Raw genomic sequence first — 55443 nt, forward strand, 5'->3', positions numbered from 1 at the left:
TCCCACCCCCCGACACCCGCCCAACCCCCGGCACCGTCCCACCCCCCGACACCCGCCCAACCCCCGGCACCGTCCCACCCTCCCGATCGCCCGCCCAAGCCCCACCGCCAGCCCACTCCTAACTGCTATCCGGTCCCGGGCGGCTGTCGGGTCCCGGACTCCTGACCTCTCCCGGCCACCTGACCTGACTCTGGGGGCTCGCGGGTCTCGGGTATTTGGTCCGTGGCGGGGAGCCGGCGGGTCAGGGCCAGGGCGATCGCGGCGATCAGGCAGGCGCCCGCGACGGTCAGGATCAGGGGCCGGTAGCCGAACGCCTCGGCCAGCGCCGCCCCACCGAGCGGCCCGACCGCCTTGGCGATGGTGACCGGCGTCGTCAGGATGCCGGAGATGGTCCCGAACCCGTCGGCGCCGTACCGGTCGAGCAGAATCGCCGGGGTCGCGATCGACGACACCCCGAAGCCGAGCCCGAACAGCGTCAGGCACACCACCGCTCCGCCAACCTGCCGCCCGACCACCGGCAGCAGGGAGATCGCCACACCCTGGAGGCCGAGCACCACCGCGGTGATGGTGGCCATCGGCAACCACCGCGCCGCCACGCTGGTGACCAGCCGCCCGGTCACCGACAACAACCCGAGCAGCCCGGCCAGCGTCGCCGCGGTCGCCGGTGGGTGCCCGAGGCTGATGAGGTACAGCACCAGGTGAACCGAGATCACCGCGAGCGCCGCGCTGTGCACCAGGAACGCACCGGCCAGCAACCAGAACCCGGGATCCCGCAGCACCCGCCTCGGTGACCGGGCCTTCTGCTTGCCGGGTTCGGGCCGCGGCTTGGTCCGCCGTACGACGACGGCATGCAGCGGGATCGTGATGACTGCCAGGACGGCGGCAAGGATGACGAGCGTGTCTCGCCAGCCGTGCTCCTGGTTGAGGTACCCGGTCAGCGGAATGAAGATCGAACTGGCCAGCCCGCCCACCAGCGTGATCGACAGGATCGCGTTGGTGCGCGTCTCCGGCCGGGTGACCGCGACCACGACCGCGAACGCCGGCGGATACAGCACCATCGCCGACGCGATCCCGATCGCAACGAAGGCGCCGTACAACTGGACGCTGTTCTGGACCTGGGACCATCCGAGGACGGCGGCGGCCGCGAGGATCGAGCCGGTCGTCATCAGCCCGCGTCCGCCCCTGGCGTCGAGCCAGCGGCCGACCGGGACCGACATCAGGCCGGAGACGAGTACGGCGACGGTCGAGGCGCCGACCGCGGTGGTCGTAGAGATGCCGAGCTCTCGGCTCATCGGCCCGAGCAGCACGCTGAACGCGTACGTCAGCACGCCGTACCCGACGGTCGTCGTGATCGCGAGCGCCGCCACGACTCGCCCGCGTCGGCCGACGGCCGGGTTCGAATTCATCAATTGCAGTATTTCACTCGCGGCACCGGCGGCAACCGGGAACGGTCCAGCCGCTGGGACGGCGATCCGATGTGACGTACACCATGCGCCGTGGACGGACCCCCCGATATACCACAAGGCGGGTAGACATTTTGGGGGTGTCTCAGTGGGTGTCGGGGTGGAATGACCGGGGGTGGGGGTGGTGTTGGGTTTCGGAGGCGGGCGAATCCGTTCTGCCGTGAGCTACGTGTGTGAGGAGACAGTTGTGCGCGCCTTCAGCGCCTTTCGACGGGTTGTCGCGGTGGGAGCCGCCGTCACGCTGGCGGTCTCGATGGTTGCCTGCGGCAGCGATGACGAGCCGGCCGCGAGCGGTCCGGACCTGGGGCTGATCAAGCCGGGGACGTTGCGGATCGGGACGCTCACCGACGCGCCGCCGAACGTGTACGTGAAGGACGGCAAGTTCACCGGGTTCGACAACGACCTGATCACCGCGGTCGCGGCGAAGCTGAACCTGAAGCCGGAGTTCGTCGGCACCGACTTCTCCGCGCTGCTGTCGCAGGTGAACGGCGGCCAGTTCGACCTGGGCAGCTCGTCCATCACCGTCACCGAGGCCCGCAAGAAGACGGTTGCCTTCAGCAATGGGTACGACTTCGGCTACCTCGGCCTGAACACCACCAAGACGTCCGGCATCTCGTCGTTCGACCAGCTCCAGGGCAAGCGCGTGGTCGTCGTCCAGGGCACGGTCCAGGACGACTACGCCACGGGCAAGGGCCTCGACCCGGTCCGGGTGCCGAACTACAACGCCGCGCTCGGCCAACTCAAGGCCGGTACGGCGGACGCGTGGGTCTCACCGGCCGAGATCGGCGAGAAGATGGCCAAGGAGCAGGGCGGCGGCACGGTAATCCTGGCCGCCAAAGAACTGAGCGAAGCACCGATGGCGTTCGCGGTGGCGAAGAACAACGACGCGCTGCGCGAGGCGGTGAACAAGGCGCTCGACGAGGTGATCGCCGACGGCACCTGGACGAAGCTGGTCGAGCAGTACTACCCCGGCCGCGCGGTCCCGGCGAACTTCAAGCCGGGTAGCGGTTCGGTGAAGTTCACCCCGCCGTCGGCAGCCGCGAGCACCACCCCCGCCGCCGGCTGATGGACATCTGGTCCACGCTGAACGACACCTTCCTCGACTGGGAGTCGATGAAGGCGGTCCTGCCCGAGATGCTCAAGGTGGGACTGGTCAACACCCTCATCCTGGCGGCCGCCTCGGTCGTGCTGGGCACTCTGCTCGGCATGATCGTGGCGGTCCTCGCCTTGTCGAAGAAGCGCTGGCTGCGTTGGCCGGCGAAGGTCTACACCGACATCTTCCGCGGCCTGCCGGCGATCCTGACCATCCTGCTGATCGGGCAGGGCCTGTCGCCGATCACCCGGCACTGGTGGGGACCGAACCCGTACCCGCTCGGCATCCTCGCGCTGTCGCTGATCGCGGCGGCCTACATCGGCGAGATCTTCCGCTCCGGCATCCAGAGCGTGGAGAAGGGCCAGCTCGAGGCGGCCCGCGCGCTCGGGTTCACCTACACGGCCGGGATGCGGCTGGTCGTCATTCCGCAGGGGGTACGACGGGTGCTGCCGGCGCTGGTGAATCAGTTCATCGCGCTGGTGAAGGAGTCGAGTCTGGTCTACTTCCTCGGACTGCTCGCGAGTCAGCGGGAGCTGTTCCGGATCGGCCAGGACGCGGCCGCGACGAACGGGAACCTGTCGCCGTTGCTGCTGGCCGGGATCTTCTACCTGGTGATCACGGTGCCGCTGACCCACCTGGTGAACTACTTCGACAAGCGGCTGCGGGAGGGGCGTCCGACCGGCGAGTCGCCCAAGGAAGACGTCGTACTGGAGGAGCTGGCGCATGCAGACCACCGTTGAGGCCGCGAGTCTCGAGGTCGAAGGGGTCGAGCTCGCCTTCGGCAGCAACAAGGTGCTGCGGGGTGTCGATCTCGCGGTTGCGGCCGGGCGTACGGCGTGCGTCATCGGTCCGTCCGGATCGGGTAAGTCGACCTTGCTGCGGGCCATCAATCGGTTGATCGAGCCGGATGCCGGCGACGTCCGGCTGGCCGGAGAGTCGGTGCTGAAGAGCAATCCGGACGCGTTGCGGCGGCGGATCGGGATGGTGTTCCAGCACTTCAACCTGTTCCCGCACAAGACCGTGCTGGAGAACATCACGCTGCCGCTGCGCAAGATCAAGAAGCTCGGCCCGGACGAGGCGCGGGCCGCGGCCCTGCAGCAGCTCGAGCTGGTCGGATTGAGCAACAAGGCCGAAGCGCGACCGGGCACGCTGTCCGGTGGCCAGCAGCAGCGGGTCGCGATCGCGCGGGCGCTGGCGATGAAACCCGAGGTCATGCTGTTCGACGAGGCGACCTCGGCACTCGACCCGGAGCTGGTGAAGGGTGTTCTCGGCTTGATGGCGGATCTCGCGCAGGCCGGGATGACGATGGTCGTCGTGACCCACGAGATGGGGTTCGCGCGCGAGGTCGCGGACCAGGTCGCGTTCATGGACCACGGGGTCGTGGTGGAGTCCGGCGTACCGGAGCAGATCTTCACCGCGGCCGAGTCGCCGCGGCTGCAGCAGTTCCTGTCCCAGGTGCTGTAGGCGTCCGGTATGCGTTGATTGCTGACGCGGCAGCGGCGTGGCCACTGGCTTTTCGCCGGATCGTCCCGATCGTGGGGTGAGGAAGTGAGCCCACCACCGCCCTGGGGGACACATGGCTTTGACACGCTCCGGCAACCGCCTGGTCGGCTTGGCGATGATGATGGCGATCAGCGCCGTGATCGGCACGGTGGTGGTCGCGGCTGCCCGCACGCCCAGCCAGCCGCCTGCGGCCGCAACTCCGCCTCCCCCGTCGGCCGCGGCGCAGGTGGCGCTCCCCACGAAGTACGTCGTCCTGACCTTCGACGACGGGCCTGACCCCGTCTACACCCCGCAGATCCTCGACGTGCTGGCGAAGTACGACGCCAAGGCGACGTTCTTCGAGGTCGGCCGGAACGTGGTGAAACACCCGGCCCTGACCAAGCGGATCCACGCCGCCGGACACAGCGTGCAGAACCACACCTGGACCCATGCCGACCTCCGAACGCTCTCGGCGGCGGCGTTCCGCACGCAGATCCTGTCGACGGATCGTGCCATCAGCGCCCACACCGGCCAGGTTCCGCGCTGCCTCCGGCCGCCGTACGGCGGGTTCAACCCGGCCGTCACCCAGCGGGCGAAGGCCCTCGGCAAGGACCTGATCGTCTGGCACGTCGACTCGCGCGACTGGACCAAGCCCGGTACGGCGGCGATCGTGAAGCGGGTGCTCACCGGCGTACGCAACGGCTCGGTGATCCTGCTGCACGACGGCGGCGGCAACCGCAGTCAGACCGTGGCCGCGCTGCCCGCGATCCTGACCACCCTCAAGGCCCAGGGCTACGGCTTCCGGACCCTCACCTGCTAGGCGAGCGCCTCGACCAGTGGTACGACGTCGGCGATGGACTCCACGATCCGGGTCGGGCGGTACGGGAACCGGTCGACCTCGTGCTCGCTGGTCGAGCCGGACAGCACCAGCACGCTCCGCAGCCCGGCCTCCAGGCCGCTGATGATGTCGGTGTCCATCCGGTCGCCGATCATCACCGTGGTCTCGGAGTGCGCCTCGATCCGGTTCAGCGCGCTGCGCATCATCAGCGGGTTCGGTTTGCCGACGAAGTACGGCGCCACGCCGGTCGCGCGGGTGATCAGAGCGGCCACCGAACCGGTCGCGGGCAGCGGCCCCTCGGTCGACGGGCCGGTCGGGTCCGGGTTGGTGGCGAGGAACCGGGCGCCGTCGGAGATCAGCCGGATCGCCTTGGTGATCGCCTCGAACGAGTAGGTGCGGGTCTCCCCGAGGACGACGTAGTCCGGCGCCCGCTCGGTCAGCACGTACCCGATCTCGTGCAGGGCCGTGGTCAGGCCGGCTTCGCCGATCACGTACGCCGTACCGCCGGGGCGCTGGTCGTCGAGGAACTGGGCGGTGGCCAGGGCACTGGTCCAGATCGCGTGCTCGGGCACGTCGATGCCACCGGCAAGCAGTCGGGCTCTCAGGTCGCGCGGGGTGAAGATCGAGTTGTTGGTCAGCACCAGGAACCGCTTCCCGGACTTCTGCAGCGAGCCGATGAACTCACTCGCTCCGGGGATGGCGCGCTCCTCGTGCACCAGCACGCCGTCCATGTCCGTCAGCCAGCTCTCCACCGGCTTGTGCTCGGTCATCCACGCTCCTAGGTCGCCGACCGGCTCATGCTACCGAGCGCTCGAAACTGTCGGTGGCGGGAGTGAGAATGCCGCCCATGGAGCTTTCCGGGTATCGAGAGCTGTGGCGCACCCGCGGCGTGATGGCTCTGCTCTCCGCGTCACTGCTGGCGCGGCTCCCGGTGCTGGCCACGATGGTGCCGGTCGCGTTCCTGGCCAAGGACGTGGGCGGCTCGTTCCGCTGGGCCGGCATCGTCGCGGGTGCGTACTCGATCGGCATGGCGATCGCCGGTCCGCTGTGGGCCAGGACGGCCGACCGGCGCGGCGCCCGCGGGGTCCTCCTGGCGACCGGGTTGTCGTGGAGCGTCGCGCTCGCCGCGCTCGCCGCGCTCCCGGCCGGGCTCTACCGGCTGATGCCACTGCTGACCTTCCTCGCCGGCGCGCTGGTGCCGCCCGTGATGCAGACGCTGCGAGCAGCCTGGCCGAGAGTCGTCCACGGGCCCGCGCTCCGGACGGCGTACGCGGTGGACGCGACCGCGCAGGAGTTGTTGTTCATCGTCGGTCCGATGCTCGGGGCAACAGCGGTGAGCGTGGCGAGCCCACGCCTCGGCGTCCTCCTCGCCGCAGCGATGTCGGCCGCCTTCATCTGGTGGTACGCATTGCAGCAACCGCCGCCGGTCCAGCACGACGACGGGAGCGGGCCACGGCTGACCGCTCGTCAGCTCCTCTGGCACCGCCACCGGCTGCCGTTGATCCTGTCGTTCGGCCTGTGGGTGATGGCGTTCAACGGCATCTCGCTCGGCATCGTCGCGTTCGCGGACGAACACGGTGAGCGGTTGCTCGCGGGCATCATGGAGGCCGTCTGGGCCTTCGGCAGTCTCGTCGGCGGCGCGGTGGCCGGTGCGTTGCCGGGCCGTCGTACGTCGTACCTCTGGCGAAGGGCGGCCCTGGTCACGCTGGGCATGCTGCTGTGCGTGTTCGCGACCTGGTCGCCGGTGGCGCTGGGCATCGCTCTCACCGTGTCCGGCCTGACGCTGGCGCCCGCGATTGGGGCCTTGTACGAGCGTCTGGGCGCGCTGACTCCGGATACGGTGCGCACCGAGGTGTTCGGCTGGATGGGCAGCGCGGCGATGGGCGGAGCCGCGATCGGGGCAGCCGTGTCCGGCCAGGTCGTCGAAAGCTTCGGCGTTCGCTACGTCTGGCTGGTCGCCGCCGCGCTCGCGGCGGTGTCGTTCGGTCTGCTGCTCAGAGTCCCGCCGGAACAGCCCGCGGACAGCGTGTCAGCCCGTGGCCTGCTCGGCGAGGGTGCGTAGCTGCTCGACCATCGCGTTCGGGTCGTCGGCCGCGTAGACGGCCGAACCGGCGACGAAGACGTCGGCGCCCGCGTCGGCGCAGCGCTCGATGGTCTCCACCGAGACGCCGCCGTCGATCTGGACCCACAGGTCGAGGCCGTGCTTGTCGAGGAGCTGGCGGGTCCGGCGGATCTTCGGCACGCAGACGTCGAGGAACTTCTGGCCGCCGAAACCCGGTTCGACGGTCATGATCAGGATCATGTCGAGCTCGGTGAGCAGATCCTCGTACGGCTCGATCGGGGTGGCCGGCTTGAGCGCCATCGCGGCCCGGGCACCCTTGGCCCGGATCTCCCGCGCGGTGCGGATCGGCGCGCGGCACGCCTCCACGTGGAAGGTGACACTCGAGGCGCCGGCCTCGACGTACCCGGGCGCCCAGCGGTCCGGGTCCTCGATCATCAGGTGGCAGTCCAGCGGGGTGTCGGTCGCCTTCGCGAGCGACTCGACCACCGGCATGCCGAGCGTCAGGTTCGGCACGAAGTGGTTGTCCATCACGTCGACATGCAGCCAGTCGGCGTTCGACACGGCGGCCGCCTCGTCGGCGAGCCGGGCGAAGTCGGCGGACAGGATGCTCGGCGCGATCTGAATCCCCATGGGCGTCAATCTACCGACGGGCCTTGACCCACTCGACGACGCGGTCCACCGAGTTCACCGCCTCGGCACCGTCCGGCAGCGGCGGCCGCCGGATGAGGACGACCGGTACACCGAGTTGCCGCGCGGCGACGAGCTTCGCCGAGGTTTGTGGACCGCCGCTGTCCTTCGTCACCAGCACGTCGATCCTGTGTTCCCGCAACACGCTCAGCTCACCGGCCACGTCGTACGGGCCGCGGTCGAAGAGCAGTTCACACCAGGTAGGACGAGGCTCCGGTGGCTCCACGCAGCGGGCGAGCGTCCACAGGCCGGTGGTGGCGAAGACCTGCAGACCTTGGCGTCCAATGGTGAGGAAGACCCGGTTGCCGAGGGTCGGGAGCACGGCTGCCGCGGCCCCGGCGGTGTCCGTCCAGTGCCAGACGTCGCCCGGCTCGGGGGTCCAGCCCGGGCGCCGGAGGATGAGATGGGGCACACCGGCGGCTCGGGTTGCGGTGACAGCATTCGCGGTGATCGTGGCGGCGAAGGGATGGGTGGCGTCGACCACGGCGTCGACCGGATGTTCGCTGAGCCAGGCCGAGAGGCCCTCTGCGCCGCCGAACCCACCCGACCGCACCTGACCGGCTGGTTGCAGGGCCTCGGAGGTGCGCCCGGCCAGCGAGGAAACCACCTCGACCCCCATCGACAGCAGGAGGTCGGCAAGCTCCCGCGCCTCGCCCGTGCCGCCGAGCAGGAGGACCTTCATCGAGCCCGCGTGATGGAGTAGAGATGGCTGTCCCGGAACGCGGTCGCGGACAGGACCTTGCCGACGATGATGACCGCGGTACGGCGGATGTCCGCGGCCCGCACCTGGTCGGCGATGTCGGCGAGCGTGCCACGCAGAACCACCTCGTCGTCGCGGGACGCCCGGGCGACCACGGCGACCGGGCAGTCGGCGCCGTAGGACGGGGTGAGCTCGTCGACGACGCGGTCGATCGCCTGGACGGCAAGGTGCAGCACGATCGTGGACCGGCTGGCGCCGAGTGTGGTCAGGTCCTCGCCCGGCGGCATCGCGGATGCCCGGCCCGCGATCCGGGTGAGGATGACCGTCTGGCCGACCTCGGGCACGGTCAACTCCCGGCCCAGAGTGGCCGCGGCGGCGGCGTACGCGGGGACGCCCGGTGTCACGTCGTACGGGATGCCGAAGTCGTCGAGGCGGCGCATCTGCTCGGCCATCGCGCTGAACACCGACGGGTCGCCGGAGTGGAGCCTTGCGACGTCGAGTCCGTCGGCGTGGGCGGTGGCGAGTTCGGCGATGATCTGGTCGAGGTTCAGGTTCGCGGTGTCGACCTTGCGGGCGCCGGGCGGGCAGTGGTCGAGGAGTTCGACCGGGACCAGCGCGCCGGCGTACAGGCAGACCGGTGAGGACGCGATCAGGTCGCGGCCGCGGACGGTGATCAGATCGGCGGCACCGGGACCGGCGCCGATGAAGTGCACGGTCACGGGGCCTCCCGGTCTGGACTGAGGAGCGAAGCGACGAGGGAAGACCGGGAGCCACAGCCCCGTGACCGGCCGCGCGGCGGCGCGGCGTTCAGTAGTACCGTCACTTGGTCACGCTCCAGATCGTCACGGGCATGGCGGGGCGCCAGCCGGTCATCGTTCCGACCGGCGAGGCGCGCTGGACGTCGAGACGGATCAGGTCGCCGCCGAGCTCGCCGTACCAGCGGGCGATCAGGGTCTCGGTTTCCAGCGTCACGCCGTTCAGCACGAGCCGGCCGCCGGGTGCGAGGGCGTTCCAGCAGGTCTCGATCATGCCGGGTGCCGTCGCTCCCCCGCCGACGAAGATCGCGTCGGGCGTCTCCAGACCCTCCAGCGCGGCGGGCGCCTTGCCCAGCACGGTCCGCACAGCCACGCCGAGAGCGGACGAGTTGCGGTCGAGGCGTTTGGCCCGATCCGGGTCGCGTTCGATCGCGATCGCACGGCAGGTGGGGTGGTGACGTGACCACTCGATCGCGATGCTGCCGGCTCCGCCGCCGACGTCCCACAGCAACTGACCCGGCACCGGTGCGAGTCGTGAGAGCGTCACCGCCCGGACTTCACGCTTGGTGAGCTGGCCGTCGTTCTCGTAGGCGTCGTCAGGCAGTCCCGGCACTGTCGAGAGCAACGGGGCATCCGCATCCGCCTCGCACTGCACTCCGATCACGTTGAGGGCGTCAACGTCGTACGACCACTCTGCTGCTGGAGCGGTCCGCACACGCTCCGAGGGTCCACCGAGCTGTTCAAGCACAGTCACTGCGCTGGAGCCGTAGCCACGCGCGACCAACAGTCCGGCAACCTCTGCAGGTGTGTGAGCACCCCAACTCAGCACGACCAGCCGACGACCGGGCTGAATATGCGGGTGCACGAGTTCCACCGGCTGCCCAACCAGACTGATCACTTGCACCTGGTCCTGCGGCCAACCCAACCGCGCACACGCCAGCGAAACACTCGACGGGTGTGGGATCACCCGTACTGCGTCCACCCCCAGCAACCGCGTCAGCGTCGTACCGATGCCATGGAACGTCGGATCGCCGCTGGCAAGCACCACAACCTGCCGGCCACCGTGCGCCTCGAGCAACCCCGGCAAGGCCTCTGACAAAGGCGACGGCCAAGCAATGCGCTCCCCTGCGACGTCGTCGGGTACGAGCCCCAACTGCCGCGTGCTGCCCATCAGCACCTGTGCCGCCACCAGAGCCCTCTGCGCAACAGGTGACAGCCCCTCCCACCCGTCGGCTCCGATTCCCACCACCGTCACAGGCTCAGGCATTGCCGAGGACCTTTGTGATGGTGATCTCGATGACCACGCGCTGTGGGTTGACTCTTGGCTCCCTGTAACGCTTGGCATACCGCCGTACGGCGTCCGCGACGCGCTCCGGATCGTCGCTGACCACCGCACGACCCTCCAGCGTCGACCACCGCCGCCCGTCCACCTGTGTCACCGAGACCGATGCGACGCCGGCATTACGGATGGTCCGAGCCTTGTGCGACGTACCCGAGCAGATCACCCGCGCGAGCCCCGCCTCGACGTCCACCGTCACCCCGACCGGCGTGGAGTGCACCGTCCCGTCGGCCCGGACAGTGCTCAGCACACCCAGATGCCGCTCGGTCCAGAACTCCACCGACCCATCGCTCCAAGGCACCCCGTGATCGTAGACAGAGCGGCCCGCCCGGCGATCAGCCGGGCGGGCCCGGGGGTGGCGAAACCCTCAGCCGGCGCTGTTCTGTCAGCCGATGTCGCGGCGGCGGAAGGTGGCCAGTCCGGTGAGGGCCAGGGCCGCGGCGAGCGCGGTCAGCCAGATGACCGGGGTGGCGGAGAAGTCGCCGCCGGGCAGGCGTGGGGTGTGGCCGTAGGGGCTGAGGTTCGTCACGGCCTGCGGCAGGTCGAAGAGGGAGCCGAACTGGCCGATCAGCAGGAAGAGGCCGAACAGGACCCACGCGCCGGTGACCAGCTTGGGAGCCAGGCCGAACAGTACGACGACCAGTCCGGTGACCAACCAGATCGCGGGCAACTGTACGGCCGCGGCCGCAAGCAAGCGCGGCACCTGACGACCCATGTTGCCCAGCGACGCTCCACTCGAGATGCCGGACCCAAGCCCGGCAACCAGGATCAGTACGCCGGTGCCGAACAGGGCCATCAACATGTGGCTGCCCAGCCACTGCGCCCGCGTGACCCCGGTGGCAAGCAGCGGCTCGGCCCGCAGCGCGGTCTCCTCGGAGCGCAGCCGGAGTGCCGCCTGGATGCCGTACGCCGATGCCAGCAGGCCGACCATCCCCATCTCCGTCGACAGGAACGCGTCGGTGATGCCGTTGACGCCACCGAGCTTCTCCACCATCTCCTTCGCACTCTCACTCGTGACGAATCCGTCCACGTTGCTGGCGATGTTGCCGACCAGCAGACCGAGCAGAAGGAACGCAAAACCCCAGCCGTACAGGGAACCTCGGTGCAGCCGCCACGCCAGCGCAAGCGGCGACCGGAGCGTCGGCGACGCGGTAGCAGGGCCTGGTCGCGGCCGTACCAACCCCGCACCGACGTCACGCCGCCGGATCAGCGCCAGCGCACCAGCGACCAGTACGACCATGAACACGATCGGCAGCAGCAGTACGACGTACCGATCGCCGGCGTACGCACGGACCTGCTGTGACCAGCCGATCGGAGACAGCCACGACACCCACTCGGACTTGCCGTCGGTGGAGGAGTCACCGATGGCCCGCAGTACGTACGAAACACCCAGGACGATCGCCGTGAACCCGTTCGCCGCCCGAGCACCCTCCGTCAGCTGCGCCGTCACCGCAGCCACACCCGCAAAGGACAAACCAGCCGCCGCCCACTGCAGTCCGAAGGCGAACGAGCCCGCCGCAGGCAATCCGACACCGATCAGCGACAGCGCGGTCAGCAGGCCCAACACCACAACGGTCGCCGACGCCACGATCAGTGCCGCGGTCACAGCGGCGTACCGGCCGAGGACTCCGGCGCTGAGCAACTCGAGCCGCCCGGTCTCCTCCTCGGTCCGGGTGTGCCGTACGACGAGGATCGCGCCAGCAACCCGACCAGCGCCGCACCGAACGCGGTCAGCTTGAACAGCGACAGCTCACCGAGCGAGGTCTCGTCGAAGATCCGGCCGTACAACGACACCAGCGCCGGCGACGAGTTCGACGTACGGGCCGCCTCGACCCGGGACTCGACGTCCGGGTAGAGCTCGATCGACGCCTGGGCCGACCCGGCCGCCATCGTCACGAACACCAGGATCCAGACCGGGATCAGGATCCGGTCCCGGCGCAGCGCCAGCCGGACCAGGGTTGCGGTACCGACGAAGTCAGTCATCGCGCGGCCGCCATCGGCTCGACTTCTTCCTCGTAGTGCCGCAGGAACAGCTCCTCCAGCGTGGGCGGCTGCGCGACCAGGCTCTTGATCCCGCTCGCGGACAACTGCCGCATCACCGCATCCAGCTCCGCGGTGTCCACCTCGCACCGCACCCGGTTGCCTTCGACATCGAGGTCGTGGACCCCGGGCAGTGACGCCAGCCCGTTCGGGGAAGCGGCCAGCTCGGCGTGGATCGACGTCCGGGTGAGGTGGCGCAGGTCCGCCAGCGTCCCGGACTCGACCACCTTGCCGCGCCGGATGATGCTGATCCGGTCACACAAGGCCTCGACCTCGGACAGGATGTGACTCGACAGCAGCACGGTGCGGTCGCGCCGCCGCTCCTCCTCGATGCACTGCCGGAACACCTCCTCCATCAGCGGGTCCAGGCCGGACGTCGGCTCGTCCAGGATCAGCAGCTCGACATCACTCGCCAAGGCCGCGACCAGCGCGACCTTCTGCCGATTGCCCTTCGAGTAGGTCCGGCCCTTCTTGGTCGGATCCAGGTCGAACCGGCGCAGCAGGTCGTCCCGCTTCTTCGGGTCGAGGCCGCCGCGGAGCCGGCCGAGCAGGTCGATCACCTCGCCGCCGGTCAGGTTCGGCCACAGGTTCACATCACCCGGGACGTAGGCGAGCCGGCGGTGCAGCTTGGCCGCGTCGCGCCAGGGGTCGCCGCCGAGCAGCGAGACGTCACCGGCGTCGCCGCGCAGCAGCCCGAGCAGGACCCGGATGGTGGTGGACTTCCCGGCGCCGTTCGGGCCGAGGAAGCCGTGCACCTCACCAGTCGCGACGTCCAGGTCGAGACCGTCGAGGGCGTGCGTACTTCCGTACGACTTGTGCAGTCCAGAGACCACGATGGCTGATGTCATGATTCATAACGTACACTTCATTCAGAAGATTGTGAATCTTACTAACACGCTTCTCACACAGCCGGTGGTTCGGTCACGGAGAGGAGATGATGGGGCGGTGAGTGCACAACGAGACGACGAAGCCGTCAAGCGGTACGCCGAACAGTTCGGCAACCAACTGGCCGATACGGGCTGGCCGCGGATGGCCGCCCGCGTCTTCGCCGCCATCCTGGCCAGCGAGGAGGGGCGGATGACCGCCGCCGAACTGTCCGAGCGCCTGCAGGCCAGCCCCGCCGCCGTGTCCGGGGCGGTCAACTACCTGCTCCAGTTGCGACTGGCCAGCCGGGAGCGGGAGCCCGGCAGCCGGCGCGACGTGTACGTGGTCCAGGACGACTTCTGGTACCAGAGCATGATGCGCCAGGACCAGGCGCTGAGCCGCTGGTCCGACTCGCTCAACCAGGTCCTCGCCGCCGCCGGCGAGGGCACCGCCGCGCACCGCCGGATCCGCGCCTCCCTGGGCTTCATCGAGTTCATCGAGGAGGAGGTCCAGGGCCTCAGCGAACGCTGGGTCAAACGCAAAGCCGAAATCGACGCCACCCTCGACGCCGAATACGGCAAGTGAAAGGGCCCGGCGGAGGTTCCGCCGGGCCCCTTCGGCGGCCGGTCAGCGCAGGGTGCCGGCGGCTACTGTGTCGAGGGCTTGCTGGAGGAGGGGGTTGAGTTTGTGGTTGCCGGGCTTCGACTTCGGGAGGCGTACGGCGTTGCCGTCGACGGGGCCGTCGACCGGGTAGACGGACAGTTCCGCCGGGAGCGGTGACGTGCCGCAGACCTGGTTCTTGCCGGGGAGTTCGCCGGTGAAGACGTAGGTGTCACCGATCGCCTCGGCGCAGGACGAGGCCGAGCCGACGTACTGGCCGTGCTGGCCCTCGTCGTCGATGCCCACGAACCGGGTCGCCCGGGCGGTGTCCTTGTGGGTCCGCAAGGCGCCTTCGTACGCCGTCGCCGGGTCGAGCTCGCTCTGGATCATCAGCATCCGCGGCGAGCCCTTGAGGTCGAGCTTGCGGTCCTGCGGCTCGTACGGCCAGAAGGCGCAGAACGGTACGCCGTTCATGTAGCCGAAGAAGTCGTACTTGCGGGCCATCCGGTCCGCCTCGCGCAGGTAGAACCGCGGGTCGCTGTTCCACTTGGTGTCGTTGCAGCGGACCGTCGTACCGATCGAACCGAGGTTGACCACGGCGTCACCGCGCGACTTGGCCGCGGCCGCGCGGGCGTCGGCCAGGATGGACCGGGTCGAGTCGATCCGCAGGGCCGCCGCGGTGGTGGAGGCGGCCGGCGTCACGCCGTACCGGGCCCGCATCGCGGCGAGGGTCTCGAACGCCTGCAGCTCCGGCGAGATCCGCGCCCAGGCACGGTCGACGTGGCGCAACTCGATCTGGCCGGACTCCGACGGGTCCTTCAGGTACTCGTCGTGGATCAGGATGTCGAGCGTCGCCCGGATGAACCGGACGTTGCCGTACTGCGTGCTGTAGATGATGCCGTCGAGGTCGTCACCGCGCACCGCCGACGTACCGGCCTTCACCCGGGCGACCAGGCCGGCCCGGATCCCGTTGTACTTCGCCCGCACCTCGGTGAACGTGCCACCGAGGCCGTCGATCTGGTCGGCGTGCCGGGCGATCCACGGGAACAGCTGGGTGTCGCGGCGGCGCTGACCGGAGAACGGGTCGAAGTTCACGTTCTCCCACTGGGTGTGGGTCCAGTCCATGTTCGAGTCGAGCACGAACCGGCCGACCTTCGACGGATAAGTGTCGGCGTACCAGCCGCCGAGCCAGGTGCCGTAGCTGTAGCCGATGAAGTTCAGCTGGCGCGCCTTGAACAGGGCCCGGAGGAACTCCATGTCGTACACGGTCTGCTGGCTGCTGACGAACTGACCGAACTCGGTCGCCGAGCACGCGTCGGCGTACAGCTTGGCCTCGGCCACCTCGACCTGGTGGGTCAGCCGGGTGCGCTCCTTGTAGTCCGGGGTGGACGGCAGCGCGTTCAGCTTCTCTGTCGTGGTCAGGCACTGCAGCCGGGTGCTCTGGCCGAACCCGCGCGGGTCGAAGCCGAGCAGGTCGAAGTCACTGAACAGCTGGGGCTTCTCGACCCCCAGCGAGGCCGACAGGGTCAGGCCGGCGCCACCCGGTCCACCCGGGTTGGTCGTCATCAGGCCCTTCGACGTACCGGTGGCCCTGCTGTAGGCGATGGCGACCTCGACGTCGGGGTGCGCGTCCGGGTTGGCCCAGTCCATCGGGACCTTCACCTTCGCGCAGTTCGTGGTCGGCGCCTGCGGGTACAAGTTCTTGACCGCGGCGTCGAACGAGCAGACCGACCAGGTGATCGGCTGGTCGAGGTACTTCTGGGGGATGGACGGGACCGGCGGATCCACCGGACCTTTGGCCGCGGGCGCCGCCGAGGCCGAGCTGATGGCCATCTGGGGTACGACGAGTGCCGTCGCCAGGGCCAGAGCGATCTTGGGAAGTCTGGTCACGCTGCCAACTCCTGTGTGTCCGGGCGGGTTCAGGAGACAGCAACCTATTCCGGATCAGGGCGTCAAGAACACCCACCAAAGGAAGATCAAGGGCAATCCCTAGAGTTCGTAGACGGTGAAGATCGTGCAGTACATCGGCGGCGACTCCAGGCCGGGGTAGTACAGGCGCCCGGCATCGTCGGTGATCTTGAAGTACGCCGTCGACGCCCCGACCTGTGACGGCGCCTGCAGCGTCATCGACACCGTCACGATCTCCCCGGGTACGGCGTCCGGCAGCGGAGCGCGATGTGGTGACCTCAGCCACCCCGGCGTACCGGCGGCGCCCTGCCTGGTCAGCCAGCGACCGCGCCAGGGCCGCTCACCGCTGTTGCGGATCTCCCAGGTCTTCTCGAACTCCTCGTCCCGGCACACCCGCGTCCCGTCCGGAATCGTCTCCCCGACCAGCTCGGCCCGATCCTCCGGGTGGTGGTCGATGGGCACGGACCCACCGAGCAGCACCGGTTGGACGTGCCGACGCATGTCCCGCAGCGTCATGTCCCGTCCGGCCCGTACGGCGGCCTCCAGCTCCGTCAGCTGGTTGACCAAGGCCTGTCCGGCGCCGAACGAGGCGTCGTACCACTCGATCAGCTCGCGGCTGGGTTTGGTGTGACCGCGCTCGACCCGGGACAGGTGGCCCTTGTCCCAGCCGGACTGCGCGGCCGCGCGCGACAGCGGTACGCCGGCCGCCTCCCGGAGCTCACGCATCCGGCAGCCGATCACAAAACGAGCCTGTGCTGGCCTCACGGCGCACTCCCGGATCGAATCGTTGCCTACTGCGACAACACCGTAACTCTCTGATTCTCTGAAAGTCAGTGCCAGTTCGCCACCAACTGAGCGAAAAGGACCGACATCATGCGTACCGCCCTCCTGCGCATCACCGCCCGACTCACCGCGATCACCCTGCTCGGCACCGGCGCCCTGGTCGGCACGGGCACCCTGCCCGCGAACGCCGCCACCGGCACCGTCGTCACCGACTCCGGCGCCGGCGTGACCATCCGGTCCGGCAACGCCACCAGCTTCGGCGCCGTCGGGACCCAGCCGAACGGCCCGGTCGAGATCGACTGCCAGATCTACGGCGAGCCGGTGACCGGCAAGTTCGGCCGCAGCCTGATCTGGGACCACATCCCCGGCAAGGGGTTCATCTCCGACGCGTACGTCGACACCGGCAGCTCCGGCCTGGTCGCGCCGCTGTGCACCAGCAACCCGCGCGCCGACAAGGCGATCGCCTGGTACTCGGCCCGCAACGGCTCGACGGCGTTCCAGGGGTACTGCGAGATGGCCGCCGAGAACTCCTACGGCAAGACCGGGATCTACGCCTCCGCCAAGGCCAACTGGAACGACGCCGTCAACCGCGGCGCAGCCCACCGCGGCGACCTGAACCCGCCGAAGGGCGCCCTGGTCTTCTGGGACATCGCCGCACCCTACGGCCACGTCGGCGTCGCCCGCGGCGACGGGTACTTCTGGGCCACCAGCGTCAACGGCCGGATCGGCCTGGCCAAACTCCCCTACTACTCCAACTACCTCGGCTGGGCCTGGCCGAACTTCTGACCCCTCGAACTTTCGAGCACCCGGACGCGCGTTCCGCCCCTCACGCGTCCGGGTGCTCGATTCTGTCCAGCCAGTCGGCCACCAGGGCGAGGTAGACGGCCAGGCTCCGGACCGGCAGTTCATGACCCTCGTGGTCCAGCACGACGTAGGTGGCCCGAGGGTAGTCGTCGAGGATCGACCAGGCGTCCGCGTAGCCGGTCATGGTGTCCTGGCGACCGGTCACAATCAGCGTCGGGCCCTCGAAGCGCGCAGCCGGGTCCTCGCGCAGCGAATAGGTGGAGACACCTGCCTGGATCCGTCCGAGGAAGGCCCGGTCCGCCTGCGCCTCGGCGACGTCGTAGTACTTGCCCTGCTTCTCGTACCACTCGGGGGACTTGCTCACCTCTTCCGTGGGGAGGGTCCGCCGGGCACGATCCACCACGATGCCGGGGACCCGGAGCAGCAGACCGAGGATGCGGGACGGGTCGCGCTTGACGATGCCCCGCGAGTGCAGGCCGCCGGCCGACGTACCGGCCAGGGCGAACCGCTCGGCGCCGACGACCTCGTCGATCAGCTCGACGATGGCCGCGAGCATCCCGTCCTGGTCGACGATCCCGGGCGCCGAGGGCGACTTCCCCGTTCCCGGCGGATCGACGTAGATCCGCCGCCAGCCGTTGCGTTCCGCGAACACGGGCTCGTGGATGTCGCGCCCCTCGCCGGCGTCGCCACCCCAGCCGGGCAGGAAGACGATCGGCCGTCCGTCACCGAAGGATTCGTAGTACACGCGGCGACCATAGTCACTGCCGGTCGCGATCAGCGTGGCTTTCTCTTCCGGGCAGAATCCGGCGGCCGCTCACCCGAGCCGCGCTGGATCAGCGCGCAGGGCAACACGGTCCGCTGCGGCGGCCGGGTGTCGGCACCTGAGGCACGGTCGAGCAACAACTGAGCCGCTGTGCGACCCAGCGCCGCGATGTCGGAGGCAACGACCGTCACCGGCGTCGGCAGCATGTCGGCAAGCCGGAAGTCGTCGAATCCGACCACGGCCGGCTCCTTCCCCACCGCCGCCAGCGCCCGCAACACACCCTCGGTGAGGAAGTTCGTCGAGGCGAACACCGCGGTCGGCGGATCGGGGCGCACCATCAGATCGAGCGTCGCCTTCTCCGCGGCCTCGGCGTTGCCTTCCGGCAGTTGGACGACGAGCGACTCGTCGACCTCGACCCCCGCCGACCGATGCGCCCGGCGGTACCCGCGCAACCGCCGTCCGGTCGTGTAGTACGACGGCGCCAGCAGGATCGCGATCCGCTCATGACCCTGCTCGAGCAGGTGCTCGGTCGCGAGCCGGCCGCCGCCCTCGTTGTCGACCATCACGATGTCGGCCTCGATGCCGTGCGCCGGCCGGTCGACGAACACCACCGGTACGCCGGCGCCGGCGAGGAACGAGTGGTCGCCCTGATCCGGCACGATCATCAACCCGGCGACCTGACGGCTGACCAGTTCCTGGATCGCCCGCTTCTCCCCCTCCGGGTCCTCGTCGACACTGCCGAGGACGACGGCGAACCCGGACTGCCCGGCCACCTCGAGCGATGCCTTCGCGATCGTCGCGTAGAACGGGTTGGTCAGGTCACCGAGCACCAGGGCGAGACTCGACGACTTCTTGCCCGGCCGCAGCGCCCGGGCAACCTCGTTGCGCTGGAAGCCGAGCTCGGCGATCGCGGTCCGGACCCGTTGGGCGGTCTCCTCCCGGACACCGTGCCCGCCGTTCACCACCCGCGACACCGTGCCGAGACCCACCCCGGCCCGGCGGGCCACGTCGATCATCGTCGGGCGGCTCGCCTCGGGCGGTATCGGCCCGGAGAGGGTTGGAAACGTTTCGGACACGGGGTTGACTTCCTTTTCACGACACGGCATCGTCACCCAACAGTAAATCTTGGAAACGTTACCGTCCAGGAGGCCCGATGAATACTTCGTCGAGCGCAGCGGGGGAAGCAATCAGCACCGCCCCAGCGCGGCGAGGCAAGCGATGAGCAGACTTCGAGCGCAGCCAGCGAAGCCGACGAACCCAGCGCGAGCGCAGCGAGCCGAGCCGACGAACAAGGTGCGAGCGCAGCCAGCGAAGCCGACGCGCAAGGTGCGGGCGCAGCGGGCCGAGCCGACGAACAAGGGCACGCTGGTCGCCTCGACCGTGCACTTCGCGAACCGGTACTGCAACGAGATGGTGCGAGCGCAGCGAGCGGTGCTGTGAGCCGAGGCGCTCGGAGTGGGCTGCACCGGACGCGCCGGAGTGGTGGCGGGATGAGCCGCAACGCGGGCTCCGACACCAAGGCGGCGTACCTGTTCATCGCCCCGGCGATCATCGGGTTCACCGTCTTCGTGGTGTATCCGCTGATTCGCTCCTTCTACCTGTCGCTGACCAGGTACAACGGCCTGACCGACCCGGTGTTCGTTGGCCTGGGCAACTTTCGCCGGCTGTTCACGGTCGATCCGGCGTTCTGGCCGTCGCTGCGGGCGACGGCGTACCTGGTCATCCTCTACGTGCCGTTGTCGCTGATCCTCGGGCTGGCGCTGGCGATGTTCTGCAACCAGCGGTTCGCCGGCGTGCGGATCGTCCGCACCCTCGCCTACCTGCCGGTGGTCCTGCCCGTCGTCGCGACGATCACGCTGTGGAAGTTCATCCTCAACCCGCAGGTCGGCCTGCTGAACACGATCCTGGACCGGCTCGGCCTGCCGACCAGCCTGTGGCTGCAGAGTCCGACGATGGCGATGCCGTCGATCGTGCTGGTGATGCTGTGGGGTGTCGGCGGGACGATGATCATCTTCCTCGCCGCACTGCAGGCGGTGCCGACCGAGCTCTACGAGGCGGCCCGGGTCGACGGGGCGGGCCCGTCGTCGGTGTTCTTCCGGATCACGCTGCCGATGATCAGCCCGATCATGCTGCTCCAGGTGATCCTGCAGACCACGGCCGCGCTGCAGACGTTCAACCAGCCGAAGATCCTCACCGGCGGCGGACCCGGCTTCAGCACCAACGTGCTGATGCTGGCGATCTACAACAACGGCTTCTCCAACCTCGGCCGGGTCCCGCAACTCGGGTACGCGTCCGCGCAGGTGTGGGTGCTGTTCGTGGTGATCATCGCCGTGATCGCCTTGACCGCGAAGTTCTCCTCGCTCTGGACCTACAGTGACAACACTCCCGACTGAAACCGCCGCCCCGCTGGTCCCGACGACGACGGACCAGCCGGCGCCCCGCCCGCCCAAGAAGCCTCGCGTCGTCGGTACGACGGCGTGGTACGTGACCGCGTTGTTCATCTGCTCGGTGATGATCGTCCCGCTGCTGTGGATGATCACGATCGGCCTGAAGAGCAAGACGGCGGTGTTCGAAGTACCGCCGAAACTGCTCCCGACCGAGTGGAACTGGAGCAACTTCGTCGACGGCCCGCAGGCCATCCACTTCCCGCGGCTGCTGTTCAACTCCACCGTCATCACCGTGCTGAGCGTGCTCGGCGGAGTAATGACATCGATGATGGCCGGGTACGCGCTGGCGCGGTTGCGGTTCCCGGGCCGCAAGGTGTGGTTCTACCTGTTCGTCGGCAGCATGCTGCTGCCTGGTGTGGTCGGCCTGATCCCGTTGTTCCAGCTGTACAAGAGCATCGGGTGGTACGACACCTGGCTGCCGCTGATCGTGCCGGCGTTCTTCGGCGGCAACCCGCTGTTCATCTTCCTGGCCCGGCAGTACTTCCTGGCCATCCCGTACTCGATCGACGAGGCGGCCAAGATCGACGGCGCCGGGCACTTCCGGATCTTCACCCAGGTGATGCTGCCGCTGACCCGTCCGGCCTGGATCACGATGGCGATCCTGGCGTTCCAGGCGTCCTGGAACGACTTCCTCAATCCGCTGGTCTACCTGTACTCCTCCGAGAAGTGGCCGTTGTCGGTCGGGATGGCGTCGTTCATCTCGTCGTTCGCGGGCCAGACCCCGGACTGGAGCTACTACATGGCCACCAACCTGCTCTACATGCTGCCGCCGCTGATCATCTTCTTCGCCGCGCAGCGCTACTTCATCCAGGGGCTCGGCGCTCTCGGCAGCACGAACCAGAAATAGAGGGGATCCTCCAGTGAAACGCACCTACCTCGCGACCACCTTGGCGTGTGCCGGGTTGCTGACGGCAACGGCCTGCAGCGGTTCGGACTCCGGCGGTACGGCGGACGGCCCGGTCACCGTGACCGTGATGACGTGGGAGTCGGTCCAGACGAACGCGGCGATCAAGAAGGCGCTGGCCGAGTTCAAGGACGACAACATCAAGGTCGAACTGCTCGAGACCCCGAGCGGCAACTACGGCGACAAGCTCGCGTCGCTGACCCAGGCGAAGAAACTGCCGGACCTGTTCTGGTGCGGCAACGACACCGAGCAGCAGTACACCAGCCAGGGTCTGCTGGTCGACTGGACCGAGAAGATCCAGAACGGCGACGGCGACTTCAAGGCCGACAAGTTCGTCCCGTCCGCGATCGAGAACTGGAAGACGGCCGACGGCCAGATGGGCGGCCTGCCGTCGCTGATGAACGTCTCGGGTGTCTGGTACAACGCGGACGCGTTCAAGGCCGCGGGTCTGCCGGAGCCGAAGGCCGGCTGGACGTGGGACGAGATGTACGCCGCCGCCGCGAAACTGACCGGCAAGAACGGAGCGAAGTACGGCCTGGTGGCGGACCAGCTCACGTCGCTGGACGGTCCGTTCACGATGAGCACGTACGCCGTCTCGGCCGGCGGAGCGCCGTTCACCGACAACGTCAACCACCCGACCAAGGTCGAGGCCGACGCCAAGTTCACCGAGGGCGTGCAGAAGCTGGCCGACGCGATCAAGGCCGGCCATGTGGCACCGCCCGGGTACGACGCCTCGAACGTGCAGGGCCTGTTCGCCGCCGGCAAGGTGCCGATGATGTTCGGCGGGCAGTGGCTGGCCTCCGGGTTCCAGACCGACAAGCCGAAGGTCAAGTACGGCTTCGCGCCGCTCCCCCAGGTCGACAGTCCGGCGACCCTGTACGACGCGGTCGGCGTGTGCACCCCGTCGTACACGAAGGACCAGGACGCGACGTACAAGGTGCTGCAGTTCATCAACACCGACGTGTGGAACGCCGTACTCCCGGCGTCCCCGGTGGCGCCGCCGGCGTACACCCCGGCGCAGGCGAGCTACTTCGACGCGCTGACCAAGGCGCAGCAGCCGACCGTGGTCGAGACGGTGAAGGCCGGACTGGCCGCGGAGAAGACGGTCGGCGTCCGGTTCACCACACAGTGGGCGCAGCAGGTCTCCGACCTGACCACGGCGTACTACCAGCCGATCCTGAGCGGCAAGAAGCCGATCTCCGAACTGCAGCCGTACGTCGGCAAGGTCAACGACCTGATCAAACAAGGCGGCTGAGCTTCACCTGAAGGCTTTACAGAGTTAAGAAAGGCAGTAGATCCTGGGCGGGCGCGTCATTCCGCCCCGAATGACCCTCGTCGCGCCGGGGGTCGCCCCGCCCAGGAGGCCGCTGTGAAGTTTCGCCGGATCTCGCTGAGTCTGGTCGGCGCACTCGTGCTGACCGTTGCCTTTCCCTCCGTCGCGCTGGCCGCTCCACCACCGGCGCTGCCGGCCAACGCGGACGGTCTCGAGCAGACGTTCCAGCCGGCGTACGACTACGACACCGACGGCTGCTATCCCACTCCCGCGATCGGTCCCGACGGCACGGTCGCGCCCGGGCTGGCGCTCGGCGGCGACGTCAACGGTCAGTGCCGGGATGCGTGGGACCTCGACAACACCAACGGGTACGCGCGCTACAAGTGCAACAACGGGTGGTGCGCGATCATCTACGGGCTCTACTTCGAGAAGGACCAGGCCGCGCTCGGTCCGGGGTCGGCCGGGCATCGGCACGACTGGGAGCACGTGGTGGTGTGGGTGCAGAACAACACGGCGCAGTACGTGTCGACGTCGGCGCACGGGCAGTTCGCCAAGTACCCGGCGTCGCAGGTGCGCTGGGACGGGACGCACCCGAAGATCGTGTACCACAAGGACGGCATCAGCACGCACACGTTCCGGATCGCCAACGCGAACGACGAGCCGCCGGAGAACCACTACCACTTCTGGCAGTTCCCCGACCTGGTCGGCTGGAACGGTTACCCACCCGGCATCCGCGACACCCTCACCAACGCCAACTTCGGCTCCGCCGTCTTCGGCCTCAAAAACGGCAACTTCGAATCCCACCTGTCCGCCGCCAAACCGTCCGGAATCCCCTTCGACCCCTACGGCTGATACGTCTCCGGGTCAGGTGGCTTGCCAGAGGGATAGGGCGAAGCGGGCTTTTGTGTCTGTCCACCAGGTGGTGGGGGTGAAGGCGGCCTTGGTGAGTTCGGCTTCGACGCCGTGGCGGTGGAACTTGGCGGAGATCTCGGTGCTCAGTTCCTCGCCTTCGGCGAACTCGACATCGAGGTGGATCTCCGGGATGAGGACCCGCATGGCGCGGTCGGCGCGCAGGTGCATCTCGATCCACTCGTTGTCCGGGTCCCAGATCGCCACGTGACTGAACGCGTCGACGTCGAAGTCCGCACCGAGTTGGCGGTTGATGACCCGGAGCACGTTGCGGTTGAACTCCGCGGTGACCCCGGCGCTGTCGTCGTACGCGGCGACCAGCGTCGCGGGGTCCTTGACCAGGTCGGTGCCGAGCAGGAACCACTCGCCCGGCTCCAGGACCTCGCGGACCGACGCGTAGAACGCCGCGCGCTCGGCCGGCAGCAGGTTCCCGATGGTGCCGCCGAGGAACGCGACCACCCGCGGCGCCTCCCCGGGCAGCTTGTCGAGGTGTGCGGTGAAGTCGCCGACGACACCGTGAACCTCGAGCCCCGGGTAGTCGGCGGTGATCGCATCCGCCGCCTCGCGCAACGCGGACTCCGACACGTCCAGCGGTACGAACGTCGTCAGCGTCCCGTGGTCGCGCAGCCCGTCGAGCAGCAACCGGGTCTTCTCCGACGACCCGGAACCGAGCTCGACCAGCGTGTGCGCCTTGGTGATCGCCGCGATGTCCCCCGCCCGGGTCCGCAGGATCTCCCGCTCGGCGCGGGTCGGGTAGTACTCCGGCAGGCGGGTGATCTGCTCGAAGAGTTCGCTGCCGCGAGCGTCGTAGAACCACTTCGGCGGCAACCACTTCGGATCGGCGGTCAGCCCGGCCCGGACGTCCTCCCGCAGCGCACGGGCGGAGTAGTCCGGGGTCAGATGTACGTCGATCTGGGTCACTGGGGTCCTTTCATCGAGGTGATCCGCAACGTCGTGGCGGTGGCCACGAGCAGCGAGTACTCCGGTACTTCGTCCCAGCCGCCGTCACCGAACGGCTCGGAGGCGACCGTGGTGGAGTCGCCGGTGTGACGGACCCAGAGCGAATGCGTCCAGGTCGTGCCGACAATCTGGTGGCCGTCCGTCAGCAGCACGTTCAGCCGGGAGCCGGGCGCCGTCGACTCGACCTCCTGCAGGACGTCGGCGACCGCGTCCGGGGCATCCACGTCCTCGCGCAGGCGATGTGCGATCAGCGTCCACAGGAAGGCCGAGTCCACAGGTGCGTCGAGTTGGAGAAGGTGAGAGACCGGGAGCCGCTCGGCCAGTTTCAGCGTCGACTCGGGCCACCCCGGGATCCGTCCGTTGTGGCTGAACAACCAGTTCCCGGACTTGAACGGCGCGACGGCCGCCTCGCCGTACGGCATGCCGACGGTCCCGTTGCGCACCGCGGCCAGCACAGCCCCCGAGCGAATCGACCCGGCCAGGTCCACCAGGTTCTGATCCGTCCAGATCGGCACGTCCCGCCGGTACCGCACCGGGCCGCCGTCGCCGTACCAGGCCAGGCCGAAGCCGTCAGCATTGACCGTACCGCCGCCGCGCATGTCGTGCGGAGCCCAGCTCTGTTCGTAGAGGGAGTGCGCGGGCTCGAGGACCAGTGAGGCCAACGTGACCGGCGGGCCCAGGTAGGCCAGGTGTCGGCACATCAGCTGTGCAGCTCCTCGGGCCGTGGGTCGCGGGCGCACCGGAAGCCGGCGAAGATCTGCCGCCGGATCGGGTAGTCCCAGTTCCGGAAGGTGCCTCGGGCAACGACCTCGTCGGTGCCGAACGAGCCGCCGCGCAGCACCTTGTAGTCGGTGCCGAAGAAGACCAGCGAGTACTCGTCGTACGGGAACGCGCGGAACCCCGGGTACGGCCGGAAGTCGCTCGACGTCCATTCCCAGACCTCGCCGATCAACTGCTCGACCCCGAGCGGCGACGCGCCCGCCGGATACGCCCCGACCGGAGCCGGGCCGAGGTGCCGTTGACCCAGGTTCGCGTGCTGCGGACCCGGATTCTCGTCACCCCACGGGAAGCGCCGGGTCCGCCCGCTCGCCGGATCGAACCGCGCCGCGAACTCCCACTCCGCCTCGGTCGGCAGCCGCTTCCCGGCCCACTTCGCGTACGCCTCGGCCTCGTAGAAGCAGACGTGCATCACCGGCTCGTCCAGCGGCAACCGCTCCCGGTGCCCGAACCGGACCCGCCACCACTCGCCGTCCGCGAGCTCCCAGAACCGCGGCGCGACCAGCGACGCCTTCCGCACGTGCGCCCAGCCGTCCTCGGACCACCACCGCGGATCGTCGTACCCGCCACCGAGCACGAACCGGAGGTAGTCCCCGTTCGTCACCGGCGCGGTGTCGATCACGTACGGCGCGACGCGTACGGCGTGCGCGGGCCGCTCGTTGTCCAGCGCCCACGGCTCGACCGACGTACCCATCTCGAAGAGCCCGCCCGGCACGAACACCTCGGGCGCAGGCAACCGCCGGCCGGCAGGCGGCGCCGGAGCGTCGAGCACCGGTACGCCGACGCGCAGCTGATGTGTCGCCAGCATGGTTTCGTCGTGCTGCTGCTCGTGCTGAGCGATCATCCCGAACGCGAACGCATTGTCGACCAGCTCACGCCCGCCGTCGAAGGTCACGTGGTCGAGCACGTCGAGCACCTTGTCGCGCACCTCACCAACGTACGCACGAGTCTCCGCCGGGCCGAGCAGCGGAAGCGTCGGCCGCTCCGCCCGGGGATGCTGGAACGCGTCGTACAACTCGTCGATGTCCTGTCGGACCGGCTCGCGGCCGCCGACGTCGCGGACCAGCCAGAGCTCCTCCTGATTGCCGACGTGGGCGTAGTCCCAGATCAGCGGGGACATCAGCTTGGAGTGCTGTTTGACCAGGTCGTCGGTGTCGACCGCGTCGGCCAACTGGACGGTCCGGGCCCGCGACCGCTCGAGCTGCTCGGCGACGTACGCGCGCAGGCCTTCGGCGGACAGGTCGGACAACTGGTGAATCATGAGGCTCGCCTTCCATGGGTGTCGTCGACGATGCGATGCAGCCGGGTCGCGACCTGATCGCTGAGTTCGGGGTGTACGCCGGTCCGGTCCAGCAGGCCGGCGCCCAGCTCGACCACGGCCCGCGCGGCCTCGAGCACGAGCTTGTCCTCGAGTCCTTCGCGTGCGGCCGCGAACCAGCGCCCGGCCGCGGGCTCGGCCGCGGCGAGCACCTGGTCGATGGGCACCGCGCCGGACATCAGCGCGGTGAGCAGCAGAGTCGGGGTGATCCACGCGTCGCCGGTCTGCGCGTCGAGGTATCGCACCTCGAGATAGCCGCGCGGCCGCACCGGCGGGAACAGCGTGGAGAGGTGGTATTCCAGGTCGTCGTACGTCGGTCTGTCGCCGGGCATCTCGCCGTCCGCCCAGGCGCCGAACGTCAGTCCGGCCGGGGCCTCCCAGCTGTCGCCGCGGCGGAAGCACAGGACCGGCGCTTCCATCGCCATCCGCGCCCACGCGGCGGCCGGATCGCCGTCGAGCGGCGGCGGCTCGGTGAACGGGGCGCAGGTGCCGAACGTCGCCTCGGTCCGTGCGGACGCCCAGCCGGTGTCGGCACCGGCGCGGCGCCGGGAGTTGGCGAACAGTGCGACGAGCGCGGGGCCGAGGTCGTGCAGGGCGCGCCAGCGGAGAGCGGTCTGATCCACTTCACCGGCGTCGAGGCAGATCTGCAGGCCGGCCGTACTGCACATCATCCGTGGACCGTGCGGGCCGAGGCGCTGGAATGCGGCCTCCATCGCGGCGTAGCGGGGAACGGTCAGGATGCGGCGGGGTGGGCGGAACGCGTCGAGGCCGTGGTCGCCCGGGACGAGGCCCGCGTCGAGCAGAAGGGACGTCAGTTCGGCCGCGTCGGCGGCGGTGTCCTCGATGAGCCGGGGAATCGACTCCGAGGCGGGGCCGGAGATCTCCACCTGGCCACCCGGCTCCACCGTGACCAGTGCACCCCGGCCGAGCGGCAGCTGCGGGCTGCCCCGGACCAGGGTGGCGGGCGCATGGGCGCCCAGGGCCTTGCTCAGTCGATCGGGATCGAGGGGGCGGCGCGGATCCTCCGCGTGATGCACGGTCCACTCCAGCTCGACACCGTGCAGTCGGGGAGGACCGTGCTTGAAACACACCATCGCGACGAACCCCTCCGCATCGGCCCGCGAGCCGATCGGAGTCATCGCCGAAGCACCACCGGACGAGGTCATGGTCGCGAACCTAGCTCCGGTCCTTCGGCCGGACAACCGACGCAGGGTTACCCGTCGATGACGCACTACCTGTTGGAAAAGTCATGCGAGCCATCGTCCCCGGCCCCACCGACAGTTTTTGGAGGTCAGCGAAAACGAGGGCAGGTGGAGCAGGCGTTGACGTTGGGGAGCGCGTAGAGATAGCAGCACGACGTGCGAAGTTTCTGGTCCAGCGAGACGTCGAACGCGGTCGCGGCCTGTTCGGCGTACGGCGCCGTCTCAGGCAGGCGGATGGCCTGCCGAACCTCGTCCTCCACCGCGCCGAAGCGCTGCAGGGAACCGATCTTCACACCTGGGCGGTAGGAGTCCAGGAAGGCCGTCGTGTGTCTGTCCAGCTGGGCAGCAGCCTCAGCGACTGTGACGACCCGCTCGGTGAGTAGAGCGACCTCGACCGGGTAATGCGCGGTCGGATGGCGCCGGAAGGCCAGAGAGCCCGGCGATACATCCGGCGACATGCCGGTCACAGCGGACGTCACTCCCGCCACCAGCGACGGCACTTGGACGTACCACATCAGTATGAACATCGCAGCGACCTGCACTGGCGGCTCGATCGCGTACTCACGCCCGTAGTCGTCCTGCAAGGCCTTCCGCCACCCGTACGTCGGGTCACCGCCGGCCTGCTGTTCCGCGAGCAGCTCCGCGCACGACACCCACTCCGGTCCAGGCACGGAGTCCGTCGTACGCACGGACAACCAGGTGACGGAGTCGGCCAGGATGTCCGCGAGCCTGCTCACGGAGTACGTCACCCAGCCAGCCTACGATCGGGTACGACGACTGGCGCGCCTCCGACCTCCACCACGGTGGCCTGCAGCCCGAACACGTCGTCCAGCAGCGCCTCGGTCAGTATGTCGACGGGCCGGCCCTGCGCGGCGATCCTGCCGTCGCCCATCACCACCAGGTGGTCGGCGTACTGGGCGGCGAGGGTGAGGTCGTGCAGCACCGTCACCACCGTCCGACCGGCCCTGGCAGCGGCGTGGACCACGTTCATCACGTCCACCGCGTGAGCGAGGTCCAGGTACGTCGTGGGCTCGTCGAGCAGCAGGTGCGGCGTACCCTGCGCAAGCACCATTGCGATCCACACCCGCTGCCGCTGACCACCGGACAGCTGGTCAACCGGTCGCTCACGCAGTTCGGTCAGCTCGACCGCCGCCAGGGCGTCGTCGATCGCGGCGTCGTCCTCAGCCGTCAGCCGTCCGAACAGCCCACGGTGCGGGTGCCGACCGCGCGACACCAACTCAGCGGCCGTGATTCCCTCCGGTGTGACCGGGCCCTGCGGCAGTACGCCCAGCTGACGGGCCAGCTCACGCGCCGGCAACCGGTGGATGTCCTTGCCGTCCAGCAGCACCCGACCGCTCTGCGGAGTCAGCAGCCGGCTCATCCCACGGAGCAGAGTCGACTTCCCGGAGCCGTTCGGGCCGACCACCGCGGTCAGTTGCCCCGCCGGCACCTCCAGCGTCAACCCGGACACCACCGGCGCGTCGGCGCCGTACCCGAGGGTGATGTTCTCGACGTGCACGGTTCAGCGTCCCTTCTGCTGACGACCGATGAGATGAAGCAGGTACGGCGCTCCGGCCGCTGCCGTGATCACGCCGACAGGCAACTCGTGCGGCCCGACCTGTAACCACTGCAACCCGTTCCGCGCCACGAGATCCGCGAGAACGACGAACATCGCGCCGAGCATGGCCGTGGTCACCAGCGGCGGCCGTTCCATCCGGGCCAGCCGCTGCGCGATCTGCGGCGCGACCAGTGCGACGAACGCGATCGGCCCGGCTCCCGCGGTCGCCATCGCGGCCAGCACGGTCGCGATGATCAGCAGGGCCAGCCGGATCCGCGCCACCCGCACCCCCAGCGACGACGCGACATCGTCGCCGAGCACCAGCGCGGACAGGTCCCGGTTGAACATCATTGCCACCGGCAACAACAGCAGCACGGCCAGTCCCACCGGTACGGCGTCGCTCCAGGCGCGGGCGTTGAGTGAACCGGCCAGCCAGGCGGCGGCCCGGCCCGCGTCGTTCACGTCGCCGATCACCAGTAGCCACGCGACGAGCGAGTTCGCCGCGGCCGCGACACCGACCCCGATGAGGACGACGCGGCCGGCGTCGACCATGCCGCGCTGGATCGACAGCACACCGACGATCAGCGTCGCGACGAGTCCACCAAGCGCCGCGGCCAGCGGGATGCCCACCGTGGCCGCGACACCCGAGATGTTCCCGCCGCCGGTGCCCGCGAGCACGATCACCGCCACAGCCCCCGCGGACGCACCCGAGTTGACCCCGACGATGTCCGGACTGGCGAGCGGGTTGCGGGCCAGGGTCTGCAGCAGCGCGCCCGAGACGGCGAACGCGATCCCGACCAGCAGACCGGTCGCCACCCGGGGCAGGCGGAGTTCGAGGACGACGAGCCGCATGCCCCGACGGCCGCCGCCGAGAAGGACCTCGACCACGTCCGTCACGGGCATCTTCGTCGTACCGACGCTCAAGGAGACCAGGGCGACGGCAACCGCGAGCGCGGCGAAGACGATGCTGAGGGTGACTGTCCGCGACTTCACAGCGCCACCGCCCGGCGTCGTACGACGAGGACGAACAAGGGCGCCCCGACGATGCCGAGAACGACGCCGGCCTGGACCTCGCCGGCGCCACCGACGAGGCGACCGACCAGGTCCGCCAGGACCAGTGAGGTCGCGCCGACCAGACCGGCCGCCGGCATCAGCCAGCTGTTGCGGGCGCCGAAGATCCGCCGCGCGACGTGGCCGGCCAGCAATCCGAGGAACCCGATCGGACCGCACGCAGCGACTCCGGCCGCGGTCAGCAACCCGATCGCCGCCAGCCCGACCAGCCGCGCCCGCCGGACCGACAAACCGAGTCCCGCGGCGACATCGTCGCCGAGCGCCAGCAGGTCCAGGTCTCGAGCATTGACCACCGCGAGCAGCAGACCGACCACCGCGAACGGCAGCACCTGCGCGGCGACGTCCAGCCCGCGACCGGCCACCGAACCGACCGCCCAGAAGCGATAGCTGTCCAGCGTGTTCGCGTCGAGCAGCACGATCGCGGAGGTCGCGGCCCCGAGCAACGCGGCCACCGCGGCACCGGTCAGCGCGAGCCCGACCGGCGACGCGCCACTCCCCCGCGACGCCAGCCGCTGCACACCGAAGGTCGCGAGCAGCGCGCCCACGAGGGCGGCCCACACGGTCGACGACACCGACTCGACCAGACCGAGTTGCAACCCCAGGACGACCGCGAAGGCGGCGCCGGAGCTCACGCCGAAGATCCCCGGCTCGGCCAGCGCGTTCCTGGTGTGGCCCTGCATCAACGCCCCCGCGATGCCGAGGCAGGTCCCGATCAGTACCGCGACCACAGTGCGCGGGAACCGCAGGCTGCGAACGATCACGTCCGCGTCGGAACCGCTGTCGGCGGCCAGCGCGTGCCAGAGTGCGCCGGGCCCCAGCCACCGCGAGCCGAGCGCGAGACTCGCCGCGAAGGCCAGCACCAGCACCGCGACGAGAACGAGCAGCGCGGCGGTACGTCGTACCGGCGGTCCGGCGACCGGACGTGCGGCAGGGGCATCGGAGCGCATATGGTTAGGGTTGCCTTACTTCACTAGGTGGTGAGCCACCTTAACCTGCGACCCGTCCTGACCAGGAGAACCCCCGTGCGCCTGACCCGTCTGACCGCCCTCTTTGCTGCGACCGCCTTGTCAGCCGCGACCGCCCTGACCGCGTGCGGCAGCTCCGCCGACGACGCGGCTCCGGCCGCGGCCGGAGCCTCCGAGGGCTTCCCGCGGACCGTCGAGCACGCCATGGGCACGACCGAGATCCCGGCCAAGCCGAAGCGGGTGGTCGCGCTCGACGCGAGCTTCGTCGACGCCACACTGATCCTGGACACCCCGGTCTTCGGCTACACCGACTACCGCAGCATCAACGGGAAGCTGCCGGACTACCTCGGCGAGGACCGGACGACGTACGCCGCCGAGGCACAGCCGGTCGGCACGCTGGCCGAGCCGAACCTGGAGAAGATCGCCGCCCTCGACCCGGACCTGATCATCACCGCCAAGGTCCGGCACGAGAAGCTCTACGACCAGTTGTCCGCGATCGCGCCGACGGTGATGTCGGAGACCACCGGCCCGACCTGGAAGGACAACATCCGGCTGGAGGCGAAGGCGCTCGGCGAGGAGGAACTGGCCGAGAAGGAGATCGCGGCGTACGAGAAGGCCGCCAAGACGGTCGGTGACGCGATCAACGCCAAGGCCGGCAACCCGGCCATCTCGATCGTCCGGTTCGTCGACGGCCCGACCCGGCTGTACCAGAAGAAGAGCTTCTCCGGCATCGTGCTGAAGGACGCCGGCCTGGCCCGGCCGAAGTCGCAGGACGTCGAGGACTTCGCGCTGGAGATCAGCCCGGAGCGGATCAAGGAGGCCGACGGCGACGCGATCTTCGTCACCGTGTACGCCGACGAGAAGGGACTGAGCGCGAAGACGGCGGCCCAGTTCAAGTCCAACCCGCTGTGGAAGCCGCTGGCGCCGAAGGTGCACGAGGTCGAGGACCTGACCTGGATGACCGCGGTCGGCCTGCAGGGCGCCTGGGTCATCCTCACCGACCTCGCCAACACCTTCGGCGTCCCCGCCCCGGTCAAGGCCGCCTGAGGCGGTCGGCCAGGGGCGGTCGGCCAAGGGGCGGTCGGTAGGGTCGGAGCGTGACGGCTCTGACGCGGTGGCATGTCGGTCCGTGGACGACGCGCGGCAGCCGGCCGGGTGAGCCGCTCGAGCCAGGCCGGAAGCGGACACCGGACGAGTTGAACTTCGACGTCGTCGGCCTGGCCCGCATCCTCGGTCGGCGACTCTCCGGCCGGGAGGAACTCCAGGTCCGGCTCTGGCAGAACGAGCTTCGTCCGACGCACACGCGCATGTGCGGCGTCCACACGCTGGCGGACCCGGACAACGCCCAACTCCTGCGCGAGACGGCCGGGGAAGCCCTCGCCTGGCTGGCCGAGCGTGCGCCGGCGGGGTACGAGTTCGTCCTCACCGACGCGGTCGAACTCCGCCCGCTTCTCGACCTCGACGCGGACGTCGTCGCGGTCGAGGCCGTCATCGAGTTGGCCGGCGGCGCCCACCTCCCGGCCGCACGCCTGGCGGCGGCTCACGTACGACGCTCCTCGAAGGGCGACTGGTACGCCGGCGACGCCGTCTGCAACTGGTCAGGCCCCCACGAGACCGTGGACGCCGCCGTAGCCGCCGTACAGGCTGCTCGGGACGAACTGGTCGACCAACTCCGCGCAGCCGGCCGCGACGACCTGGCCGACACCGCCGACCGCTGGCCGCCCGTTCCTAGGTGAACACCGCGACGAGGTAGCCGACGCCGTAGGGGGCGGTGTGGTGGGTCAGGTGGCCGGTGAGCTCCGGAGCGAGGGCACCGGCGAGGACCTGCCAGGGTGCGCGCCCGGCGGCCTGCAGTTCGGCTGCCAGGTCGGGGTCGAGGGCGGCGAGTACGGCGGAATCCGCGCGGTCGAAGGCGTTGGCGACGGTGGTGTCGAAGATCTCGGCTCGCGGGTGCAAGTGGACCGGAGAGTGTTCGCTGCGGCGGGCCGAGCCGTCACCCATCACCAGCAACCCGATCCGGTCGTTGCCCTGAGCTATCTCTCGCCCGCGTCGAACGCAGGCGGCCGGAGACTCGTCCGGCGGCACCGCCAGGTAAGTGCGCGGCAGCCCGGCCGCCTTCGTCTGATCAACCAGCCAGGCACCCATCGCAAGCGACAGCGGCAACACCGCATCGCCCGTCCCCACTCGCACACCGGGTGCGCCGTATGCGCCGAAGGAACCGCCGGCCGACTCGTCGTACTCGCGCTCCGGCCCCGAGCCCACAACCAGGAGTCGCTCCGCGGCGGACAAATGGTCGATCGCGGCCAGGCAGGCCGCGCGGAGGTCGTCCAACTCGGGTGCCGCGCCGGAGGCCACCTCGGGCACCAGCAGCGGCGGATGCGGGCAGACCGCGGCGCACACGACCGGCACGCCTACGCCTCCCGCATGTAGCGGAGGAACACATACCCGTCCTCCGCCGTGATGACGGACTCGAGCTTCATCCGCCGGGTCAGCGTCGTCTGCGGGCCGGCGGTGATCCGCCCGGAGCCTGGCCCGGCCAGCAACGGCGCCAGCGTCAGGCACAGCTCGTCGACGAGATCGACGTCGGTCAGGGAACCGAGCAGGTGCGGCCCGCCCTCACACAGGATCTGGGGCATCCCGCGGTCGCTCAACTCCTTCACGACCGCCGCCAGGTCGACCTCGGCCTCGCCCAGGACCAGTACTTCGGCCACTTCGGCCAACGCCGAGCGCCGGTCCGGCGGCGATGCGGAGTGGGTGACCACGATCGGCCGCACCGCCGACTGGAAGATCGGGTTCACCGGGCTCAGCTCCAGCCGCGACGAGACGACCACGAGAGTGGGGTTCTCCGGTAGTCCGGCCCCACGGCGCCACTCCCGGCTCGTCGCCGACAGCCGCAGCGGGTTGTACCCCTCGTCCCGGATGGTCCCGGCGCCGACCATCACCACGTCGGACAGCATCCGGAGCCGGCTGAACAACCGGCTGTCCGAGTCGCTCGTCAGCGCCTTCGACTGGCCGTCGATCTCGACCGCGCCGTCCAGGCTGCTGACGAAGTTCGCGCGCAGGTGCGGCACGGACCGATCGGACGGCTCGTAGGCCGCGGCCAGTTCGGCGTCGGTGAGATCGTCCAGTCGGCGCATCAGGCAAGACTCCTTCGGGTTCCGGCGGGCTGTGCGGTGCCCCGCAGTACGGCGATCAGGTCGAGGGCCTGCCGTGCGGCGGGGACGTCGTGGACGCGGAAGACCCGGGCGCCGAGCCAGGCGGAGACAGTGAGCGCGGCCAGTGTCCCGTGGCCGCGCTGCCCCGGGGGCAGCTCCAGGGTCTCGCCGATGAAGTCCTTGTTGGACACGGCCACCAGGACCGGCCAGCCGGTGGCGGCCAGTTCGTCCAGGCGGCGGGTGAGCTCGAGCGACTGCAGGGTGTTCTTGCCGAAGTCGTGCGTCGGGTCGACGAGGATCCCGTCCGGCCGGACCCCGGCGGCGACCGCACGGTCGGCGAGGGCGGTCGTCGTACGGATGACGTCGGCGACCACGTCGTCGTACGCCATCCGGTGCGGGTCGGTGCGCGGGGACAGGCCGCCGACATGGCTGCAGACCAGCCCGGCGCCGAACTCCGCGGCGGCCGACGCGACCTCCGGGTCGGCGCCCGCCCACGTGTCGTTGATCAGGTCGGCGCCGGCCTCGGCCACCCGGCGGGCGACCCCGCTGCGGTAGGTGTCGACGCTGATCACCAGACCGGGGTGCCGGGCGCGGATGCCGGCGACGAAGTCCACGGTCCGGCGAAGCTCCTCGTCCTCGCTGACCGGCTCGCCGTACCCGGCCTTGACGCCGCCGATGTCGACCAGGTCCGCGCCGTCGGCGACCGCCCGGTCGATCGCCTCGTACGCCGCGTCGGTCGCGTACGTCGCACCGCGGTCGAAGAACGAGTCCGGGGTCCGGTTGACGATCGCCATCAGCGCGAACTCGTTCACGCCGAACGACCGGCCGCCCAGCCGCAGTACCCCGCGCTCCACCATGGGATCGACTCTAACGGTCCGGCCGAGACGCCCAGCACTGCCCAAGTTGGCACATATCCTATAGGATTCGTCGGGACAGTCCGCCCACAGCAGCAGATCGGGTCCTGATGCCACGATTCACCGAGTTAGAGACGTACGACGTCCGCTTCCCCACGTCGCTGGACCTGGACGGCTCCGACGCGATGAACACCGACCCGGACTACTCCGCGGCGTACCTGATCCTGCGCACGGACGCGCCCGACGGGCTGGAGGGCCACGGGTTCGCCTTCACCATCGGCCGCGGCAACGATGTCCAGACCGCGGCGATCGAGGCGCTCCGCGACCACGTCATCGGCCTCGACGTCGACGCGACCCTGAAGGACCTCGGCGGGTTCTGGCGATCGCTGGTGCACGACTCGCAACTGCGCTGGCTGGGCCCGGAGAAGGGCGTCATGCACATGGCGATCGGCGCGGTCGTCAACGCGGTCTGGGACCTGGCGGCCAAGCGGGCCGGCGTCCCGCTGTGGAAGCTGCTGTCCGACCTGACGCCGGAACAGATCGTCGACCTGGTCGACTTCCGCTACCTGACCGACGCGCTCACCCCCGCGGAGGCGCTGGACATCCTCCGCGCGGCCGAGCCGGGCCGCGCCGAACGCGAGGCGCTGCTGCGTGAGCGCGGCTACCCGGCGTACACGACCACGCCCGGCTGGCTCGGGTACGACGACGCGAAACTGGTCCGGCTCTGCCACGAGGCGGTGGCCGAGGGGTTCACGCAGATCAAGCTGAAGGTCGGCGCGAACCTCGACGACGACGTACGGCGGATGCGGCTGGCCCGCGCGGCGGTCGGCCCGGACATCCGGATCGCCATCGACGCCAACCAGCGCTGGGACGTCGCCGACGCGATCACGTGGGTCAAGGCGCTGGCGCCGTACGACGTCTGGTGGGTCGAGGAACCGACCAGCCCGGACGACGTGCTCGGGCACGCGGCGATCGCCCGCGGCATCGCGCCGATCCGGGTCGCGACCGGTGAACACGTGCAGAACCGGGTCGTCTTCAAGCAGTTGCTGCAGGCCGGGTCGCTGTCGGTGCTGCAACTCGACGCGGCCCGGGTCGCCGGGGTGAACGAGAACATCGCGATCCTGCTGCTGGCGGCGAAGTTCGGCGTACCGGTGTGCCCGCACGCCGGCGGGGTCGGGCTGTGCGAACTGGTGCAGCACCTGTCGATGTTCGACTACGTCGCGGTCAGCGGGGCGATCGAGGACCGCGTGATCGAGTACGTCGACCACCTGCACGAGCACTTCCTGGACCCGGTGGTGATCAAGGACGGGCACTACGTCGCACCGCTGAAACCCGGGTTCGGCGCCGAGATGGATGCTGAGACGCTGTCCGGTTTCCGGTACCCGAGTGGCAAGATCTGGACCGATCTCACCAAGGAGGGCAAGTGACCGATTTCGCCGGCCTGAAGGCCGTGGTGACCGGGGGCGCGTCGGGGATCGGACTCGGCGCCGCCTCGCTGCTGGCGTCCCGGGGCGCACAGGTGGTCGTGTTCGACCTCAAGCCTGAGGTGGCCGAGCCGCTGACCGGGATCGCCGCGGACGTCACCGACGACGGTTCGGTCCGCGACGCGGTCGCCGCGGCCGCCCTGCGACTCGGTGGCATCGACATCGTGGTGAACAACGCCGGCATCGGTGCCCAGGGCACGGTCGCGGCGAACTCCGACCAGGAGTGGCACCGCGTCCTCGACGTCAACGTGGTCGGGATCGCGCGGGTGACGCGGGCCGCGCTGCCCTACCTGCGCAAGTCCTCGGCCGCGGCGATCGTGAACACCTGCTCGATCGCGGCCACCGCCGGCATCCCGAATCGGGCGCTGTACTCGGCGAGCAAGGGCGCCGTACTGGCTCTGACGATGGCGATGGCCGCCGACCACGTCCGCGAAGGCATCCGGGTGAACTGCGTGAACCCGGGTACGGCGGACACGCCGTGGGTGGGGCGGTTGCTCGAGGTGGCCGCCGACCCGGCGGCCGAGCGTGCCGCGCTGGAGGCTCGTCAGCCGATGGGACGGTTGGTCTCGGCCGACGAAGTCGCCCATGCGATCGCCTACCTGGCCAGTCCGCTGTCGGGTTCGACGACCGGTACGGCGCTTGCCGTCGACGGCGGGATGCAGAACCTCCGGCTCCCGGCGGCCCGCTCATGAAGCTCTTCCCGGACGACCGGCGGGTCGGGCTCGGCGGTGCGCCGCTGGGGAATCTGCTCGGCGAGGTCAGCGAGGCCGACGCCGTCGCCACGGTGAACGCGGCGTGGGACGAGGGCTGGCGGTACTTCGACACCGCGCCGCACTACGGCCTCGGACTGGCCGAGGAGCGGCTCGGACTCGGTCTGCAGGGCAAGCCGCGGGACGAGTACGTGCTGTCGAGCAAGGTCGGCCGGATCATCTACACCGCCGACGACGCGGCCACCGACGACGAAGGGTTCGCGATCAGCACGAACCGCCGGCGGCGCTGGGACTTCAGCCGCGACGGGGTGCTGCGGAGCATCGAGGACTCGTTGCGGCGGATCGGCACCGACCGCCTCGACGTGGTCTTCGTGCACGACCCCGACGACCACTACGAGGAGGCCGTCGCGACCGCGTTCCCGACCCTGATCGAACTCCGCGACCAGGGCGTGGTCGGCGCCATCGGCGCCGGCATGAACCAGACCGCGATGCTGACCCGGTTCGTCCGGGAGATCGACATCGACGTGATCATGCTGGCCGGCCGCTACACCCTGATCGACCCCGACGGCCTTGACGACGTACTCCCCGCCTGTCTGGAGAACGACGTCCAGGTGGTTGCCGTCGGTGTCTTCAACTCCGGTCTGCTGTCGCAGCCCCGCCCGGCCCCCGGCGCCACCTTCAACTACGCTCCGGCCGCCGCCGAGCTGGTCGACAAGGCCAACAAACTCGCCGACCTCTGCGAGTCCCACGGCGTGACGCTGCCCGCCGCAGCCCTTGCCTTCCCACTGTTCCACCCCGCCGTCGCCGGCATCGCCGTAGGCTGCCGCACCCCCGACGAGGTCCACGCCAACGCCACCCTCACCCGCACCGAGATCCCGGCCAACCTCTGGTCCGACCTGAAATCCGCCGGCCTCCTCCGCGAAGACGCCCCGACCCCGGGGTAAGCCCCACGTCGGCAACCGCGGGCAGTCAGTCGCGGGCGGTTCGGCAGGCCAGGTGGAGGGCCAGGCGTTCGTCGGAGTTGGAGAGGTCGACGCCGAGGAGTTGCTGGATCTTGGTGATGCGGGCCGACACGGTGTTGCGGTGGATGCCCAGGACCGCGGCGGTCTCGGCGAGGGACGACTCGGTGTCCAGATAGGCGGCGAGGGTGCCGACCAGGTCGCCCGGCTGGTCCTGGATGGGCGCCAGGAGGGCCCGGGCCGCCGGCTGGAAGGTGTCGGTGCGGGTCCACGCCAGGAGAAGCTGGGCCAGGCCCAGGCGGTCCACATGGAGGAAGCGACCCGTTTCCCGGCGGCCACGGGCGAGGCCGGCCGCGTCGCCTGCCTCGGCCAGAGAGGTGGCGATGCCACTGGGACCGGGTTGGACGCGGCCTACTCCCACATAGGCGTCGACCGTCTGCACCAGGCGGCGTTGGACGCGGCGGATGGCTGCTGCTTGTTGCTGGACCTCAGTGGCGGTCGGCTCGCGTGCAGCCGTGATCCACGCGGACCAGCCGTCCCCCTGCTCGACGACGACCGCTTGCAGGCCCTCGGCGTCGAAGGCCTCGACGACATCGGTGCGGCGACCGGCCACATCCACCGGTCCGTCAGCACCGATCCGGATGCCCGTATGCCACCCGTCCAACTGCCATCCGAGGTCCACCGCTCGCCGCCGTGTCGCCTCCGACGGCTCACCGTGCAGCAACTCTCCCAGCACCGACGTCCGTTGACGAGCGTCTCGCTCCAGCTCCAACCGCCGCAACGCCAGCCGCTGCCCGACGGCAGGCGCAACCACTGTCAACACAGCAGGGACGGCGGCCACCTCAGCCGGCACCACACCAGGCAGCCGAGCCACCAACCAGCAGGCAGGACCAGCCCCAAGCACAGACACCGCAATCAACACCGCACCAGTCGGCAGGTCCACCCGGTACGGCGCAGCCCACGCAACGGGCACCGCCGGCAAGGCAGCGACCAACGCTGGACGCTCCGAAGCCTCCAACGGCTCCCCCGCCAACGTGCCGCCGTCAGACCCCGCCAGGGTCACCGGACACTCCAGTACGGCGGACGTCGTACTCAGCACCGACTCCAACTCCCCGTCGACCCGTCGCAGCGCAGTCACCGCCCGCAGGACCAATTCGGCCCGCACGCGGTCAGGCTCGGCGGTCACCCGATTGAGGTGCTCGTGCGCCGCCAAGGGATCCGGACTGCCCAGCACAGGCAGTTGCAACCGCTCGGCGAGCAACTGAGCGCCACGTCCCAAGGGCTCCACACCAGCCAGCAGCACAGCCGCAGCACCGGCGGCTGATGCACGGCTGATCAGAGCGTCGATCCGCCAGTCCGTGTGGTCCGCAGCCGGCAGCACGACGAGCAGTTCCCCAGCCATCGGTGACGGGTGACCAGCCACATCCATCAACACTCGCGAGCCCACCAGCGAGGGCCCGGGCGCCTGACCACCACCGAGTACGACGACATCGCTCCACCGCGGAGACGTCAGCATCGCCGCCAACGTCGGCGCCAGGGCGGTCACGACGCCTCCAGCAACAGCGGGTCGCAGGTGAGGCCGAAGGCCCGGGGGCCGACGTGGGTAAGACGCTCTCCGTGCCGCCACCACTCCGGCCCGGGCAGCGCCAGCACCAGCACCTCGTCACCCCTGCGCAGTGCGTCGACCGCGATCGGCTGCAGCGTCCGCCGGTCCAGCACGCAGACCAGGTCCGGCGTCGTCACGACCGGCTCGCCGTCGACCATCGCCAGGAGGTACTCGTTCTCCGTCTCGATCCGCACCACGGCACGACTCGGGTCGTCGACGACACACACGGTCCCGCGTCCGAACGCACCACCCGGGCCATGCGGCCGACCGCCGTACCTGGCGACCTCGTCCACGCGGCCGTCGCCCAGCAGCCGCCCGCCGAGCGCGTCAGCCACGTCACCAGGTGGGGCCGAGATCGGCAGGCCGGCGTGCACCCGGCCGAGTTCGAGGGCCCGCACGAGGCTGCCGTTCACCGCATCAGAGGTCGCCGCCGCCGCAGGAGTCGGTGCGAGCGCCAGCACGGCCCAGCCACCCGTATGTACGACGAAGCTGCGTACGGCGCGCTCGAGACCGGCCGGATCGATGTTGTCGACGACAACGACCTGACCACCCGGCTCGCTCAACGCACACGGCGTCAACGGCCGACCGGCCACCGCCCACGAGAACTGGTCGAGTCGCGGCAGCGCCCGGCCCATCAGGTCGGCATCGACGAACGGCAACCCGAGGTCCACTGCCGCGACCAGTCCGCTGAGGCCGTTCAGCCCACCGGCCTCCAGCGACATCAGCCCATCCACCGGATCGCCGGTCCAGCGGCTGACAGCCTGTACGGCGGCGGCGAACTCACCGCCACTCGGAAGCTTCTCGGTCAGCACGCTGGTCGCGCCGACCACACCGACCGGGCTCAGACGGCCATCGGCAACGTCCGACGCGTCCAGCAACTCCAGGTCGGCCGCCCCGAGCCGCCGCCGCAGGATTCGCCCGAAGGCCCGGCTGTCGCCGCCGCCACCCGATCCCAGCAGGGTGACGCCGACGACCAGCGCCTCCAGGTCCCGCTCCCGGATGACCGTCGTCATGCGCCGATGATGTCACCGCGAGCACGGGTCCGGGTGGAACCGGGGCTCAGGGGGTGGTGACGAGGTCGGTACGGCGTTCGACCGGAGTGAACTCCACGTCGAGGCCGAAGCAGGACGGACCGAAGACCGCGAGCGCCTCGGGGGTGCGCATCAGCGAAGGGGTCGAGATGCCGACCACGGTGACGCGCTGGCCGTAACGGAGTCCCTCCGTGGTGATCGGTTCGGCGGTGTCCGCCTCCAGTACACAGATCAGGTCCGGGACGACGCAGACCACCGAGCCGTCGACCTCCGCGACCAGGTTCTCGTTCTGGAACCGAAGCTCCAGAGAGGACGTGTCGTCGTAGCCGGTGAACCGGGCCCGGCCGCGGGCGAAGCCGTCCACGGTACGGCGCTCGACGTCGACCACTTTGCCGCGGAACAACACCCGCAGGTGGTTGTAGAGCGTCGGAGCCAACGCCGTCCGGATCGCCTCGATCGGATCGCGGTGCGACTCGCGGGCCAGCCGGACCGCGCGGCCGAGCGACAGCCCGAGGGACAGCGTCCGCGGTACGGCGGTGCGCTTCACCTGGGCGCCCGTCATCGAGTACTCCGCGATGTGCGCGACCCCGCCCAGCCGGATGGTGATGCCACGGGCCAGCCACTCCATCTGCCGGTTGTCCGTGCCGGTGTCGATGACCACGGTCTCGTCGTGCTCGCCCGCGATCGCCATCGGCGACCCCGGCACGCCGTACACGGAGAACGTCTCCATCTGGAGCTCCGGGAAGGCCCGGCCCATGCCGTCGGCGTCGACCACCGGGAGCCCCGTGCGCGCGGCGACCAGCAGCGGGATCATCGAGTTGATCCCGCCGCACTCGATCGGCATGGTCGCGTCGGCGGTGCGGCCGAGGTGACGCTCGAGGGCACGCAGCGCGCCGACCGGCTCGCTGCCGCGCGGGATCTTCTCCACGATCACCGTCGGCGCACCCATCTGGGCGGTCGGGACGACGAACGCGTCGTCGTCGAGCTCGTCGGGGTCCAGAACCGTCACCGGCCCGTGGTCGCCGATCGCCTGCTCCACCAGCAACCGGCCGATCAGTGGATCGCCGCCACCGCCGGTCCCCAGGATCGCCGCCCCACGGGCGAGATCCCGCAGCTGCCCGATCCCCAGTTCCCAGCTCATCGCCAATTCTCGTTTCGCTCGGTCATACCGTCTCCACAGCGCGAATCGGATCGAGGTCGTAGCCGAAGTAGCGCGGTCCGACCAGCTCGATACCTGCCGGCGAATGCCACCGCTCGTCGCACGGCGCGGTCAGCACACTCACGCGCTGCCCGTACCGCAAGGCCTCCGTGGTGATCGGCTCGCCCGTCTCGGTGTCCAGCACGATGATCAGATCGGGTGTGGTCGCGATCGCCGCACCGTCGATCTCGGCCACGAGGTGCTCGTTCTGGAAGCGCAGCACCAGCAGCCGACCGAGCGACCCGTCCAGTCCGTCGACGGTCGCGTCGCCGCGCGCGAAGCCCGTCGTCGTACGGCGCTGCACGTCGACCACCTTGCCGACGTGCAGCAGCCGTCCACCGAGCCGGTCCACCACCGCGGCCACCGGATCACTGTGTTCGCCCCGGGCGCGCTCGATGGCGTGGCCGATGGCGAGGCACTGGCTGAGCGTCCCCGGCACGAACGATCCACGCACCTCGGCGCCTGTCATCGCGTACAGGGACACGATCGCCGAACACCCCATGTCCACGGTCGCGGACCGTGCCAGGCGCTCCGCCCACGCGTTGGAGACCGTGTCGAAGACGCCTCGGTTGCCCTTCTCGTCGACGATCGACATCGGCGTCGCCGGGATCCCGTTCAGGGTCGGCAACACCATCTGCAACTCGGGGAACGCCCGGCCCATCCCGTCACCGTCGACCAGGGGCAGACCGAGTTGAGCCGCCGCGATCACCGGGACCGTGGAGTTGACCCCGCCGGCCTCGATACAGGCGATGTGGGTCGGCGTCCTGCCGACGTACCTGGCCAGCGTCCGGACCGCGATCGCGATCTGGTCCGCGGACGGCAGCTTCTCCACCATCACGGTCGGCGCGCCCATCATGGCCACCGGCAACACGCACGCGTCGTCCGGTAACTCGTCGACACCGACGATCTCGACGGCTCCGTGCTCGCGCAGCGCCTGCTCGGCCAGCAGCCGGCCGATGTGCGGGTCACCGCCGCCCCCGGTCCCGAGTACGGCGGCACCGCGCGCGAGCGCCGGCAGATCACCAGAGGTCAGCGTGGTCATGACTGCCCCAGCCGCAGGTCGCCGACCGCCTTGCAGCGGATCCGGGTGGCGTTGCCGGGCAGGTACGGGATCGGCACCTCGTCGAAATCGACGATCCGGACCCGCGCCGGATCGGCGCCGGCCGCGACCGCCCGGTCCACGGCCTCCTGACGGGCCTCGTCGACGACCGCGTCCCGGCGGCCGGGATCGATCGCGTACACCCGGTCCACCTCGCCGCCGACCTGCGCGATCGCCGCACCGATCGCGTTCGCGACCGCGAAGTGGTCCGGCCGGTGCACCGCCAGGCTGCCCGGCAGATCGTCCGGCAGCAGGATCGACCCGCCGCCGACCGCCACCACCGGCAGCGGGTCCGGCGACGTGCGCATCCGCTCGACCGCGTCCGCGATGTCCGTGGCGACTCGCGCCAGCGCCTCCTTCACCAGCCGCGGATCGAGGCCGGCCACCGCGGCAGAGTCCCCGACCTCCGCGCGGCCGGCCGCGACCGCGATGTCGGTCGCGGTCAGCGTCGTACCGCCGAACACCAGAGCCTCCTCGGTCAGCCGGTAGCCGACCGAACGAGGACCGACCGTCACCAGATCGTTGTCCTCGGCCACCAAACTGCCGCCGCCGATGCCGATGCTCAGCACGTCGGGCATCCGGAAGTTGGTGCGTACGCCGGCCACGTCCACCTCGGTGGTCGCCTCCCGCGGGAAGCCGTGGGTGAGTACGCCGACGTCACTCGTCGTACCGCCGACGTCGACGACCGCGCAGGTGTCCAGGCCGGACAGCAGCGCCGCGCCGCGCATCGAGTTCGTCGGCCCGGACGCGAACGTGGCGACCGGGTAGCGGCGGGCGAAGTCGACGTCCATCAGGGTGCCGTCGTTCTGGCTCAGGTAGAGCGGTGCCGCGATGCCGTGGCCGGCGACCGCGCCGGCGAGACCGTCGACGATGCTCGCGGCGAGCTCCCGGAGCGCCGCGTTGACGATCGTCGCGTTCTCCCGCTCCAGCAGGCCGATCCGGCCGATCTCGTGCGACAGCGAGATCGCCACGTCGTCGCCGAGCTCGGACCGCAGGATCTCCGCGGCGCGCACCTCGAACTCGTTGCTGACCGGCGAGAACACCGACGAGATCGCCACCGACCGGACGCCGTGGGCGACCATGTCCGCGCCGTGCCGGCGCAGCTCGTCCTCGTCCAGCTCGGCGATGTGCCGGCCGTCGAACTCGTGCCCGCCGTGGGCCAGGTAGCTGCGCCCGCTGATCGCGTCGACCAGCCGCTGCGGCCAGTCCACCAGCGGCGGCAGCGACGCGGTCGCGGGCAGGCCGAGCCGCAGTGCCGCGGTCGGCGCGAGCCGGCGGGCCTCGACCAGCGCGTTGATGAAGTGCGTGGTACCGATCATCACCGCCTGCACCTGGCCGGGATCGAACGCCCGCTCGGCCTGCAACCGGTCGAGCGTGTCGATGATGCCCGCGGTCACGTCCTCGCTGGTGGCCGACTTGTTCGCGGCCAGCACGGTGTTGCCCTCGAGCAGCACGGCGTCGGTGTTGGTGCCACCGACATCGATGCCGATACGCATGCGGATTCCTCCTGGGTTCGGGTCCGGCGGCCGGCCCCAAGGCCCGGCCGCCGGACCACGGGTGGCTAGCTGGTGGCCGGGACGGCGGTTTCGGCCTGCTCGCTGTCCATGGTGCGACTCGTACCGACGCCGCGGACCAGGCCGAGCTTGCCGGCGACGACGTACCCGACGAAGCCGACGACGAGCGAGTTGATGCTGGGCAGGCCCCATTCGACGTACTTGCCGATCAGGGCGGCACCGATCCAGATCACGATCGTGGCCGGTACCCAGGTCGGCGCGGTCGCCGGCAGCGTGCCGTGCTCGCGGGACCGATCCAGCTCCGGCCGCCAGCGCTTCACCACGAAGTACTCCGCGACCATGATCCCGGCGATCGGCGGGAACGCGACGCCGAGCAGGATCAGGAACTCGGTGAACCTGTCCAGGATGCCGCCGGCCGCGAGCACACTGCCGAGGACGCCGACCACCAGCGTGACCACGGCCCGGTTGACGTGCCGGCCGAAGACGGTGCCGATGAAGTTCACCACGCCCAGGCCGGAGCTGTAGAGGTTCCAGTCGTTGATCTTCAGCGTGCCGAGGATGATCACCAGGGTGCCGACCCAGCCGACCGACGAGGTGACGATGGTGATCACGTCGGCCGAGCCGATGGCGTGCGCGAGCAGGACACCGGACAGGCCGATCACGTACTCGCCGAGGGTGATCCCGAGCACCGTCTGCTTCACCACGTCGCCGATCCCGCGGTTGTACCGGGTCATGTCCGGAGTGATCACCGCGCCGACGATGAAGCCGCCGGCGACGAGCGTCGTACCCTCGAGCAGGCTGAGCTGCGGGCCGGGCGGCGCGGCACTGGCCAGCGCACCGATGCTGTGGTCGGTCAGCTCACTGATGATCGACCAGCCGACCAGGATCAGGAAGGCCGGCACGGTCAGGTAGGCGACCCAGGCCATCGAGTGGAACCCGCGCAGGACGACGAGAGTCACGGCGAGGCCGAAGGCCAGCGACCAGCCCCAGGTCGGGAGTACGCCGATCAGCGAGCTCAGGCCGGCCGCGGACACCGCGGACTGGATTCCGAACCAGCCGATCAGGCTGATCCCGATCGCGAGCCCGATCAGCGAGGAGCCGGCCTGGCCGAACCCGGCCCAGCGCGCGACCACCGAGGTCTGCAAACCCTCCCTGGCGCCGATGACGCCGATCAGGATCGCGACCAGTTCGAGGATCACCGCGCCGAGCGTGAGCGCCCAGAACGCCGACCAGAAGTTCATCCCGAACCCGAGCGTCGCCCCGAGCAGGAACTGGCTGAGCGCGGAGATCTGCCCGAACCGTTGGGTCGCGACGGACCACAAGGAGTAACGGGCACTCGCCGGGACCCGGGCGAGCGCGTAGTCGTCGGTACCGACCTGTGGAGCGGCCATGGGAACCTCCAGGACTGGGGATTCCATCGAAAGTACGGCGACGCGCGCCCCACCTCACCGTCCAGTGTGCACAGTCAGGTCGACCGCACTGTGCACCTGGCCCAGTTGACTTCCTACAGCGGCTCGATGTCGGTGAGGGTTTCCGGGGTCAGCTCGAGCCAGCGGGTGATGCCGATGTCGCGGAGGAACGGTACGTCGTGGCTGGCGATCATCAGCGCACCTTCGTACGACGCCAACGCGTCCCGCAACTGGGCGACGCTGGCCAGATCCAGGTTGTTCGTCGGCTCGTCGAGCATCAGCAACTGCGGCGGCGGCTCGGCCAGCAGCAGTGCCGCCAGCGTCGCCCGGAACCGCTCACCGCCGGACAACGTGCTGACCAGCTGATCGGCGGACCGCCCGCGGAACAGGAAGCGCGCCAGCCGCGACCGGCGTTCCTGGTTCTCCGTACTCGGCGCGAGCAACGCCAGGTTGTCGACGATCGACAGGTCGTCCCGCAGCAGGTCCAGCCGCTGCGGCAGGTACCGGAACGGCACCAACGGCAGTTCCCCGGCCACGATCGACTGCAGCAACGTCGTCTTGCCCGCGCCGTTCGGCCCGGTGAGCGCGATCCGTTCCGGCCCGCGGATCTCCAGGTCGACCTGTGCACCGGTGCGCAGTACGTGATCCTCGAGCCGCAGCACGATCCGCCCCGCCGGTACGGCGGTCTTCGGCAGGTCGACGCGGATCGTGTCGTCGTCGTGGACCAGCGCCTCCGCCTCGGCGAGCGCCTCCTGCGCCGACTCGAGCCGCTCGGTCTGCATGCCGAGGTGCTTGCCGGCCGACACCTGCGCCGATCGCTTGAGCCCGCCGGCGACGATCTTCGGGATGCCGCCCTGCTCGAAGGCCTTCTGGCCCCGCGCCCGGCGCTGGTCCATCTTCATCCGCGCTTCGATCAGGTCGCGCTTCTGCTTCCGGACGTCGGCCTCGGCCGACCGCATCGCCCGCTCGGCCGCCTCCTGCTCGATCGCGATCGCCTCCTCGTACGCCGTCAGGTTGCCGCCGTACCAGGTGATGTCGCCCTTGCGCAGGTCGCCGATCTGGTCGACGCGGTCGAGCAACTCCCGGTCGTGGCTGACGATCAGCAGCGCCCCGCGGAACTGGTCGACGGCGTCGTACAGCTTCCGCCGGGCCCGCAGGTCGAGGTTGTTGGTCGGCTCGTCGAGCAGCAGGACGTCGGGACGCCGCAGCAACTCGGCGGCCAGGCCGAGCAGGATCGTCTCGCCGCCGGACAGCTCACCGACGTTGCGGTCGAGCCCGATGGCGCCGAGGCCGAGCTTGCCGAGCATCGCCTCGGCCCGCTCCTCGACGTCCCACTCGTCACCGACGACGGCGAAGTTCCGCTCCGACGCGTCACCGGACTCGATCGCGGTGATGGCGCGGCGGATGCCGTCGATGCCGAGCGCCTGGTCGACGCGCAGCGTGGTGTCGAGGGTCAGGTCCTGCGGCAGGTACCCGAGCTCACCGCTGACGCGGATCGTGCCGCGCTGCGGGGTGAGCCGGCCCGCGATCAGTTTGAGCAGTGTCGATTTGCCGGTGCCGTTGCGGCCGACCAGTCCGGACCGCACCGGTCCGGCGACGAAAGTGAGGCCGTCGAACAGCACGTCGCCGTCGGGCCAGGCGAAGAAGAGGTCCGTACAGGACAGGGAACGACTCATACGCGTGTACTCCAGGAAGAGGTCTCGGACGAGACCGCGCACCGCGACGGGTGGCGATCACCGGCTGAAGGAAGACCTCGGAGTTACAACGCGGACCCCTGACGTCGGGAATGGGACGCGACCAAGATTACGGGGACCGGTTGGGCACTTCAACCATTTATCCGGTACTTGCGCCAGGCAACGATCACCAGGTCGACCACGGCGACGACCGCGAGTACGACGCAGGCGATCACCCATCCGGACGGGACGTCGTACGCCGCGAACAGAAAGGCGGCCGTGACCCACAGGGCCACACCGAAGACCGACAGCACCAGCCGCAGGGTCAACGCGCTGCGCGGCGGCGGCGGTTCGAACGCCATACCCGGCCGGTACCCCTACGGCGCCTTGCGTAGCCAGGTTTCCACGCCGGCGATATGAGCCGTCATCCAGGCCCGGGCCGCCTCCGCGTCGCCGATCTCGATCGCGTCCAGGATCGCGGCGTGCTCGGACAGCGTCCGCTCGACCGCGCCGGCCTGGGTGACGCCGCGCCAGATCCGGGCCCGCTGGGTCGCGCCGGAGATCCCGTCCAGCAGCGAGCAGACCACCTGGTTCCCGGTCGCCTCGGCGATCCCGCGGTGGAACTTCAGGTCGTTGGCGACCAGTTCCTCCACCGGCGCGTCGGGGGTCAGGTCACTGCACAGCAGCCGCAGGTCGGTCACCTGCTGCTTGGTGATCCGTACGGCGGCCAATGCGGCCACGCCGGGCTCGAGCAGGCGGCGTACCTCGAAGAACTGCAGCACCGAGTCGTCGCGGTGCAGGTCGACCATGAAGTTCAGCGCGTCGAGGAGGTGCGCCGAGTCGAGGCTGGTGACGTAGGTGCCGTCGCCGTGCCGGACGTCGAGCACGTTCACCAGCGTCAGCGCCTTGACCGCCTCCCGCAGCGAGTTCCGCGACAGGCCGAGCCGCGCCGCGAGGTCCGCCTCCTTCGGCAGCCGATCTCCCGGCCCGAGTTCCCCCGAGGTGATCATCTCCTTGATCTTGACGATCGCCTCATCCGTCAACGCCATCTGGTCAGTATGCCGCCGTACGACCCGGTCGGTACTGCGTCCGGTCGCAGAGGTGAGCCCAGTTGAGGGGAACTGGACTGATCCAGAGCGTGAGGTTCACCACATTTTCGTGCGATCCTGATCGCTACCCGCTGCAAGTGATCAGTTGCATACAGTGGGCAGTCACGCTCAAACGGCGGTGCCGGAGGCGTCGGCGGGTGGTCCGGAATCCCACCTCTGCAAGGCGTCCCGGACCGGATCCCGCCGTCGGCCGGTCGACTCACATCCGGCCCGGTGGCCTGTGAGCTGAAACACCGGCCCGCACAGTGTTTCAGGGCTCGGACGATCGAGTCGCCGAGGCCCGACCACTCGATGCACTGGTCCGGTGGTCCCGGACTGTGGAAGTGGTCCGGGTGCTATTAGCCTTGCCCTGGGGACGCCCCCATGACATCAGCATCAACCACCGCGGTACCGGACCGATCGGAAGAGGCGAACTGCCAAGTGGCCACCGAGCCATCAGACACAAATCCACTAGCAGCCTTCGGTGCGAACGAATGGCTGGTCGACGAGCTCTACGAGAAATACCTGCAGGACCCGAAGTCGGTGGATCCGGCGTGGTTGGCCATTTTCGAGAGCGACAGCTTCAAGGATCACAAGCCAGGTGACGCGAAGCCGGTGACGACCGCCCCGGCCGACGCTCCCCGGTCCGACAGCGCCCCCCGGCCCGACGCCGTCTCGGACAACAAGACTCCCGAGGCGCAGAGCCGCGGCACCGCTGCGTCCGCGCCCGCCTCGAGTCAGCCCGCCGCGGCCGCGGCCGCCGCCGCTCCCGCAGCCGCTGCGCCGGCGCCGGCAGCCGCGACACCGCCGGCCGCCGCACAGTCCGCCGTACCGGCGAACCAACCCGCAGCGAAGGCGGCGCCTGCTCAGAGCGCGGCCCCGACCGGAGGCACGGTGAACCAGCCCCCCAGCGCCCAGCCGAAGCCCGCCCCCGCGACCAGCGCGGACGCGGACCGGCAGATCCTGCGCGGCGCCCCCGCGCGGACGGCGCAGAACATGGAGACCAGCCTCACGGTCCCGACCGCGACCAGCGTGCGGCAGGTCCCGGTCAAGCTGCTGATCGACAACCGCATCGTCATCAACAACCACCTGAAGCGCGCCCGCGGCGGCAAGGTCTCGTTCACCCACCTGGTCGGCTGGGCGCTGGTGAAGGCGCTCAAGACGATGCCGGAGATGAACGCGTCGTACGACGAGACCGACGGCAAGCCGACCCTGGTCCAGCCGGCCCACATCAACCTCGGCCTGGCCATCGACATGCAGAAGCCGGACGGCACCCGGCAGCTGCTGGTGCCGTCGATCAAGGCCGCCGAGACGATGACGTTCGCCGAGTTCTGGATGGCCTACGAGGACATCGTCCGCCGGGCCCGGGACAACAAGCTGGCGCTGCCGGACTTCCAGGGCACCACGATCAGCCTGACCAACCCCGGCACCATCGGCACCCAGCACTCGGTGCCGCGGCTGATGAAGGGCCAGGGCTGCATCATCGGCGTCGGCGCGATGGAGTACCCGCCGGAGTACCAGGGCGCGGCCGAGGAGACGATGGCCAAGCTCGCGGTCAGCAAGGTGATGACGCTGACCTCGACGTACGACCACCGGATCATCCAGGGCGCCCAGTCGGGTGAGTTTCTGCGCCGGCTGCACAAGCTGCTGCTCGGCGAGGAGGGCTTCTACGACGAGATCTTCCAGTCGCTGCGGATCCCGTACGAGCCGATCCGCTGGGCCGCCGACCTCCCGCACAGCCACGAGGAGGACATCAGCAAGCAGGCCCGGATCCTCGAGCTGATCCACGCCTACCGGGTGCGCGGCCACATCATGGCCGACACCGACCCGCTGGAGTACAAGCAGCGCAGCCACCCCGACCTGGACGTGGCCACGCACGGCCTGACCCTGTGGGACCTGGACCGCGAGTTCGCCACCGGGTCCTTCGGCCAGGCCACCGACCGCAAGTTCATGAAGCTGCGGGAGATCCTCGGCATCCTGCGCGACTCGTACTGCCGGACCACCGGTATCGAGTACATGCACATCCAGGACCCCGAGCAGCGCAAGTGGATCCAGGAGCGGGTCGAGCGGCCGCACACCAAGCCGCCGCGCGAGGAGCAGCTGCGGATCCTGGCCAAGCTGAACGAGGCCGAGGCGTTCGAGACCTTCCTGCAGACCAAGTACGTCGGCCAGAAGCGGTTCTCGCTGGAGGGCGGCGAGACCACCATCCCGCTGCTCGACGAGCTGTGCGAGGAGGCGGCCGGGGCCGGCCTGGACGAGGTCGTCATCGGCATGGCGCACCGCGGCCGGCTGAACGTGCTGGCCAACATCGTCGGCAAGTCGTACGGCCAGATCTTCCGCGAGTTCGACGGCAACATCGACCCGCGGACCGTGCAAGGCTCCGGCGACGTCAAGTACCACCTGGGCGCCGAGGGCGAGTTCGTCTCCGAGTTCGGCGACCGGATCAAGGTGTCGGTGGCGGCGAACCCGTCCCACCTGGAGACCGTCGACCCGGTGCTCGAGGGCATCGTCCGGGCGAAGCAGGACATCCTCGACCGCGGCGCCGAGTTCCCGGTGCTGCCGGTGCTGGTGCACGGTGACGCGGCCTTCGCCGGCCAGGGCGTGGTGGCGGAGACGCTGAACCTGTCCCAGCTGCGCGGCTACCGCACCGGCGGCACGATCCACGTGATCGTCAACAACCAGGTCGGTTTCACCACCTCCCCGGCCTCGTCCCGGTCGTCGATGTACTGCACCGACGTGGCCCGGATGGTGCAGGCGCCGATCTTTCACGTGAACGGCGACGACCCCGAGGCCTGCGTCCGGGTCGCCGACCTGGCCTTCGAGTACCGCCAGGCGTTCAACAAGGACGTCGTCATCGACCTGGTCTGCTACCGCCGCCGCGGTCACAACGAGGGTGACGACCCGAGCTTCACCCAGCCGCTGATGTACGACCTGATCGAGCAGAAGCGGTCCGTCCGCAAGCTCTACACCGAGGCCCTGATCGGCCGCGGCGACATCACGGTCGAAGAGGCCGAGCAGGCGATGCGGGACTTCCAGCAGCGGCTGGAGCGGGTCTTCACCGAGGTCCGCGAGGCGAAGAGCCAGCCGGACACCCCGGCGCCGTACGTGACGGTCCCGCAGTACCCGGACAAGCCGGAAGGCCCGGACGCCACCGCGACCACGCCCGAGGTGCTGAAGAAGATCGCCGACGCGTACACCACGCTGCCGGAGGGCTTCACCGTGCACCCGAAGGTGCTGCCGCAGCTGCAGCGCCGGGCGACCGCGATCACCCAGGGCCCGATCGACTGGGCCAGCGCGGAGATCACCGCGTTCGGCTCGCTGCTGCTGGCCGGGCGCCCGGTCCGGCTCGCCGGTCAGGACAGCCGGCGGGGCACGTTCGTGCAGCGGTTCGCCGCGATCATCGACCGGGTCAACGGCCAGGACTGGGTGCCGCTGCAGCACCTGGACGAGAACCAGGCGAACTTCCACGTCTACGACTCGCTGCTGAGCGAGTACGCCGCGCTCGGCTTCGAGTACGGCTACTCCGTGGCCCGGCCGGACGCGCTGGTGCTGTGGGAGGCTCAGTTCGGCGACTTCGTCAACGGCGCCCAGTCGATCATCGACGAGTACGTCTCGTCCGGTGAGGCGAAGTGGGGCCAGAAGTCCGGTGTCGTGCTGCTGCTGCCGCACGGCTACGAGGGCCAGGGCCCGGACCACTCCTCGGCCCGGATCGAGCGGTTCCTGCAGCTGTGCGCCGAGAACGCGATGACGGTGGCCCAGCCGTCGACGCCGGCGTCGTACTTCCACCTGCTCCGCCGGCACACGCTGGGCGAGGAGCACAACCCGATGATCGTCTTCACGCCGAAGCAGCTGCTGCGGCGCAAGGAGGCGGTGTCGCAGCCGGAGGAGCTGACCCACGGCGCCTTCCGGCCGGTGCTCGGCGACGCCGAGGCCGAGCAGGCCGCGGCCGGTGTCGAGCGGGTCATCCTGGCGTCGGGCCGGATCGTGTACGACCTGCTGGCCGAGCGCAGGAAGGTGGAGCCGGACAAGCTCAGCACCGCGATCATCCGGGTCGAGCAGCTCTACCCGCTGCCCGCCGAGGAGATCGTCGCCGAGCTGGCGAAGTACCCGAACGCGACCGAGATCCGCTGGGTCCAGGACGAGCCCGCGAACCAGGGCCCTTGGCCGTTCATGGCGCTGAACCTGACCGAGCACCTCGGCGGCAAGCCGTTCTTCCGGGTCTCCCGCCCGGCCATGTCGGCGCCGTCGGTCGGCTCGATGGGGGTGCACCAGGCCGAGCAGGCCACGCTGCTGAAGCAGGCGTTCAGCTGACGTGTACTTCACCGACCGAGGGATCGAGGAACTCGAGGGCCGGCGTGGCGAGGAGGACGTCACGCTGGCCTGGCTGGCCGAGCGGCTGCGCGAGTTCGTCGACCTGAACCCCGAGTTCGAGACCCCGATCGAGCGCTTCGCCACCTGGCTGGCCCGCCTCGACGACGAGGACGAGTAACCTCACCGTCCTCTAGCCTGAGCGAATGCCCTTCGCCGACCACCCCGTCCGACGGGTTGCCGCCGCGGAGGGCATTCGTCCGTCCGGGCGCTGGCCGCACACCATCCCGGCGGTCCGGCAGATCCTCACCGACGGCCTCGACCTGGACCCCGGCTGACCACGCGGGCCACCGAGTCACCGCTGGCGGACGAACTCGTGCTGACCCGCGGCGTCGGCGCCGAGCGCTCGGGATTCTTCCTGCGCGCCGAGACGATGCACGGCTTCTACACGTACCTGGAGCAGAACCCAGGAGCCCGGGACGAGCCGGTGTTCCACGAGATGAGTCACGGCGAGGGCTTCCTGACACTGATCCAGAACCGCTTCGACCGCCGCGGTTTCTACTGCCTGGACGAGCCCGAGTCGGCCTTGTCGTTCTCCAGCAGCCTGGCCGTGGTCGGCGTACTCAACCAGCTGGCCGAGTCGGGCTCGCAGGTGCTGTGCGCGACCCACTCCCCCGTCATCGCGGCTCTGCCCGGCGCGACGATTCTCGAGGTCGGCGAGTGGGGCATCCGGCGTACTGCGTGGGACGAACTGGAGCTGGTGGCGAACTGGCGCGCCTATCTCGACGCGCCGGCTCGCTACCTTCGTCACGTGCTCGGCTGATCAGCCGTGGATGGCGCCGACCTTCAGCGCGGTGATCTTCCCGGACACAGCCGCCCCGTTGTAGGTGGAGCAGTACAGCGTCGCCGTCCCCGGCGCGTTCAGGGTCAGCAGATCCTGGACGCTGACCGGGATCCGGCGGGACGTGATCGACCAGCCCAGGCGGACGCCGGTCTGATCGCCGGTGCTCAGTGAGCAGCTCGCGCTCTGGTTGTCGCCGTCGTCGTTCTGCAGCTCCGCCTTGCCGAACAGCGCGTAGACGCCGGCGGGCAGCGACACCGAGGCGACCGGCGTCTGGGCGAAGTTGAGCAGCTTCACCGGGTTGGCGCGCCCGATGTAGGCGTCACTGAAGCCCGCGGGGCCCCTGCGGTCCAGCAGGTCCAGCAGGCCCGGCCGGTCCAGCTGGCCCCCTCTCGCCGGTCGCGCCGGTGTCCCCCTTCGGGCCTTCCTCACCGGTCGCCCCCGTGGCACCGGTGGGCCCGACGGGTCCTGCCGGGCCTTGCGGTCCGGTATGGCTCCAGGTGACCGCCAGTTCGTTCGACCGACAGCGCTCGCCCTCCTCGACCACCCGGAGCGCGCCCTTGTCCTGCAGCAGTCCGCCTTTGCTGTAGCAGCCGTGGATCACCCCGTTCGGGCCCGGGATGGCGGCGTACGCGACGCTGCCTGCCCCGATCAGCCCGACGGCTACGGCGATTCCGGCGATCCGTGCGTTGTTCATCTGGTTCCCCCACGTCCGTTCCGTCCGGTGTGGACGGGTCTGGACTCGATGGTGCCGGGGAGACTTCAGTCAGCCTTGACGCCCGCTTCAGACAGTCTTCAGATCGTCATTCCGTGTGCGGGGGCCGCGGCCGGCGGGGTGGGTCGGGGGCCAGCGAGCCGTCGGGGGCGATGTGCTCGAAGATCTGGTCGACCAGGTTGAGCACGTGCGGGTCGTCGACGGTGTAGATGTGCCGCCGGCCCTCACGCCGGG

Annotated in this window: 58 protein-coding genes (1 of these 58 only partly in view); 21 read left to right on the plus strand and 37 right to left on the minus strand. The window is 69.7% G+C overall.

Annotation, left to right across the window (positions count from 1 at the left end; translation table 11 throughout):
- Window positions 1-125 precede the first annotated feature (125 nt).
- Window positions 126-1406, minus strand: coding sequence for an MFS transporter (locus ACYVOK_RS26050; protein WP_460665169.1), 1281 nt, complete (start codon window positions 1404-1406; stop codon window positions 126-128).
- A 244-nt stretch (window positions 1407-1650) separates the two neighbouring features.
- Between ACYVOK_RS26050 and ACYVOK_RS26055 the strand changes: the two genes are divergently transcribed.
- The 4 genes from ACYVOK_RS26055 (at window position 1651) to ACYVOK_RS26070 (ending at window position 4858) form a co-directional block, all read left to right on the plus strand.
- On the plus strand, window positions 1651-2529 hold the full coding sequence (locus ACYVOK_RS26055; protein ID WP_460665170.1) for an ABC transporter substrate-binding protein: 879 nt from the start codon (window positions 1651-1653) through the stop codon (window positions 2527-2529).
- Window positions 2529-3296 (plus strand): amino acid ABC transporter permease, encoded by a 768-nt coding sequence (locus tag ACYVOK_RS26060; RefSeq protein WP_460665171.1) that lies wholly within the window; start codon window positions 2529-2531, stop codon window positions 3294-3296. The genes ACYVOK_RS26055 and ACYVOK_RS26060 overlap by 1 nt, the downstream gene beginning before the upstream one ends.
- Complete coding sequence (locus tag ACYVOK_RS26065) at window positions 3280-4020, plus strand: amino acid ABC transporter ATP-binding protein (protein ID WP_460665172.1); 741 nt, start codon at window positions 3280-3282, stop codon at window positions 4018-4020. Before ACYVOK_RS26060 ends, ACYVOK_RS26065 begins: the two co-directional genes overlap by 17 nt.
- Before the next feature lie 112 nt (window positions 4021-4132).
- Window positions 4133-4858, plus strand: a complete 726-nt coding sequence (locus ACYVOK_RS26070) for a polysaccharide deacetylase family protein (RefSeq protein WP_460665173.1) — start codon at window positions 4133-4135, stop codon at window positions 4856-4858.
- Here ACYVOK_RS26070 and ACYVOK_RS26075 read toward each other — a convergent pair.
- Window positions 4855-5646 (minus strand): HAD-IIA family hydrolase, encoded by a 792-nt coding sequence (locus ACYVOK_RS26075; RefSeq protein WP_460665174.1) that lies wholly within the window; start codon window positions 5644-5646, stop codon window positions 4855-4857. The genes ACYVOK_RS26070 and ACYVOK_RS26075 overlap by 4 nt on opposite strands.
- Window positions 5647-5723: 77 nt before the next feature.
- Here ACYVOK_RS26075 and ACYVOK_RS26080 point away from each other — a divergent pair, with 77 nt between their 5' ends.
- A complete protein-coding gene (locus tag ACYVOK_RS26080) occupies window positions 5724-6938 on the plus strand; it encodes an MFS transporter (RefSeq protein WP_460665175.1) in 1215 nt (404 codons plus the stop codon).
- Here the strand turns inward: ACYVOK_RS26080 and rpe are convergent.
- From rpe to ACYVOK_RS26120, 8 genes are all read right to left on the minus strand, one after another.
- Window positions 6906-7568, minus strand: a complete 663-nt coding sequence (gene rpe, locus ACYVOK_RS26085; RefSeq protein ID WP_460665176.1) for a ribulose-phosphate 3-epimerase — start codon at window positions 7566-7568, stop codon at window positions 6906-6908. The two genes, ACYVOK_RS26080 and rpe, sit on opposite strands and share 33 nt — an antisense overlap.
- A gap of 10 nt (window positions 7569-7578) precedes the next feature.
- Complete coding sequence (locus ACYVOK_RS26090) at window positions 7579-8307, minus strand: cobalt-precorrin-6A reductase (protein WP_460665177.1); 729 nt, start codon at window positions 8305-8307, stop codon at window positions 7579-7581.
- A complete protein-coding gene (cobM, locus tag ACYVOK_RS26095) occupies window positions 8304-9044 on the minus strand; it encodes a precorrin-4 C(11)-methyltransferase (RefSeq protein WP_460665178.1) in 741 nt (246 codons plus the stop codon). The genes ACYVOK_RS26090 and cobM overlap by 4 nt, the downstream gene beginning before the upstream one ends.
- 100 nt (window positions 9045-9144) lie before the next feature.
- Window positions 9145-10347 (minus strand): precorrin-6y C5,15-methyltransferase (decarboxylating) subunit CbiE, encoded by a 1203-nt coding sequence (gene cbiE, locus ACYVOK_RS26100; RefSeq protein ID WP_460665179.1) that lies wholly within the window; start codon window positions 10345-10347, stop codon window positions 9145-9147.
- Window positions 10340-10720: a pyridoxamine 5'-phosphate oxidase family protein gene (locus tag ACYVOK_RS26105; RefSeq protein ID WP_460665180.1), complete on the minus strand. Its 381-nt coding sequence runs from the start codon at window positions 10718-10720 to the stop codon at window positions 10340-10342. Before ACYVOK_RS26105 ends, cbiE begins: the two co-directional genes overlap by 8 nt.
- An 84-nt stretch (window positions 10721-10804) precedes the next feature.
- On the minus strand, window positions 10805-12025 hold the full coding sequence (locus ACYVOK_RS26110) for an ABC transporter permease (protein ID WP_460665181.1): 1221 nt from the start codon (window positions 12023-12025) through the stop codon (window positions 10805-10807).
- A complete protein-coding gene (locus ACYVOK_RS26115) occupies window positions 12022-12402 on the minus strand; it encodes a hypothetical protein (RefSeq protein WP_460665182.1) in 381 nt (126 codons plus the stop codon). Before ACYVOK_RS26115 ends, ACYVOK_RS26110 begins: the two co-directional genes overlap by 4 nt.
- On the minus strand, window positions 12399-13307 hold the full coding sequence (locus ACYVOK_RS26120; RefSeq protein WP_460665183.1) for an ABC transporter ATP-binding protein: 909 nt from the start codon (window positions 13305-13307) through the stop codon (window positions 12399-12401). Before ACYVOK_RS26120 ends, ACYVOK_RS26115 begins: the two co-directional genes overlap by 4 nt.
- 97 nt (window positions 13308-13404) lie before the next feature.
- Between ACYVOK_RS26120 and ACYVOK_RS26125 the strand changes: the two genes are divergently transcribed.
- Entirely contained in the window at window positions 13405-13908 is a 504-nt protein-coding gene (locus ACYVOK_RS26125; RefSeq protein WP_460665184.1) for a GbsR/MarR family transcriptional regulator, read from the plus strand.
- A 42-nt stretch (window positions 13909-13950) separates the two neighbouring features.
- Here the strand turns inward: ACYVOK_RS26125 and ACYVOK_RS26130 are convergent, their stop codons facing one another.
- Both ACYVOK_RS26130 and ACYVOK_RS26135 read right to left on the minus strand, forming a co-directional pair.
- A complete protein-coding gene (locus ACYVOK_RS26130) occupies window positions 13951-15813 on the minus strand; it encodes an alpha/beta fold hydrolase (protein WP_460665185.1) in 1863 nt (620 codons plus the stop codon).
- A gap of 99 nt (window positions 15814-15912) precedes the next feature.
- Window positions 15913-16596, minus strand: a complete 684-nt coding sequence (locus ACYVOK_RS26135) for an NBR1-Ig-like domain-containing protein (protein WP_460665186.1) — start codon at window positions 16594-16596, stop codon at window positions 15913-15915.
- A 108-nt stretch (window positions 16597-16704) separates the two neighbouring features.
- On the opposite strand from ACYVOK_RS26135, the gene ACYVOK_RS26140 reads away from it, so the two are divergent.
- Entirely contained in the window at window positions 16705-17400 is a 696-nt protein-coding gene (locus ACYVOK_RS26140; RefSeq protein WP_460665187.1) for an SH3 domain-containing protein, read from the plus strand.
- 40 nt (window positions 17401-17440) lie between these two features.
- On the opposite strand, the gene ACYVOK_RS26145 is transcribed toward ACYVOK_RS26140, so the two are convergent.
- Both ACYVOK_RS26145 and ACYVOK_RS26150 read right to left on the minus strand, forming a co-directional pair.
- Window positions 17441-18163: an alpha/beta fold hydrolase gene (locus tag ACYVOK_RS26145; protein ID WP_460665188.1), complete on the minus strand. Its 723-nt coding sequence runs from the start codon at window positions 18161-18163 to the stop codon at window positions 17441-17443.
- A 29-nt stretch (window positions 18164-18192) separates the two neighbouring features.
- Window positions 18193-19257: a LacI family DNA-binding transcriptional regulator gene (locus ACYVOK_RS26150; protein WP_460665189.1), complete on the minus strand. Its 1065-nt coding sequence runs from the start codon at window positions 19255-19257 to the stop codon at window positions 18193-18195.
- A gap of 217 nt (window positions 19258-19474) precedes the next feature.
- Between ACYVOK_RS26150 and ACYVOK_RS26155 the strand changes: the two genes are divergently transcribed.
- From ACYVOK_RS26155 to ACYVOK_RS26175, 5 genes are all read left to right on the plus strand, one after another.
- Window positions 19475-19621 carry a hypothetical protein gene (locus ACYVOK_RS26155; RefSeq protein ID WP_460665190.1) on the plus strand — a complete coding sequence of 49 codons (147 nt, stop codon included), beginning with the start codon at window positions 19475-19477 and terminating at the stop codon, window positions 19619-19621.
- Window positions 19622-19671: 50 nt separating this feature from the next.
- Window positions 19672-20574: a carbohydrate ABC transporter permease gene (locus tag ACYVOK_RS26160; RefSeq protein ID WP_460665191.1), complete on the plus strand. Its 903-nt coding sequence runs from the start codon at window positions 19672-19674 to the stop codon at window positions 20572-20574.
- Complete coding sequence (locus tag ACYVOK_RS26165; RefSeq protein WP_460665192.1) at window positions 20555-21475, plus strand: carbohydrate ABC transporter permease; 921 nt, start codon at window positions 20555-20557, stop codon at window positions 21473-21475. Before ACYVOK_RS26160 ends, ACYVOK_RS26165 begins: the two co-directional genes overlap by 20 nt.
- A 13-nt stretch (window positions 21476-21488) precedes the next feature.
- On the plus strand, window positions 21489-22787 hold the full coding sequence (locus ACYVOK_RS26170) for an ABC transporter substrate-binding protein (RefSeq protein WP_460665193.1): 1299 nt from the start codon (window positions 21489-21491) through the stop codon (window positions 22785-22787).
- Between the two features lie 114 nt (window positions 22788-22901).
- Window positions 22902-23657, plus strand: coding sequence for an NPP1 family protein (locus ACYVOK_RS26175; RefSeq protein ID WP_460665194.1), 756 nt, complete (start codon window positions 22902-22904; stop codon window positions 23655-23657).
- A gap of 12 nt (window positions 23658-23669) precedes the next feature.
- Here ACYVOK_RS26175 and egtD read toward each other — a convergent pair whose 3' ends face one another.
- The 8 genes from egtD to ACYVOK_RS26215 all read right to left on the minus strand — a co-directional run bounded on the left by egtD (window position 23670) and on the right by ACYVOK_RS26215 (window position 31547).
- Window positions 23670-24635 carry an L-histidine N(alpha)-methyltransferase gene (gene egtD, locus ACYVOK_RS26180; protein ID WP_460665195.1) on the minus strand — a complete coding sequence of 322 codons (966 nt, stop codon included), beginning with the start codon at window positions 24633-24635 and terminating at the stop codon, window positions 23670-23672.
- Window positions 24632-25375: an ergothioneine biosynthesis protein EgtC gene (gene egtC / locus ACYVOK_RS26185; RefSeq protein WP_460665196.1), complete on the minus strand. Its 744-nt coding sequence runs from the start codon at window positions 25373-25375 to the stop codon at window positions 24632-24634. Before egtC ends, egtD begins: the two co-directional genes overlap by 4 nt.
- Window positions 25375-26712: an ergothioneine biosynthesis protein EgtB gene (gene egtB / locus ACYVOK_RS26190; RefSeq protein ID WP_460665197.1), complete on the minus strand. Its 1338-nt coding sequence runs from the start codon at window positions 26710-26712 to the stop codon at window positions 25375-25377. Before egtB ends, egtC begins: the two co-directional genes overlap by 1 nt.
- Window positions 26709-27935: a glutamate-cysteine ligase family protein gene (locus ACYVOK_RS26195; protein WP_460665198.1), complete on the minus strand. Its 1227-nt coding sequence runs from the start codon at window positions 27933-27935 to the stop codon at window positions 26709-26711. Before ACYVOK_RS26195 ends, egtB begins: the two co-directional genes overlap by 4 nt.
- A gap of 125 nt (window positions 27936-28060) precedes the next feature.
- Window positions 28061-28720, minus strand: a complete 660-nt coding sequence (locus tag ACYVOK_RS26200; protein ID WP_460665199.1) for a (2Fe-2S)-binding protein — start codon at window positions 28718-28720, stop codon at window positions 28061-28063.
- Window positions 28717-29490, minus strand: a complete 774-nt coding sequence (locus ACYVOK_RS26205; protein ID WP_460665200.1) for an ABC transporter ATP-binding protein — start codon at window positions 29488-29490, stop codon at window positions 28717-28719. The genes ACYVOK_RS26200 and ACYVOK_RS26205 overlap by 4 nt, the downstream gene beginning before the upstream one ends.
- A gap of 3 nt (window positions 29491-29493) precedes the next feature.
- The gene (locus tag ACYVOK_RS26210; RefSeq protein ID WP_460665201.1) at window positions 29494-30522 is read right to left on the minus strand and encodes a FecCD family ABC transporter permease; all 1029 of its coding nucleotides are present in this window, start codon (window positions 30520-30522) and stop codon (window positions 29494-29496) included.
- A complete protein-coding gene (locus ACYVOK_RS26215) occupies window positions 30519-31547 on the minus strand; it encodes a FecCD family ABC transporter permease (protein WP_460665202.1) in 1029 nt (342 codons plus the stop codon). Before ACYVOK_RS26215 ends, ACYVOK_RS26210 begins: the two co-directional genes overlap by 4 nt.
- 75 nt (window positions 31548-31622) lie before the next feature.
- Between ACYVOK_RS26215 and ACYVOK_RS26220 the strand changes: the two genes are divergently transcribed.
- Both ACYVOK_RS26220 and ACYVOK_RS26225 read left to right on the plus strand, forming a co-directional pair.
- Complete coding sequence (locus ACYVOK_RS26220) at window positions 31623-32612, plus strand: ABC transporter substrate-binding protein (protein ID WP_460665203.1); 990 nt, start codon at window positions 31623-31625, stop codon at window positions 32610-32612.
- A 50-nt stretch (window positions 32613-32662) separates the two neighbouring features.
- Window positions 32663-33301 carry a hypothetical protein gene (locus tag ACYVOK_RS26225; RefSeq protein ID WP_460665204.1) on the plus strand — a complete coding sequence of 213 codons (639 nt, stop codon included), beginning with the start codon at window positions 32663-32665 and terminating at the stop codon, window positions 33299-33301.
- Here the strand turns inward: ACYVOK_RS26225 and ACYVOK_RS26230 are convergent.
- The 3 genes from ACYVOK_RS26230 to folP are packed head-to-tail and all read right to left on the minus strand — an operon-like array spanning window position 33294 to window position 35577.
- Window positions 33294-33974 carry a class III extradiol dioxygenase subunit B-like domain-containing protein gene (locus ACYVOK_RS26230; protein WP_460665205.1) on the minus strand — a complete coding sequence of 227 codons (681 nt, stop codon included), beginning with the start codon at window positions 33972-33974 and terminating at the stop codon, window positions 33294-33296. The two genes, ACYVOK_RS26225 and ACYVOK_RS26230, sit on opposite strands and share 8 nt — an antisense overlap.
- Before the next feature lie 2 nt (window positions 33975-33976).
- Entirely contained in the window at window positions 33977-34702 is a 726-nt protein-coding gene (locus ACYVOK_RS26235; protein ID WP_460665206.1) for a pyrimidine reductase family protein, read from the minus strand.
- The gene (gene folP, locus ACYVOK_RS26240; protein WP_460665207.1) at window positions 34702-35577 is read right to left on the minus strand and encodes a dihydropteroate synthase; all 876 of its coding nucleotides are present in this window, start codon (window positions 35575-35577) and stop codon (window positions 34702-34704) included. The genes ACYVOK_RS26235 and folP overlap by 1 nt, the downstream gene beginning before the upstream one ends.
- 107 nt (window positions 35578-35684) lie before the next feature.
- Between folP and ACYVOK_RS26245 the strand changes: the two genes are divergently transcribed.
- Genes ACYVOK_RS26245 through ACYVOK_RS26255 form a run of 3 tightly spaced genes read left to right on the plus strand, consistent with a single transcriptional unit; the run spans window position 35685 to window position 38712 of the window.
- Window positions 35685-37001, plus strand: a complete 1317-nt coding sequence (locus ACYVOK_RS26245; protein ID WP_460665208.1) for an L-fuconate dehydratase — start codon at window positions 35685-35687, stop codon at window positions 36999-37001.
- Entirely contained in the window at window positions 36998-37750 is a 753-nt protein-coding gene (locus tag ACYVOK_RS26250; protein ID WP_460665209.1) for an SDR family NAD(P)-dependent oxidoreductase, read from the plus strand. The genes ACYVOK_RS26245 and ACYVOK_RS26250 overlap by 4 nt, the downstream gene beginning before the upstream one ends.
- Entirely contained in the window at window positions 37747-38712 is a 966-nt protein-coding gene (locus tag ACYVOK_RS26255) for an aldo/keto reductase (protein WP_460665210.1), read from the plus strand. Before ACYVOK_RS26250 ends, ACYVOK_RS26255 begins: the two co-directional genes overlap by 4 nt.
- 25 nt (window positions 38713-38737) lie before the next feature.
- Here ACYVOK_RS26255 and ACYVOK_RS26260 read toward each other — a convergent pair whose 3' ends face one another.
- The 9 genes from ACYVOK_RS26260 to ACYVOK_RS26300 all read right to left on the minus strand — a co-directional run bounded on the left by ACYVOK_RS26260 (window position 38738) and on the right by ACYVOK_RS26300 (window position 49306).
- Window positions 38738-40273 carry a PucR family transcriptional regulator gene (locus tag ACYVOK_RS26260; RefSeq protein WP_460665211.1) on the minus strand — a complete coding sequence of 512 codons (1536 nt, stop codon included), beginning with the start codon at window positions 40271-40273 and terminating at the stop codon, window positions 38738-38740.
- The gene (locus ACYVOK_RS26265) at window positions 40270-41346 is read right to left on the minus strand and encodes a DUF917 domain-containing protein (protein WP_460665212.1); all 1077 of its coding nucleotides are present in this window, start codon (window positions 41344-41346) and stop codon (window positions 40270-40272) included. Before ACYVOK_RS26265 ends, ACYVOK_RS26260 begins: the two co-directional genes overlap by 4 nt.
- Window positions 41347-41392: 46 nt before the next feature.
- Window positions 41393-42505 (minus strand): DUF917 domain-containing protein, encoded by a 1113-nt coding sequence (locus ACYVOK_RS26270; RefSeq protein ID WP_460665213.1) that lies wholly within the window; start codon window positions 42503-42505, stop codon window positions 41393-41395.
- Window positions 42506-42527: 22 nt separating this feature from the next.
- Window positions 42528-43604 carry a DUF917 domain-containing protein gene (locus tag ACYVOK_RS26275; protein WP_460665214.1) on the minus strand — a complete coding sequence of 359 codons (1077 nt, stop codon included), beginning with the start codon at window positions 43602-43604 and terminating at the stop codon, window positions 42528-42530.
- On the minus strand, window positions 43601-45157 hold the full coding sequence (locus ACYVOK_RS26280; protein ID WP_460665215.1) for a hydantoinase/oxoprolinase N-terminal domain-containing protein: 1557 nt from the start codon (window positions 45155-45157) through the stop codon (window positions 43601-43603). Before ACYVOK_RS26280 ends, ACYVOK_RS26275 begins: the two co-directional genes overlap by 4 nt.
- Before the next feature lie 65 nt (window positions 45158-45222).
- Window positions 45223-46566 (minus strand): purine-cytosine permease family protein, encoded by a 1344-nt coding sequence (locus ACYVOK_RS26285; protein WP_460665216.1) that lies wholly within the window; start codon window positions 46564-46566, stop codon window positions 45223-45225.
- Between the two features lie 113 nt (window positions 46567-46679).
- Window positions 46680-48260 (minus strand): ABC-F family ATP-binding cassette domain-containing protein, encoded by a 1581-nt coding sequence (locus ACYVOK_RS26290; RefSeq protein ID WP_460665217.1) that lies wholly within the window; start codon window positions 48258-48260, stop codon window positions 46680-46682.
- A gap of 149 nt (window positions 48261-48409) precedes the next feature.
- Window positions 48410-48619 (minus strand): DUF6343 family protein, encoded by a 210-nt coding sequence (locus ACYVOK_RS26295; RefSeq protein WP_460665218.1) that lies wholly within the window; start codon window positions 48617-48619, stop codon window positions 48410-48412.
- Between the two features lie 15 nt (window positions 48620-48634).
- A complete protein-coding gene (locus tag ACYVOK_RS26300) occupies window positions 48635-49306 on the minus strand; it encodes a FadR/GntR family transcriptional regulator (RefSeq protein WP_460665219.1) in 672 nt (223 codons plus the stop codon).
- A gap of 423 nt (window positions 49307-49729) precedes the next feature.
- Between ACYVOK_RS26300 and ACYVOK_RS26305 the strand changes: the two genes are divergently transcribed.
- From ACYVOK_RS26305 to ACYVOK_RS26320, 4 genes are read left to right on the plus strand one after another with little or no spacing between them, the layout of a single operon-like run.
- Complete coding sequence (locus ACYVOK_RS26305; protein ID WP_460665220.1) at window positions 49730-53656, plus strand: multifunctional oxoglutarate decarboxylase/oxoglutarate dehydrogenase thiamine pyrophosphate-binding subunit/dihydrolipoyllysine-residue succinyltransferase subunit; 3927 nt, start codon at window positions 49730-49732, stop codon at window positions 53654-53656.
- 1 nt (window position 53657) lies between these two features.
- Window positions 53658-53834, plus strand: a complete 177-nt coding sequence (locus ACYVOK_RS26310; RefSeq protein ID WP_460665221.1) for a DUF6104 family protein — start codon at window positions 53658-53660, stop codon at window positions 53832-53834.
- A gap of 25 nt (window positions 53835-53859) precedes the next feature.
- The gene (locus tag ACYVOK_RS26315; RefSeq protein WP_460665222.1) at window positions 53860-53991 is read left to right on the plus strand and encodes a hypothetical protein; all 132 of its coding nucleotides are present in this window, start codon (window positions 53860-53862) and stop codon (window positions 53989-53991) included.
- 38 nt (window positions 53992-54029) lie between these two features.
- Window positions 54030-54476, plus strand: a complete 447-nt coding sequence (locus ACYVOK_RS26320) for an AAA family ATPase (RefSeq protein WP_460665223.1) — start codon at window positions 54030-54032, stop codon at window positions 54474-54476.
- On the opposite strand, the gene ACYVOK_RS26325 is transcribed toward ACYVOK_RS26320, so the two are convergent.
- The 3 genes from ACYVOK_RS26325 to ACYVOK_RS26335 all read right to left on the minus strand — a co-directional run.
- The gene (locus tag ACYVOK_RS26325) at window positions 54477-54791 is read right to left on the minus strand and encodes a hypothetical protein (RefSeq protein WP_460665224.1); all 315 of its coding nucleotides are present in this window, start codon (window positions 54789-54791) and stop codon (window positions 54477-54479) included.
- Window positions 54792-54816: 25 nt separating this feature from the next.
- A complete protein-coding gene (locus ACYVOK_RS26330) occupies window positions 54817-55191 on the minus strand; it encodes a hypothetical protein (protein WP_460665225.1) in 375 nt (124 codons plus the stop codon).
- A gap of 106 nt (window positions 55192-55297) precedes the next feature.
- A protein-coding gene (locus tag ACYVOK_RS26335; protein ID WP_460665226.1) for an ArsR/SmtB family transcription factor crosses the window boundary here: on the minus strand, window positions 55298-55443 show its end. It continues 211 nt past the right edge of the window; only the last 146 of its 357 coding nucleotides appear in the window; its start codon lies beyond the right edge, outside the window; the stop codon is at window positions 55298-55300.

This window comes from Kribbella swartbergensis, assembly GCF_054784135.1.

Excerpts from the sequence above, each read along its gene's own strand:
- ACYVOK_RS26290 (WP_460665217.1), bottom strand. The coding sequence starts at position 48,260 with ATGAGTCGTTCCCTGTCCTGTACGGACCTCTTCTTCGCCTGGCCCGAC.
- egtC (WP_460665196.1), bottom strand. The coding sequence starts at position 25,375 with ATGTGCCGACACCTGGCCTACCTGGGCCCGCCGGTCACGTTGGCCTCA.
- ACYVOK_RS26195 (WP_460665198.1), bottom strand. The coding sequence starts at position 27,935 with ATGACCTCGTCCGGTGGTGCTTCGGCGATGACTCCGATCGGCTCGCGG.
- ACYVOK_RS26265 (WP_460665212.1), bottom strand. The coding sequence starts at position 41,346 with ATGACGACGGTCATCCGGGAGCGGGACCTGGAGGCGCTGGTCGTCGGC.
- ACYVOK_RS26070 (WP_460665173.1), top strand. The coding sequence starts at position 4,133 with ATGGCTTTGACACGCTCCGGCAACCGCCTGGTCGGCTTGGCGATGATG.
- ACYVOK_RS26300 (WP_460665219.1), bottom strand. The coding sequence starts at position 49,306 with ATGGCGTTGACGGATGAGGCGATCGTCAAGATCAAGGAGATGATCACC.
- ACYVOK_RS26050 (WP_460665169.1), bottom strand. The coding sequence starts at position 1,406 with ATGAATTCGAACCCGGCCGTCGGCCGACGCGGGCGAGTCGTGGCGGCG.
- ACYVOK_RS26160 (WP_460665191.1), top strand. The coding sequence starts at position 19,672 with ATGAGCCGCAACGCGGGCTCCGACACCAAGGCGGCGTACCTGTTCATC.
- ACYVOK_RS26295 (WP_460665218.1), bottom strand. The coding sequence starts at position 48,619 with ATGGCGTTCGAACCGCCGCCGCCGCGCAGCGCGTTGACCCTGCGGCTG.
- cbiE (WP_460665179.1), bottom strand. The coding sequence starts at position 10,347 with ATGCCTGAGCCTGTGACGGTGGTGGGAATCGGAGCCGACGGGTGGGAG.
- egtB (WP_460665197.1), bottom strand. The coding sequence starts at position 26,712 with ATGATTCACCAGTTGTCCGACCTGTCCGCCGAAGGCCTGCGCGCGTAC.
- ACYVOK_RS26275 (WP_460665214.1), bottom strand. The coding sequence starts at position 43,604 with ATGACCACGCTGACCTCTGGTGATCTGCCGGCGCTCGCGCGCGGTGCC.
- ACYVOK_RS26330 (WP_460665225.1), bottom strand. The coding sequence starts at position 55,191 with ATGAACAACGCACGGATCGCCGGAATCGCCGTAGCCGTCGGGCTGATC.
- rpe (WP_460665176.1), bottom strand. The coding sequence starts at position 7,568 with ATGGGGATTCAGATCGCGCCGAGCATCCTGTCCGCCGACTTCGCCCGG.
- ACYVOK_RS26080 (WP_460665175.1), top strand. The coding sequence starts at position 5,724 with ATGGAGCTTTCCGGGTATCGAGAGCTGTGGCGCACCCGCGGCGTGATG.
- ACYVOK_RS26280 (WP_460665215.1), bottom strand. The coding sequence starts at position 45,157 with ATGCGTATCGGCATCGATGTCGGTGGCACCAACACCGACGCCGTGCTG.
- ACYVOK_RS26060 (WP_460665171.1), top strand. The coding sequence starts at position 2,529 with ATGGACATCTGGTCCACGCTGAACGACACCTTCCTCGACTGGGAGTCG.
- ACYVOK_RS26315 (WP_460665222.1), top strand. The coding sequence starts at position 53,860 with ATGCCCTTCGCCGACCACCCCGTCCGACGGGTTGCCGCCGCGGAGGGC.
- ACYVOK_RS26065 (WP_460665172.1), top strand. The coding sequence starts at position 3,280 with ATGCAGACCACCGTTGAGGCCGCGAGTCTCGAGGTCGAAGGGGTCGAG.
- ACYVOK_RS26270 (WP_460665213.1), bottom strand. The coding sequence starts at position 42,505 with ATGAGCTGGGAACTGGGGATCGGGCAGCTGCGGGATCTCGCCCGTGGG.
- ACYVOK_RS26090 (WP_460665177.1), bottom strand. The coding sequence starts at position 8,307 with ATGAAGGTCCTCCTGCTCGGCGGCACGGGCGAGGCGCGGGAGCTTGCC.
- ACYVOK_RS26115 (WP_460665182.1), bottom strand. The coding sequence starts at position 12,402 with ATGACTGACTTCGTCGGTACCGCAACCCTGGTCCGGCTGGCGCTGCGC.
- ACYVOK_RS26215 (WP_460665202.1), bottom strand. The coding sequence starts at position 31,547 with ATGCGCTCCGATGCCCCTGCCGCACGTCCGGTCGCCGGACCGCCGGTA.
- ACYVOK_RS26255 (WP_460665210.1), top strand. The coding sequence starts at position 37,747 with ATGAAGCTCTTCCCGGACGACCGGCGGGTCGGGCTCGGCGGTGCGCCG.
- ACYVOK_RS26305 (WP_460665220.1), top strand. The coding sequence starts at position 49,730 with ATGACATCAGCATCAACCACCGCGGTACCGGACCGATCGGAAGAGGCG.
- ACYVOK_RS26245 (WP_460665208.1), top strand. The coding sequence starts at position 35,685 with ATGCCACGATTCACCGAGTTAGAGACGTACGACGTCCGCTTCCCCACG.
- folP (WP_460665207.1), bottom strand. The coding sequence starts at position 35,577 with ATGGTGGAGCGCGGGGTACTGCGGCTGGGCGGCCGGTCGTTCGGCGTG.
- ACYVOK_RS26285 (WP_460665216.1), bottom strand. The coding sequence starts at position 46,566 with ATGGCCGCTCCACAGGTCGGTACCGACGACTACGCGCTCGCCCGGGTC.
- ACYVOK_RS26140 (WP_460665187.1), top strand. The coding sequence starts at position 16,705 with ATGCGTACCGCCCTCCTGCGCATCACCGCCCGACTCACCGCGATCACC.
- ACYVOK_RS26120 (WP_460665183.1), bottom strand. The coding sequence starts at position 13,307 with ATGACATCAGCCATCGTGGTCTCTGGACTGCACAAGTCGTACGGAAGT.
- ACYVOK_RS26075 (WP_460665174.1), bottom strand. The coding sequence starts at position 5,646 with ATGACCGAGCACAAGCCGGTGGAGAGCTGGCTGACGGACATGGACGGC.
- ACYVOK_RS26235 (WP_460665206.1), bottom strand. The coding sequence starts at position 34,702 with ATGCGCCGACTGGACGATCTCACCGACGCCGAACTGGCCGCGGCCTAC.